General features: G+C 56.9%; 33 protein-coding genes and 2 pseudogenes. 17 read left to right on the top strand and 18 right to left on the bottom strand.

Going from position 1 to position 51,414, the window contains the following annotated elements; genetic code table 11:
- Positions 1 to 143 precede the first annotated feature (143 nt).
- Positions 144 to 730, top strand: a pseudogene (locus ACESQ2_RS09015) (helix-turn-helix domain-containing protein); the annotation flags it as partial.
- Positions 731 to 846: 116 nt separating this feature from the next.
- Complete coding sequence (locus tag ACESQ2_RS09010) at positions 847 to 1,662, top strand: APH(3')-I family aminoglycoside O-phosphotransferase (RefSeq protein WP_046877577.1); 816 nt, start codon at positions 847 to 849, stop codon at positions 1,660 to 1,662.
- 481 nt (positions 1,663 to 2,143) lie between these two features.
- On the opposite strand, the gene ACESQ2_RS09005 is transcribed toward ACESQ2_RS09010, so the two are convergent.
- The 7 genes from ACESQ2_RS09005 to ACESQ2_RS08975 form a co-directional block, all read right to left on the bottom strand.
- Complete coding sequence (locus ACESQ2_RS09005; RefSeq protein WP_044112287.1) at positions 2,144 to 3,166, bottom strand: acyl-CoA--6-aminopenicillanic acid acyl-transferase; 1,023 nt, start codon at positions 3,164 to 3,166, stop codon at positions 2,144 to 2,146.
- Positions 3,167 to 3,185: 19 nt separating this feature from the next.
- On the bottom strand, positions 3,186 to 3,908 hold the full coding sequence (gene glnQ / locus ACESQ2_RS09000) for a glutamine ABC transporter ATP-binding protein GlnQ (RefSeq protein ID WP_025106350.1): 723 nt from the start codon (positions 3,906 to 3,908) through the stop codon (positions 3,186 to 3,188).
- Between the two features lie 2 nt (positions 3,909 to 3,910).
- On the bottom strand, positions 3,911 to 4,567 hold the full coding sequence (gene glnP, locus ACESQ2_RS08995; RefSeq protein ID WP_001008622.1) for a glutamine ABC transporter permease GlnP: 657 nt from the start codon (positions 4,565 to 4,567) through the stop codon (positions 3,911 to 3,913).
- 52 nt (positions 4,568 to 4,619) lie between these two features.
- Positions 4,620 to 5,372 (bottom strand): glutamine ABC transporter substrate-binding protein GlnH, encoded by a 753-nt coding sequence (gene glnH / locus ACESQ2_RS08990; protein WP_373170312.1) that lies wholly within the window; start codon positions 5,370 to 5,372, stop codon positions 4,620 to 4,622.
- A 132-nt stretch (positions 5,373 to 5,504) separates the two neighbouring features.
- A complete protein-coding gene (locus ACESQ2_RS08985) occupies positions 5,505 to 6,056 on the bottom strand; it encodes a carboxymuconolactone decarboxylase family protein (RefSeq protein WP_004850921.1) in 552 nt (183 codons plus the stop codon).
- The gene (locus tag ACESQ2_RS08980; RefSeq protein ID WP_373170311.1) at positions 6,053 to 7,396 is read right to left on the bottom strand and encodes an aspartate aminotransferase family protein; all 1,344 of its coding nucleotides are present in this window, start codon (positions 7,394 to 7,396) and stop codon (positions 6,053 to 6,055) included. Before ACESQ2_RS08980 ends, ACESQ2_RS08985 begins: the two co-directional genes overlap by 4 nt.
- A 132-nt stretch (positions 7,397 to 7,528) precedes the next feature.
- Positions 7,529 to 8,386: a MurR/RpiR family transcriptional regulator gene (locus ACESQ2_RS08975; RefSeq protein ID WP_025106346.1), complete on the bottom strand. Its 858-nt coding sequence runs from the start codon at positions 8,384 to 8,386 to the stop codon at positions 7,529 to 7,531.
- Positions 8,387 to 8,715: 329 nt separating this feature from the next.
- Between ACESQ2_RS08975 and ACESQ2_RS08970 the strand changes: the two genes are divergently transcribed.
- Positions 8,716 to 9,153 carry a helix-turn-helix domain-containing protein gene (locus ACESQ2_RS08970; RefSeq protein WP_224259990.1) on the top strand — a complete coding sequence of 146 codons (438 nt, stop codon included), beginning with the start codon at positions 8,716 to 8,718 and terminating at the stop codon, positions 9,151 to 9,153.
- A 73-nt stretch (positions 9,154 to 9,226) separates the two neighbouring features.
- Here ACESQ2_RS08970 and ACESQ2_RS08965 read toward each other — a convergent pair whose 3' ends face one another.
- Positions 9,227 to 10,594 (bottom strand): L-serine ammonia-lyase, encoded by a 1,368-nt coding sequence (locus ACESQ2_RS08965; protein WP_046877584.1) that lies wholly within the window; start codon positions 10,592 to 10,594, stop codon positions 9,227 to 9,229.
- Between the two features lie 63 nt (positions 10,595 to 10,657).
- The gene (locus tag ACESQ2_RS08960; RefSeq protein ID WP_014229376.1) at positions 10,658 to 11,941 is read right to left on the bottom strand and encodes an HAAAP family serine/threonine permease; all 1,284 of its coding nucleotides are present in this window, start codon (positions 11,939 to 11,941) and stop codon (positions 10,658 to 10,660) included.
- A 401-nt stretch (positions 11,942 to 12,342) separates the two neighbouring features.
- Here ACESQ2_RS08960 and ACESQ2_RS08955 point away from each other — a divergent pair.
- The 3 genes and pseudogenes from ACESQ2_RS08955 to ACESQ2_RS08945 form a co-directional block, all read left to right on the top strand.
- Positions 12,343 to 12,650: pseudogene (locus ACESQ2_RS08955) on the top strand (helix-turn-helix domain-containing protein); the annotation flags it as partial.
- 44 nt (positions 12,651 to 12,694) lie between these two features.
- Complete coding sequence (locus ACESQ2_RS08950; protein ID WP_046877585.1) at positions 12,695 to 13,387, top strand: hypothetical protein; 693 nt, start codon at positions 12,695 to 12,697, stop codon at positions 13,385 to 13,387.
- Between the two features lie 239 nt (positions 13,388 to 13,626).
- The gene (locus ACESQ2_RS08945; protein WP_072057159.1) at positions 13,627 to 14,106 is read left to right on the top strand and encodes a type VI secretion system tube protein TssD; all 480 of its coding nucleotides are present in this window, start codon (positions 13,627 to 13,629) and stop codon (positions 14,104 to 14,106) included.
- A gap of 129 nt (positions 14,107 to 14,235) precedes the next feature.
- On the opposite strand, the gene ACESQ2_RS08940 is transcribed toward ACESQ2_RS08945, so the two are convergent.
- From ACESQ2_RS08940 to ybtP, 4 genes are read right to left on the bottom strand one after another with little or no spacing between them, the layout of a single operon-like run.
- Positions 14,236 to 15,546, bottom strand: coding sequence for a salicylate synthase (locus ACESQ2_RS08940; protein WP_046877586.1), 1,311 nt, complete (start codon positions 15,544 to 15,546; stop codon positions 14,236 to 14,238).
- A 27-nt stretch (positions 15,547 to 15,573) separates the two neighbouring features.
- Positions 15,574 to 16,854 (bottom strand): yersiniabactin-associated zinc MFS transporter YbtX, encoded by a 1,281-nt coding sequence (ybtX, locus tag ACESQ2_RS08935; RefSeq protein WP_025106342.1) that lies wholly within the window; start codon positions 16,852 to 16,854, stop codon positions 15,574 to 15,576.
- Complete coding sequence (ybtQ, locus tag ACESQ2_RS08930; protein ID WP_032719113.1) at positions 16,847 to 18,649, bottom strand: yersiniabactin ABC transporter ATP-binding/permease protein YbtQ; 1,803 nt, start codon at positions 18,647 to 18,649, stop codon at positions 16,847 to 16,849. Before ybtQ ends, ybtX begins: the two co-directional genes overlap by 8 nt.
- Entirely contained in the window at positions 18,636 to 20,348 is a 1,713-nt protein-coding gene (ybtP, locus tag ACESQ2_RS08925; protein WP_046877587.1) for a yersiniabactin ABC transporter ATP-binding/permease protein YbtP, read from the bottom strand. The genes ybtQ and ybtP overlap by 14 nt, the downstream gene beginning before the upstream one ends.
- Positions 20,349 to 20,604: 256 nt before the next feature.
- Between ybtP and ybtA the strand changes: the two genes are divergently transcribed.
- The 7 genes from ybtA to fyuA all read left to right on the top strand — a co-directional run bounded on the left by ybtA (position 20,605) and on the right by fyuA (position 43,035).
- Positions 20,605 to 21,564, top strand: a complete 960-nt coding sequence (ybtA, locus tag ACESQ2_RS08920) for a yersiniabactin transcriptional regulator YbtA (RefSeq protein WP_014229382.1) — start codon at positions 20,605 to 20,607, stop codon at positions 21,562 to 21,564.
- A gap of 183 nt (positions 21,565 to 21,747) precedes the next feature.
- Positions 21,748 to 27,846: a non-ribosomal peptide synthetase gene (locus ACESQ2_RS08915; protein ID WP_046877588.1), complete on the top strand. Its 6,099-nt coding sequence runs from the start codon at positions 21,748 to 21,750 to the stop codon at positions 27,844 to 27,846.
- Between the two features lie 86 nt (positions 27,847 to 27,932).
- Entirely contained in the window at positions 27,933 to 37,409 is a 9,477-nt protein-coding gene (gene irp1 / locus ACESQ2_RS08910) for a yersiniabactin polyketide synthase HMWP1 (protein WP_373170310.1), read from the top strand.
- On the top strand, positions 37,406 to 38,503 hold the full coding sequence (locus ACESQ2_RS08905) for a Gfo/Idh/MocA family oxidoreductase (RefSeq protein ID WP_373170309.1): 1,098 nt from the start codon (positions 37,406 to 37,408) through the stop codon (positions 38,501 to 38,503). Before irp1 ends, ACESQ2_RS08905 begins: the two co-directional genes overlap by 4 nt.
- Positions 38,500 to 39,303: a thioesterase II family protein gene (locus ACESQ2_RS08900; protein WP_049070586.1), complete on the top strand. Its 804-nt coding sequence runs from the start codon at positions 38,500 to 38,502 to the stop codon at positions 39,301 to 39,303. Before ACESQ2_RS08905 ends, ACESQ2_RS08900 begins: the two co-directional genes overlap by 4 nt.
- Before the next feature lie 3 nt (positions 39,304 to 39,306).
- Entirely contained in the window at positions 39,307 to 40,884 is a 1,578-nt protein-coding gene (gene ybtE / locus ACESQ2_RS08895) for a yersiniabactin biosynthesis salycil-AMP ligase YbtE (RefSeq protein ID WP_373170308.1), read from the top strand.
- Positions 40,885 to 41,013: 129 nt separating this feature from the next.
- The gene (gene fyuA, locus ACESQ2_RS08890) at positions 41,014 to 43,035 is read left to right on the top strand and encodes a siderophore yersiniabactin receptor FyuA (RefSeq protein WP_049070582.1); all 2,022 of its coding nucleotides are present in this window, start codon (positions 41,014 to 41,016) and stop codon (positions 43,033 to 43,035) included.
- Positions 43,036 to 43,203: 168 nt separating this feature from the next.
- Here fyuA and lysM read toward each other — a convergent pair whose 3' ends face one another.
- From lysM to ACESQ2_RS08870, 4 genes are all read right to left on the bottom strand, one after another.
- Positions 43,204 to 43,653 carry a peptidoglycan-binding protein LysM gene (gene lysM / locus ACESQ2_RS08885; RefSeq protein WP_025106332.1) on the bottom strand — a complete coding sequence of 150 codons (450 nt, stop codon included), beginning with the start codon at positions 43,651 to 43,653 and terminating at the stop codon, positions 43,204 to 43,206.
- Between the two features lie 245 nt (positions 43,654 to 43,898).
- Positions 43,899 to 44,459 carry a nucleotidyltransferase family protein gene (locus tag ACESQ2_RS08880; protein ID WP_154919103.1) on the bottom strand — a complete coding sequence of 187 codons (561 nt, stop codon included), beginning with the start codon at positions 44,457 to 44,459 and terminating at the stop codon, positions 43,899 to 43,901.
- 97 nt (positions 44,460 to 44,556) lie between these two features.
- A complete protein-coding gene (locus ACESQ2_RS08875) occupies positions 44,557 to 45,201 on the bottom strand; it encodes a TenA family protein (protein WP_373170307.1) in 645 nt (214 codons plus the stop codon).
- Positions 45,201 to 46,046, bottom strand: coding sequence for a BtpA/SgcQ family protein (locus tag ACESQ2_RS08870; protein ID WP_014229394.1), 846 nt, complete (start codon positions 46,044 to 46,046; stop codon positions 45,201 to 45,203). Before ACESQ2_RS08870 ends, ACESQ2_RS08875 begins: the two co-directional genes overlap by 1 nt.
- Before the next feature lie 26 nt (positions 46,047 to 46,072).
- Here ACESQ2_RS08870 and ACESQ2_RS08865 point away from each other — a divergent pair, with 26 nt between their 5' ends.
- The gene (locus ACESQ2_RS08865) at positions 46,073 to 46,945 is read left to right on the top strand and encodes a PfkB family carbohydrate kinase (protein ID WP_049070576.1); all 873 of its coding nucleotides are present in this window, start codon (positions 46,073 to 46,075) and stop codon (positions 46,943 to 46,945) included.
- Between the two features lies 1 nt (position 46,946).
- Here the strand turns inward: ACESQ2_RS08865 and ACESQ2_RS08860 are convergent, their stop codons facing one another.
- Entirely contained in the window at positions 46,947 to 47,900 is a 954-nt protein-coding gene (locus tag ACESQ2_RS08860) for a substrate-binding domain-containing protein (protein ID WP_014229396.1), read from the bottom strand.
- 344 nt (positions 47,901 to 48,244) lie between these two features.
- Between ACESQ2_RS08860 and ACESQ2_RS08855 the strand changes: the two genes are divergently transcribed.
- From ACESQ2_RS08855 to ACESQ2_RS08845, 3 genes are all read left to right on the top strand, one after another.
- Positions 48,245 to 49,267 carry a LacI family DNA-binding transcriptional regulator gene (locus ACESQ2_RS08855; RefSeq protein WP_046877940.1) on the top strand — a complete coding sequence of 341 codons (1,023 nt, stop codon included), beginning with the start codon at positions 48,245 to 48,247 and terminating at the stop codon, positions 49,265 to 49,267.
- A 380-nt stretch (positions 49,268 to 49,647) separates the two neighbouring features.
- Positions 49,648 to 50,394: an ATP-binding cassette domain-containing protein gene (locus ACESQ2_RS08850; RefSeq protein ID WP_162557591.1), complete on the top strand. Its 747-nt coding sequence runs from the start codon at positions 49,648 to 49,650 to the stop codon at positions 50,392 to 50,394.
- An 18-nt stretch (positions 50,395 to 50,412) separates the two neighbouring features.
- Positions 50,413 to 51,414 carry an ABC transporter permease gene (locus tag ACESQ2_RS08845; RefSeq protein WP_014229399.1) on the top strand — a complete coding sequence of 334 codons (1,002 nt, stop codon included), beginning with the start codon at positions 50,413 to 50,415 and terminating at the stop codon, positions 51,412 to 51,414.

Below are 51,414 nucleotides of genomic sequence, written 5' to 3'. Positions count from 1 at the left end.
ATCAGTAAAGAGAATGAGAGATCAAAGTGGTCATTTTAATTGAGCTGGATAACGGACATTTCAATTGAGCCTTGACAAATGTAGAGGCAGCAAGATTATGCGGTTTTGATCAGAACTCAGTTAACCATCCCGGGATTCTGCTCATGGCCCATTCAGCGCAGTTTTTTACTTTGGATGAAGTTAACCCACGTTGTCGACCGGTACCTGACAACGCAGATGGTCGCGCAGCGCCTGGGTATCTCCGCTCGTCAGTGCCGGCGTCTTCTGTCGCGTTACCGTGAATCTGGCCCGTCTGGTATGGCTAACCGCCGTCGAGGAAACCCCAGCAATAACCAGCTGCCTGATGGTTTTGCACAGTATGCGCTCAATATAATCCGAGATCGCTATACCGACTTTGGGCCGACGCTTGCATATGTGAAACTCGCAGAACTGCACGATGTTCACCTGTCCAAAGAGACCGTCCGTTCACTCATGGTCAAAGCCGGTCTCCGGATCCCCCGCAAACAACGTGCGCCGAAAATTCAGCAGCCACGCTATCGCCGGGCCTGCTGCGGCGAACTGATGCAGATTGATGGCTGCAAGCAACCATCGCTGGTTCGAGAACCGTGCACCCGCCTGTACCGCACTGGTCTACGTCGACGACGCGACGAGCCACCTGATGCAGCTTCGATTTGTAAAACCGGAATCGACATTCACCTATTTTGAGGCCACCCGGGGCTACCTGGAAAAGCAGGATCACATTATACGATGGTGTAAAGAATCCACAGTTACATTGCACAAGATAAAAATATATCATCATGAACAATAAAACTGTCTGCTTACATAAACAGTAATACAAGGGGTGTTATGAGCCATATTCAACGGGAAACGTCTTGCTCGAGGCCGCGATTAAATGCCAACCTGGATGCTGATTTATATGGGTATAGATGGGCTCGCGATAATGTCGGGCAATCAGGTGCGACAATCTATCGATTGTATGGGAAGCCCAATGCGCCAGAGTTGTTTCTGAAACATGGCAAAGGTAGCGTTGCCAATGATGTTACAGATGAGATGGTCAGACTAAACTGGCTGACAGCATTTATGCCTCTTCCGACCATCAAGCATTTTATCCGTACTCCTGATGATGCATGGTTACTCACCACTGCGATCCCCGGGAAAACAGCATTCCAGGTATTAGAAGAATATCCTGATTCAGGTGAAAATATTGTTGATGCGCTGGCAGCGTTCCTGCGCCGGTTGCATTCGATTCCTGTTTGTAATTGTCCTTTTAACAGCGATCGCGTATTTCGTCTCGCTCAGGCGCAATCACGAATGAATAACGGTTTGGTTGATGCGAGTGATTTTGATGACGAGCGTAATGGCTGGCCTGTTGAACAAGTCTGGAAAGAAATGCATAAGCTTTTGCCATTCTCACCGGATTCAGTCGTCACTCATGGTGATTTCTCACTTGATAACCTTATTTTTGACGAGGTGAATTTAATAGGTTGTATTGATGTTGGACGAGTCGGAATCGCAGACCGATACCAGGATCTTGCCATCCTATGGAACTGCCTCGGTGAGTTTTCTCCTTCATTACAGAAACGGTTTTTTCATAAATATGGCATTGATAATCCTGATATGAATAAATTGCAGTTTCATTTGATGCTCGATGAGTTTTTCTAATCAGAATTGGTTGTAACACTGGCAGAGCATTACGCTGACTTGACGGGACGGCGCTTCCCTACCCTCATGGCCGCCTCCCAGGAATCGACCCAGGTGCTTATCGTGGACATAATCCTTTACTCATAATTTTTTAGTGAGATGCAGGCGACATACGAAAGGATAAGAAAGCAGAAACAGCGGTAACCTTGAAATCATCAACTAAGGTGTAAGGGCTAATTAACAGGCAATGTCCTGAAAGCCATACTTAACTGAACAAGACATTTTGTTTTTCGTAGTATGTCCGTGAGAGTATGCTTCGGCACGCACGAGGCAGATGAGAAACGGCGATGGCCCGAATCGTATAGAGACACAAACCTGAAATTCCGGACACCGCGCTTCAGGACATCGCTCAAGACGCCGATATCTGGCAGTATCCGGACGGTACTATCGAACGCCGGGCCAACGGTACTACCCTGCCCTTTATGACTGACGACCTGCTATCTCACCCACGCACTTCTCCCTGAAATTTAGCATCGTCGCGGTTAATGTCGAAAATTTGCCACCTGACGTGGTTGGCATCGAGGGTGAAAACTGCCGTGGCGAGGGTGTTCTCCTCATCCGGATCGTCGGCAGCCAGCCGGTAAATTGGCAGTTCGGCGTCATGGGTATCTGAGAGAATGGCTTTTGCCGCCGCGGCGTCAAACGGAGGTTGCGTTTCCCGCCACTGCACGAGGCGTAACTGCCGCGACGCTGAACTGTCGGTAACGATCTGCTCAACGCCAGCCAGTGCCGCATGCACCAGATGGTTGGCATGCCCGGTTACCGTCGTCAGGGGGAGAACGGAACAGCCTTGCCCGGTGGCCTCAACGCTGAACAGCCGCGTATCGCCCAGCTGCCCGAGCGTATGGTGAAACGCCCCGGATCGCGGCTGGCCGGTAAGTATAGTGATGGCCTCGTCGAGGGTGTTCGCATTCAGCGAGGCGCGAGCCAGGATCTGACGCGGTAATCCCTGCGGACGATGCACTGCACGGATGTTATTCACCGTGTTAACGACACCTTTTTCATTCACCGCAAAGGTGTGGCCGCAAATCGACCCCGGATAGGCAAAACTCGTAAAGCTCAGACCGCGACTCGGGGTAATGGTAGCCAGCAAGCATTCATCCCGTAACTGAGGAAAACCGTCTTCATTGTGCGCGATAATCCGCTCGCCTGCGGCGTTTACCCCGGCCACCGTCGTACAGCCATCCGACGTTGAGCGCACCAGATCGCCACGGCAGTTCCAGGCAAAGACCTGATCAACAGTAGCCTCCAGCCCCTGCGCCAACCCCTCCAGCTCCTGCCAGATGAGCGGATAATGCCGCTGCACCTCGGTGCGCATTAACCGGGTCTCAGGGGATGCCTGCAGGGTCATCACCGTTTGCCACAATGGCGTGAGCATCAGTTTCTGATGCCATGCTTCACGGCCAAGCTCGCCAAGGCGAAGGCCAATCTCAAACGGGGAACCACTGATGTCGATTTTCTTCATGGGATGGATTCACTTATGTTCAGGAAACGTGCTGTAAAAATTCTTTCAGGCGCGGATTGCTACTGGCATTCAGCAGGATATCAGGTGGGCCATCTTCAGCAATGGTTCCACCATCGATAAAAATCAATCGAGAGGCCACATCGCGTGCAAAGCCAATCTCGTGCGTCACTATAATCATGGTCATCCCTTCATCCGCCAGTGAACGCATCACTTTTAATACTTCATGGCGCAACTCCGGATCGAGCGCAGAGGTTGGCTCATCAAACAGCATCATTTTCGGTTTCACCGCCAGCGCGCGGGCGATAGCCACGCGCTGCTGCTGGCCGCCTGAAAGCTCCGACGGATAGTGCTCGGCCCGTTCGCCCAGGCCGACACGTTCCAGCAGCGCCAGCGCCTGTTCGCGGGCTGCCGCTTGACTCATTTTGCGTACGCGGATAGGCCCAAACATCACATTTTCCAGCGCCGTCAGATGCGGAAACAGATGAAACTGCTGGAATACCATCCCCGCTTCGCGGCGGATTTCGCACTCGTTGACGTGGGGATCGGTCAGGTGCATCCCGGCAACCAGCAAGGTGCCGGAGGAGATCTCTTCCAGCTTGTTGATACAACGCAGCAGCGTCGATTTACCTGAACCTGAAGGACCGATAATCACGACCACTTCACCGGCATCAATTTTCAGATTGATATCGTGCAGCACCTGGGTGGTGCCGAAATGTTTAGCGACCGCGCTAAATTCAACCATGCTCATAAAATATGGATCCTTTTCTCCAGTTGCTTCAGCAGGAAGCTCAGGCACAGGGTGACGGCAAGATAAATCAGGGCTACCGCTGTCCAGACCTCAAGGGCACGGAAGTTCCCGGCGATGATCTCCTGCCCCTGGCGCGTTAATTCCGCGACGCCGATAACAATGAACAGCGAGGTGTCTTTAATGCTGATAATCCACTGGTTGCCCAACGCCGGGATCATGCGGCGCAGGGCCAGCGGCATAATCACGTGCCATAGCGTTGCGCGCTGCGATAATCCCATCGCCAGACTGGCTTCTTTAAATCCTCTATTGATGGACAAAATTGCGCCGCGCGTAATTTCCGCAATATACGCGCCGGAGTTAATAATAATGGTGACCATCGCGGCCGTGATAGGGTCGATACGAACAGGCAGAATCATTGGCAAGGCAAAATAGATAAACATCACCTGTACCATAATTGGCGTACCGCGAATCAATTCGACAAAAATTAATGATAACGTTTTCGCAATACCGCCTCCCAGTGCACGACAGATTCCTGCCAGCAGACCGATGATAAAGCCGCCCGCCAAACCGACCATAGAGATCAATATTGTCAGCTGCAGCCCCTGTAATAATAACGGCAGGGATTCCCATATATATTTCGTTTCGAAATTCATAATGCAGTCTATTACTCTCGGTTCTGGCCGGGGTTACCCGGCCCGGCGGGGATTATTTAGGTTGCTTGTTAAACCATTTGAAATAAATCTTGTCGTAGGTGCCATCCGCGCGTAATGCCTTTAACGCGGCATCGACCTTCGGCGTCAGGCTGCTGTTTTTCTGCAGGGCAAAACCGTATTTCTGCGGCAGAATGCTGTCCGTTTCCCCGGTCGATTTTACCTTACCGCCACCTGCGGTTTTCACGTAGTAGAGCACGTTCGGGGAGTCGTGAACGACCGCGTCCAGGTTGCCTGCCTGCAGGTCGAGATAGGCGTTATCAATATTGGGGAATTCGACATAGTTGGCTTTATATTTGGATTTCATAAAACTGGCCGCGGCGGTGCCCTGCTTCAGCCCCACTTTTTTACCGGCCAGCTCGCTGAATTTGGTGATGGAATTATCACCACTTTTCACCGCCATTAAGAGATCCGCATCGTAATAACCCTCGCTGAAATCAACGACCTGTTTGCGGGCATCGGTAATGGTGATCCCGGCCATTGCCACATCTAAATTACGCGATTGCAGCCCAGGAATTAAACCGCCGAAATCCATAGGGCGTAATTCGTAGCTGACATTCATTTTCTTCGCAATGGCTTCCCATAAATCGATATCAAAACCAACATATTTATTGTCTTGCTTAAATTCAAAGGGAACGAAGGCGGTATCCACACCGACTAATAATTTATCTTGTGCCATGACGGCAAAACTCGCCGAACAGGCAACCAGTGCCAGGGTAATCTTTAATTTTTTCAATAATGCAGACATAATAATCCTCAGCGTAATTAAGACAGCAGACAGGAGTTTTCACGCAATACCCTAAAACTGATATTGGCGTTGAGAATAAAAACAGTATCCCTACATTCGCACGCGATATAAAAATGAAGGCGTGCGAATTATTTATGCGGGAAGAATAAAATCCCTGGTGTCGGGTACTGGCGTCTGCGCGCCGTTCATAATCATTGAAAGAAAGCTGTAATAACCGTTGATGCCAATCAGATCGACAACGCCCTTTTCCCCCCAGAGATCGATTGCCTGTTGCCAGATATCATCGCTGACTTTTTTATGCTGATGCAGCTGCTGGCAAAAATGGTAAACCACCCATTCATCAGCCGCCAGCGCCTCTGGTTGACGCCGTTCATTGATTGCCTGCACCGCCTGCGCCGGGATCCCTTTTTCCCTGGCTATTGGCGCATGAATGGCCCATTCAACCGGCTGCGACCAGTGACGCGCGGTCAGCAGGATGGCCAGTTCCGACAACCGCTGCCCCAGCGCGCTACGGTAGCGCAGATACTCCCCCATTCGCTGCGCATGGGCCATCAGTTCCGGGCTGCGCAACAACGGTTCAAACGGCGGCAGCAGCGCGCCGCGCGGCCCGTTGATAATCTCCTCCGCAAGCTGGCGTTGTTCATCGCTCCACTGCTGTTCTGACAGCGCAGGTAAACGGTTCATGGCTGACGTCTCATCAGTTTATGCGTCTCTTCGCTGATGACCTTGTGCAGGGTATCCACCACGAAATCGAGTTCTGACCGGCTGACAATAAACGGCGGCGCAATCAGAATATGATCGCCCCGCAGGCCATCAATGGTTCCGCCCATCGGATAGACCAGCAGCCCGTGCGCCATGCACTGCGCTTTGATAGCCGCATGCAGCTTCAGCAGCGGATCGAATGCCGTTTTGCGCTCTTTATCGCATACCAGCTCCACGCCGGCGAACAAACCGCGACCGCGCGTATCACCGACATACGGTAATCCGCCGAGCACATCATGCAGCGCCTGCTGCAAATACGCGCCCTGCTGCTGCACCTGCTCGAGCAAACGATCTCGCTCGATAACCTGCTGCACGGCCAGCGCAGCCGCTGCGGCTGTCGGGTGGCAGATGTAGGTGTGACCATGCTGGAACATTCCGCTACCGGCTTGCAGCGCGGCGACGATTTGCTCACTGGCCAGCACTGCGCCAATGGGCTGATAACCCCCGCCTAAACCTTTTGCGATGGTCACGATGTCAGGGACAACGCCATCCTGTTCAAAGGCGTGCAACGTGCCGGTACGGCCCATGCCGCACATCACCTCATCGGCGATATACAGAATGCCGTATTTATCACACAGCCGACGAACGCCTTGCAGATAACCCGGCGTAGGCGGCATTGCGCCAGTGGTTGCGCCAACCACCGTTTCGGCGATAAAACCGATAATTTTTTCCGGCCCGGCGTCCAGAATTGCCGCTTCGAGTTCGCCAAGTAAGCGCTCGGTATATTGCTGCTGGCTTTCACCCGCCTCACGGTCACGGTACTCATTACAGGCCGACACGCGCACCACATCCATCAGCAGCGGCGCGAACTGGCGGCGGCGCCACTCGTTACCGCCAACGGCCAGCGCACCCAGCGTATTGCCGTGGTAGCTTTGTTTACGGGCAATAAATAGCGTGCGATCCGACTGCCCGATCTCCACAAAATACTGGCGCGCCAGCTTCAGCGCCGTTTCAACCGCTTCCGATCCGCCGGAGACGAAATAGGCATAGTTCAGAGAACCGGGCGCGGTGCGGACAAGCTGCTCTGCCAGTTGTTCCACCGTATCGCTGGTGAAAAAACTGGTGTGGGCATAGGCCAACCGATCGATCTGCCGGTGCATCGCCGCCAGCACATCCGGGTGGGCATGACCCAGACAAGAAACCGCCGCCCCGCCGCAGGCGTCCAGATAGCGTTGACCACTGGCATCGGTGATGTAAGCGCCCTGGGCACTGACTGCCACTGCCGGGGTGGTACGGAGGCTGCGGTGAATGATTTGACTCATGCTTTTATCCTGCTTTAGAAATCGCTTTCACGTAAGTTGAAAGCATCTTGCAGGATCCATTTGAATCTCGTCAATTCAATAATGATTCAAATGTATTTAATTTTCTTATGATAAAAGCAAATGAATCATTTATCAGGATTTATCGGGCATCACATACGCCCCGGAGCGTTGCAGATAACGTTCTGCGCTCTCAATTTTATTCACCGCCTCCCTACCGTGGCGGGCAACCAGCATCGCCAGCAAACACTCGGCGACGCCCATACCGGACACTATCGAAGGGAAAAAAGAGGGGCTGCTGAGGGAGAAAAGCAACGTGCAGTCCGCCGCTTGCGCCAGCGGCGAAACCGGAGAGTCGGTGATGGCGATAATCCGTGCCCCTGCCTGCCTGGCTGCATTGAGAACGTCGAGAGATTCGCGGGAATAGGGAGAAAAACTGGTCAATAGCAGGCAGTCTTCCGCGTTGATCTCACGGGTGAAGACTTCGATATTACTGGCCAGCCCGTCAATCAGCGATACCTGGCGATTGAACAATCGATAGACATAAAACAACGACCAGGCGATAGGAAAGCTGGCGCGGAAGCCGCAAATATAGACCTGCTTCGCTTCATCCAGCAACGTCACCGCTTGCTGCATAGCGTGTTGATTCTCTGCCTGAGTGAATGCCAGATTGGCCTGATGCGCGAGGAACACCTCTTCGTACAGCGCGGGCTGCGTTCCTTTCGCGATCAATTTTTCAGCCTTAGATACATATGTATCATTTCCTAAGCCGAGATCGTCGATAAATGCGCTTTTCAGCTCCCGCCAACCGTTATAGCCCAGACGCTGCGCCAGGCGTAGCAGCGTGGCAGGCTTAACGCCGGCTTCCGCGGCGAAGGCGCGCATTGATTGCACCACCAGTTGGTTGGCATTTTGCAGGGAAAATTCCGCCGCGCGCTGGAGTTCGGGCGACAGCAGGCTGAATTGGCTCACAATATTTTCACGAAGATTCATGGCGTATCGTTATCATCCGTAAGAGTGGCTGCGGCGAAACCGGGCCGCAGAAAGGGATATATATAACCATAATTCGCCGTAATTGCATTATGGCAGAGACGGAGGCTCATCCCTGCGCCACGGAGTATCGCCCCAGGCGATTGATCCGAAGCCTCTTTATTCGGCGCCTGAAACCGCGGGATTCGCAGGAGCGACCCTATACCCAACTCTTTGATGGCATTGGCAAAAAACATTGTCGCCGCTATCGCAAAAGAGAAATTATTCGCTTTATTTATAAATTGGCTTGCTAAATAATTAGTCAGGTTTTATTACGCAGTAGAGGAATTAAGATGCGTTTCAGTACCATGCCCGACAGTGAAATTATTTCTGAACTGTGCCGAAGAATTAAAGAAACGCGTATACAGCTGGGCCTGTCACAGATTGAGCTGGCCGAACGCGCTCAGGTCGGCGCGGCAACCATTAAACGCGTTGAATTAGGCGAATCCGTTACCCTCAGTACGCTGATTGGTATTTTGCGCGGTCTCGATCGGCTGCACCAGCTGGAGTCGATTTTATTTGACTCGCACATGCGTACATTTAAGGCGCAGCTCAATGCCGAAACCCCTTCCCGTATCCGTATTCGGAAAAAAACGCATCAGCTAAAAGAGAAATTGCCCGCCGCTACCCAGACCAACGAGGCTGACGCCACGATTAACGAATGGTACACCTCATCGGCTTCTAACAGCGTGGTGTGGTCTTTTACGCCGTCCGACGGAGAGAAAAAATAACAGGCTTCATGCGATTTTAAAGTCCAGGGAAGAGAAAACCGCCTGCGGCTCAGGCAGGCGGTTTTTAGGGGGCTCAGGATTCACACACCGCGACTTTAATCGCCAGACCGCCCCGGGCGGTTTCACGGTACTTGGCGTTCATATCTTTGCCCGTCTCAAACATCGTTTCGATAACTTTATCCAGTGAGACTTTCGGATCGCTGGTACGGTACATCGCCATACTGGCCGAGTTTATCGCCTTCACTGCCGCAATCGCGTTACGCTCGATGCACGGCACCTGCACCTGGCCGGCCACCGGATCGCAGGTCAGGCCGAGGTTATGCTCCATGCCGATCTCCGCGGCGATGCACACCTTCTCCGGACTGCCACCCAGCAGCTCGGCCAGTCCGGCTGACGCCATCGAGCAGGCCACGCCCACTTCACCCTGACAACCGACCTCTGCCCCGGAAATGGAGGCATTCATCTTGTACAGAATGCCTATTGCGCCCGCCGTCAGGAAATAGCGCATATAGATTTCCGGCGTCACCTCTTTGATAAAACGATCGTAATAGGCCAGTACCGCCGGGACAATGCCGCAGGCGCCGTTGGTCGGCGCGGTTACCACTCGCCCGCCCGACGCGTTCTCTTCCCCCACCGCCATGGCGAACATATTGACCCAATCCATCGCGCTCAGTGGCGTAATCGACTGGCTCTGCGGTGCCAGCACGCGGTGCAGCGCAGAAGCCCGGCGCGGCACTTTCAGCGGCCCCGGTAAAATACCTTCCGTATTCATCCCCCGGTTAATGGCGTTTCTCATGGTCTCCCAGATTTTCGCCATATTTTGCTCAACGGTCTCCCGGCCGTGGCGGGCGATCTCGTTTTTCATCATCACGGCGGAAATCGACAGGCAGTTGTTCTGGCAGTGCGCCAGCAGGTTGCGGGCAGAATAGAACGGGAACGGAATATCCACCTCCGCCTCCAGGTTCTTACCAAAGTTTTCCTCCGTGACGATAAAACCGCCGCCGATGGAATAGTAAGTCTGGAAGTGGACGATTTTGCCATCGCAAAACGCCGTAATGCTCATCCCGTTTTCGTGCAGCGGCAGAAACTCATTGTGAAAGCGCATGCACTCCGCCACCGGGAACTGTATCTCGCGCTGGCCTTCTTCAATAAACAGACGATGCATGGTGTTGACATCGCGAATAATGCCCGGAATGGCGTCGATATCAACGGTATCAGGTAGATACCCTGACAGACCAAGAATTATGGCGATATCGGTATGGTGACCTTTACCCGTCAATGAGAGGGAACCATACACATCCACCACCAGCCGAGTCACTTTATGCAGCAGGCCTTTTTCCTGCAGGGTATCAACAAACTGTTTTCCCGCTTTCATCGGCCCAACGGTATGTGAGCTGGACGGCCCGATGCTGATTTTGAAAATATCGAAAATGCTAATCATATGGCACCCACGCGGTTACATAGCAAAACGGATGCGCCGCCGGTGACAGGCGGCGCTGAAAACTTAGCTGAACAGAGAGAAGAAAATAGCGGAGATGGCGATCAGTCCCATCACCACCACAAACGCGTTGCTGATGTGGCCGCTGTACTTGCGCATGGCCGGTACTTTGTTGATGGCATACATTGGCATCAGGAACAGGATCATCGCGATGACCGGGCCGCCCAGCGTTTCAATCATCCCCAGGATGCTGGGGTTCAGGGTGGCAACAATCCAGGTGGTCACCAGCATGAACAGCGCGGTGATCTTGTTCAGTTTGTTGATTTCGATCGATTTCCCTTTTCCGCGCAGTGACTTAATCACCATGCCGTTGAAGCCTTCACGCGCGCCGAGGTAGTGGCCGAGGAAAGATTTAGTAATCGCAATCATCGCGATGATCGGCGCCATCCAGGCAATCACCGGCGCGTTAAAGTGGTTCGCCAGATATGAAAGGATGGAGATGTTCTGCGCTTTCGCTTCCGCCAGGTTTTCCGGGGAGAGGCTCAGTACGCAGCTGAACACAAAGAACATCACCGTCAGCACCATCATGATGTGGGCGAAGCCCAGAATACGGGAGCATTTGCGCTCGGCGTCCTGGCCATATTCTTCACGTTTAGCCACCGCAAAAGAGGAGATAATCGGCGAATGGTTGAAGGAGAAGACCATGACCGGGATGGCTAGCCACAGGGTCATCCACAGACCATTTCCCGTTGCCGAAGCGCTGCTCAGCGACAGCGTATCCAGTACCGCGCCGTTCCATTGCGGGATCAAATACAGCGCCAATATCATCAACGCGAACACGAACGGAAACACCAGCACGCTCATGGCCTTAACAATCATTTTTTCGCCAAAGCGGACAATCCCCATCATGCCGACAATTAAAATCAGCGACAAAATAGCGCGCGGCGGAGACACCAGACCAAGCTGGTGAGTAATAAAGCTGTCGACGGTGTTGGTAATAGCAACGCTATAAACCAGCAGAATCGGATAAATAGCGAAGAAATAAAGCAGCGTGATAAGCTTACCTGCACCGGTGCCGAAATGTTCTTCCACCACTTCGGTAATATCTTCTCCCGGATTTTTGCCCGACAGGACAAAACGGGTTAAACCGCGGTGGGCAAAAAAGGTCATCGGGAAGGCAAGAATGGCCATGATGATTAACGGAATTAAACCGCCAACCCCGGCGTTAATTGGCAGGAAAAGCACCCCTGCACCAATTGCGGTACCGTACAGGCCCAGCATCCACACGGTATCACTTTTTCTCCAGCCGCTGCTCTCGCGAGCAACGAGGGTATTTTGAACGGTTTCCATAATATGGCCTCAGTAATATAGAGTAGGGTCAAATTAATTTGACTCTGATTCAGGTAATAAAAACGCTGTGTTTGTTTGGCTATTTTATAAAATGCAACTATGCTGATTCACTAACAGCGATCACATAACCTGATTTATAGTGGCAGCTTTTAACGTATCAAAATTAGTACTGAAATCTTATTATTTTTTAAAGTATCACTTTTAATACGTTATTATTTATATGGGAGTGCTTAACTTGCTGGATATTTATATAATTCACGTGCAGAGATAACAACCACTATTTGTCATACGATTAATAAAACGCAAAAAATCAGGGGCAAGGAAATAGACACCCTCCCCCTCAATTTTCGCTAAAAGCCCTTGTAGTGCTCTTTACTCAGGCCATAAAATGACGGACAAGAAAGGCCCGTGGCGTAGAGCTTGCTTTGGGCAACAGCCTCTACGACCCTGCGGATTCGATGGTTAAGATGTTCTTTAACGTGCTGGCAACGTTTGTCGAATTCGAAGGAGACTTGATACGTCTTCGCACGCGCGAAGAGATGGCTATTACCCGGGGCAAGGAAAACTGCGGGGGAAGCAGTCGACGCTGTTAGATAAACAGCAGAAAGAGCTTTGCAGGATGCACGGAAGCGGTGAATGCTCTATCAGCGATCTGGTTGAATTATTCTCCGTCTCCCGCCCCACGGTCTATCGGACGCTTTCCCGGGGAAATAATGGAAAACCGGATTTAATAAAAATCAGCAAGGAGCGATTATGTACAACAACAATGAAGTCATCAGTTACCTACAAGCCAACAAGATTCTTGCGCTGAAGCTCGATCATGCTGTTTCTGCTGTCGGCGAAAAGGTCAGAAACCAGGTTGATGCATTAGGGAAGGGGGCAACCCGCCTGCTGTATTACACGTCCTGTTTCACCGACGAATACAACGATGTTTGCCAGCAGCAAAAGACAGAAGATTTGCGCTTCAGGAATGCTGTTATACGCATTATCCAGCATGGTGACGTTGTCTTTGAAATGCTTCGGGTCTACTTTGAGGAAATATTCAAATACAAAACTAATGCTCAATTAGAGCATATTAAAAAAGCGCTTATGGCCGTGAATGTCCATATCGCTGCCAGCACCCTTACAGGTGCAGGGTACGCTTTAGCGGTCGCTACCAGCATTCGTATTGGATTGAATCTAAGTATGCAACTCAGTGCCCTTACGGGACGCGCTGCGGGTACGGTTGCGGGGGTTTTGGCTACATATGGTTTGGTTCAGAAAGCGGCGGATAGCGCCCATCGTTTACACGTCCAATACCCAGCCTATTATTCAGCACTTTACATGCAACAACTAGAAATGATGTATTTTTTGATTGAGCCCCTATTCGAGCGCGCAGGTGCCTTTGAAGCGCAATGGGTGTCTGATTCTGGCATAGCAAATATTATCACCCGGATGATTAGATAATCATGATTCAATCACTAAAGAAATTTCTACTGTGGCAACTCAGGTTTTTATCATCGTTGTACGGACCTGTGATCCTCACGATTATTTTTGCGCTGCTTCAGGGGTATTTTTTTCCTGAGAGCCCTGTTTGGCCTATAGGCGTATTTGCCATGATTATGATTGTTGTTTTTACGCGTTATTGTAAATGGTGACAGGGTGAATATCACTGTTATTTAAATCATCACTGATAAGGAAATTATATGTCTACTCCCGCTCATTTATGGCTTGAAGATGAAAACGGATCGCCGATTGTTGGCAGTTGTTTAATGCCCCTGCGTTTAGGTTCTATAGAATTAAAATCATTTTCGCATGGTGTAACCATTCCAGTAGACCCCAGTTGGGGCAAACTTACTGGAACGCGCGTTCATAGCCCGATCACGATAGTGAAAGAATTTGACCAAACGACACCTGTTCTGTATCGCGCCGTATGTGAAGGCCGAACACTGAAAAAAGCAACAATCAAGATGTACCGAATACTGGAATCGGGCATTGAGTCAGAATATTTCAATATCATCCTGGAAAACGTCAAAATAACGACGGTTTCCCCATACCTTGCCCCTAATGGCATGAGTAGCACACATCTGGAAACACTCGAATTGCGTTATGAGGCGATTACCTGGAAGTATACGGAGGGTAATATTATTTATCGTGATTCATGGATCGATCGTTGTTGTGCCTAATGACGAAGTTTCTGACCTCCGTGCAGCCCATGGATGCTGGCGCTGGCCGACGCACAATAAGCGCCTGAACCCGGCAAAAGAGAGTGCCAGCCTGCTGGCACTTTTAACCTTAAACAGGGTCGATAACCGTCATGCGGGCACCTTTAAATAGGGCGCAATGCTCGCTAATTTCTCCCGGGTTTCCGTCAGTTCGCGCTCCGGCGTAGATTGCGCGATGATACCCGCCCCCGCCTGTATCCAGCAGCGCTGGCTATCCTGAAACACGGAACGCAGTACTAACGCCGCATCGAAGCGCGTATCTTCCAGCAGCAGGATTGCGCCTGAATAGAGCTCCCGCGGCGTTTTTTCAATTTGCATGATCGCGTTGAGGGCCGCTTTTTTAGGGATACCTGACGCGGTAATTGACGGAAACAGCATGGTAAACGCATCCCAGGCATCCTTATCTTCCGCGAGCTGGCCGCTGACGCCAGACCCCAGATGCTGGACGCTGCCGCGCTGGCGAACCGACATCAAATCCTCGACCACCACGCTGCCGGGCTGGCAAACCGCCTCCAGTTCGGCAATGGCTTCTTTGACCGAGAGGATATGCTCAAGCACCTCTTTACCGTCGTGCAGCAGCTCCCTCTCATTTGCCTGATTATGCGCCGTATCGCCCATGCGATCGCGGGTGCCCGCCAGCGGTTCAGTGACCACTTTCTTTCCCGTCACCGACATCACCAGTTCCGGACTAAAACCCAGCGCCTCGCGTCCTTGCTGGCGAAACATAAACGTACGGGTGGGCGTGTTGGCCTGTCGTCCATATAGCAGCGTAGCGGGCATATCAATTCGCGCCGGCAGAGGAATCGCTCGTGAGACAATGACTTTAACGTAATCGCCGCGGCGGATCGCCGAAACGGCGCGCGCAACCTGCTGTTTATACGCTTCACCGTCCAGGGCGGTATCCACAACCATTGGCCCGCATGGTGTCGCCGTATCGACCTCTTTTACCCACTCGCACAGACGGCGGCATCCGTCGGCGGAGTCCGCGTAAACGGTAACATTTCCTTTCTCAAAAATAAGTTCTTCACGGGGAGCGGTTAACGTTAGCAGCGGCCACTCGCCGGCATCAAAGGCCATTCCCCGCGCATGGGCCGCAAAGTTGAACCCAACCTGGCCATATACCCGGCATCCTCTCACCCGCGGATGCGTCATAAAACGACGCGCGCAGTCGGTAATCGAATCTACCGCCCACTTTTGTTCTCCGGCATCATCAATGAATGTCGCCTGGGTGCCGTCGGCATTAATCTGCAGTTGCGCCTGGCATCCTCTACCTATGTACCAGCAAGGTTGGCGCTCATAGACATAGCACTCTTCATCTCCGAACTGACGTAAGACGCCAGAAATCATCGGTAGCCATTGCTCCTCTGGTAACGCCAGGTGTAAAAATTCACTGATTTTCATCCCTTACCTCTCTGTGTTATTCCCGGATCAATCAATTGAGCTTGTCATCAGTTCTTTTGCCGAACGCAGTCGGATAGAAACAATCCACGCCGCCAGCAACGTGAATACGCCGGCAAACAGGAAGCAGGCCGCATAGCCAAAGCGCTGCGCGACAACGCCGCCGACTACGCCGGCCAGAATGGCGATGGCGGCGTCAGTACATTGAAAGAGCGTAAAATCGACACCGGCCTGCAAAGGCGAAGAAAGCGCCATCAGCGTGGCGTAAAGACAGACCAACGCGCAGGCCAGCGAAACAGATTGAACAACGATCAACCCCTGGAGAATCGGCAGCAGTAGAGGACCCGGCGCTATCAGCAGCGTCATCACTACCGCCAGCAGCGCGATGCCCTGCACGCCATAAGCCGCAAACAGCGCTCTGCCGGGTGAGAGGCATTTCATCAGCAATCCACCCGCCAGCGTTCCGGCTATGCCCGCCGCAATATTACCGCCGCTGAACAGCGCGCCGAGCGCTGACATGCTCAGACCATGATCCAACAGCAGCGGCGCCAGAAGAGGCAGCACAAACCGCATGCCGGAATTCAGCATCAATACCAGCATTAAGCCCAGACGAGCCTGTCGCCTTCTAAGCGCATAACCCAGTGCCGGAACATGCGGAACAGATGCTGCGCGCGTTGGTTCGGCAATGCGCCACAGGGGTACGGACAAGACCAGGATCAGCGCCGCCATCATCAGCATGGCCGCAGGCCAGCCGACGGTCGCCGACAGCATCAGAAACACCCCGCCGCCGCACATCATTCCCAGATAGCTGCCGCCGACCTGCACGCTGTTTCCCCAACCGTACCCTGCGCGGGTCAGCTGATCGACGCAAAAACCGTCGCTGGCGATATCAATAGTGGAGGCGACCGTACCTGCCACCATAAACAGCGCAAATAGCGCGACGACTAGCGTTTCGGGCAATCCGCCTTCTCGCCCTGTCCCGCCAATCGCGGCGGCAATCGCCAGGATCGCCGCGAGCGCAGCCTGCCCGCGCAGGATCAGCATGCGGGAACGGCGCTGCGGGCTGCCAGGAGGTAGCCGCCAGCGCTCGACCCACGGCGCCCAAATAAACTTCAGCGCCCAGGGCAGCATGAACAGGGTTGTCGCCCCGGCAAGCGCAAGCGATCCGCCAGCAGCGCGCACCAGCGCGGGCAAGGACTGCATCGAGAGCGCCGATACCAGACTCTGTGTCACATAGATGCCGGCAATGGCGAAAATCACCCGCCCGGTGGTTAACGTCAGCGGTTTCACATTCGACGGAACGTCACTCATGCGCCACCTCCTCTGACGTGGAACCCCCTTCGGCGCGCCAGACGCGGGCGGCCATTTGCGCGTGCCACAGCGCCTGGTAACGCCCATGAAGAGAGAGCAGCTGCGCATGGGTGCCCTGTTCAACCACTTTGCCCTCCTCCATCACCAGGATGTTTCCGGCCCCGACGATGGTAGACAGGCGATGGGCGATAATAATCACCGTCCGGTTGTGAACCAGGTTATCGATAGCTTTCTGTACCGCCAGCTCGCTATCGATATCCAGCGCGGCGGTCGGCTCATCTAGAATGACGATTGGCGCATCTTTCAATAAAGCCCTGGCAATGGAAATCCGCTGGCGCTCGCCGCCCGATAGCTGTCCGCCCATCTCGCCCATTGGCGTCAGCCAGCCTTGAGGAAGGCGGGTAATGAATTCAAGACACTGCGCCGCTCGGGCGGCCTCTTCCACTTCCTGCTGGGTCGCCTGCGGGCGCGCAATCAGGATATTCGCCAGCAATGTGTCATCAAACAGCCAGACATCCTGGAAAACGACGGAAATCAGGCTGTTGAGCTGCTCCGCCGTCAGGCGACGAATATCGACGCCGCCGATAGAAATCCGCCCTTGCTGCGGATCGGCATAGCGCATTAACAGTTTGCTGACCGTGGTTTTACCTGCGCCGGAAGCGCCCACCAGCGCGCTCATACTGGCCGCCGGAAAGGTCAAAGAGAGGTCATTGAGCGCGGGATCGCCGCTGTCGTCATAGCGGTAATGAATATTGTCAAAGCGGATATCGTAACGTTCCGGCATCTCCCCGCGTTCGGCAACGGGAAGCGGCGCGATCGCCATAAATTGCTCAATACGCTGTAAGGCGCTGGCAATCAGTTCCACCACCGAGGTGTAGCTGATAAACATGGCCATCGGTTCAGCGAAACGCATAATCATCGCGGCGGCGGCAATCAGAAAGGCGAGGTTCAATGTGCCCGTGACCACCCAGATAATTCCGCACAACACCACCACCTGTAGTCCCAGCTCCACAACGCCGGCGATCAGCATCGTCGCGCCCGCGCTCTGGCGGTGAGTGCGGGTCTGTAAGTTTTCCAGAGCATCAAAATGATCCCGCAGCGCCCGGCTTTTATCGGCATCGCTACCGCAGGCACGCAATACCATCATCCCCTGCGCAAATTCAACAATATCCCCGCTCAGCCGCTGATGCGCTTCGCCCAGGGTCTGCATTTGTCGCCGCATCGCCGGGCGGCGCCAGTAATAAAACGGCGCCAGCAAAGGGAAGATCAGCAGCATCACCAGCCCCAGCCGCCAGTCGATCCACAATGTCGCCAGCGACGCCGTCAGCGGCGTGACGATGGTCAGCAGTAAAATATTGGCTATCGCAATCACATAATTGAGGTTTTCATCCACGGAGCCCAGCAACAAGGCGTTCGTTTCGCCCGCTCTGCCGCGCTGGAGCCTCTCCAGCGGCACGCGGCGTAATTGTTCGCCCAGGCGCAGGCGCAGCTCATGGGTGGCCTGCGCCAGATGCCCGCGGTATTCAAAGCCCAGCCCATACCAGCGGAGCGCCAGCGTCACCAACGCCGCAATGCTGAAGGCCAAAGCCCAGTGAAGAAGCCGCGATGCTTCATTCCGTAGCAGCGCATCAACGATCGGATAGAGACAGGCGAAGGCGATCCCCTGCATCAATGCCGCCAGCAGCAGAGCAACCAGACTGCGCCGCAGCGTTCCCGCCTGACTGCCCACGCTGGAGATAAGCTGGCGCCAGATCGCGCGCCAGGCCAGATTATCCGCCGGGTTAGTGTCTTTCATTTTGCACCGCCTCTTCCTGCGTTCCACCCGGCGCCCACTGCTGCGCCTGCTGATAGCGTTGCCATAGCCGTTGATACAGGCCACCCTGCGCCAACAGCTGCCCGTGGCTCCCGCTTTCCCGGAGCTGACCGTCGGAAAACAGCAATATCACATCGGCCTGAGTCACCATGGAGAGACGATGCGCGACCATGATGACCGTCCGGCCGCGCATGGCCGCCGCGAGGGCTTTGATAAGCGCCGCTTCACCTTCCGGATCGGCAAACGCCGTCGCTTCATCAAGCACCAGAATGGGACGATCCTGCAAAAGCGCCCGGGCGATGGTGATGCGCTGCCGCTGCCCGCCGGAGAGAAATACCCCTCGTTCCCCGACCCGCGTGCTGTAACCCTCCGGCAACGCGCTTATAAACTCATGCGCCTGCGCCACTCTGGCCGCCGCTATCACCGATTCCAGCGGCGTATCCGGCGCGCCCAGACGGATGTTATTGGCGATCGTGTCGGCAAAAAGAAAGTTGTCCTGAAACACAAACGAGATTTGCTTCATCAGGGTCTCTATCCGCATATCGCGCAGATCCACGCCGCCAATACGAATATGGCCTTTGTCGGGATCGGCGTAACGCAGTAGCAGCCGCGCCACGGTGCTTTTCCCGGCGCCGCTTGGCCCTACCAGCGCCACAATTTGCCCGACAGGCACGTGAAAGCTCACCTCCTGCAACGCGGCGCCAGTCCGCGCTTGCGGATAATGAAAGCTTACCTGCTCAAAGGTGATACTCGCCTCTTCCGGCTGTCGATCGGCTCGCGGGCGCGAGAGTTCCGGCATCGCGAGAACCTGATAGATACGCTGAACGCTTAAACGCGTTTGCGCGACCAGGTTATTAAGCATCATCATCGGCATTACCGCTTCGGCCATTCCGCTGGCTATCAGTAAAACGGCTACCCAGGCGATAAAATCGAGACTGCCAGCGTGCAGCAGGCCGTATCCGCACCAGATAAGAACGAATATGGTCGGCAGCGGGTTCAGAATTGAGAATGAAAAGCGCGCTGAAAATCCGGCCTGCCGATACCAGCTTTTGAGCACATCGACCCACTCTTCGAGGGCATGTTGATAGCGCAAAAAGCTGGTACTGCCGCTATCAAAGGTCCTCACCACCGGCATGGCCTGTACGAACTCAATCACCGCGGCGCTGACCCGTTCACGCGCCTGATGATAGCGCTGAGCCATGTTTTCCGAGCGCTGACGGGCGAGTACCAGCACCACCGAACCAAACGCCAGTACCCCCAGCGTCGCGATGGCCAGTCGCCAGTCCAGCCAGAATACGAGAACAACAGTCGCCAGCGGCATGATTATGGCGCGGGCATAGAGCGGCGTGCTGTCAGCAACAAAAATATGTAACGACTTCACATCATCCAGCATTACTTTCGCCACCGATCCGCTGCCCATCTGCTGTAACGCGCCCGGCGCAAGCTGTAGGGTCTTGCGGGCTAATCTGCTGCGCAGAATATTCTCCAGATGGAAAGCCGCATAATGAGAGGTATTGAACGCCTGCAGGCGCAGGATAAAGGTCGCTATCACGCAGCCGACTACGCCGCTCAGCGGCCAGACGGGGATGATGTCAGGCGCCCCGCGCAGATCGCGCAGGCACCATGCCAGAAAAAGCAGCGCCCCCAGGCTGGTGAAGGCCGCCAGCCCCGCCAGCGCCATAGCCAGGAGCACCTTCCGGCGAACCGGGGTAATCACCTGCCAAAGAGGAAATCGGGACAGCGATTCAGTGTTGGATGAGTGAGATGACATGGGAGCGGCTGATTTTCCTGATGAATTTTTATGGATGCCAAAAACACTATTTCAAGGTGGCGTTCCGGGAATTAATGTGAATAATAACCATTATCAATTACTCATCTACCCCATTCGGTTCTATTTATACCCGCATTGGTCTAAGCCACAGGGAGATAACCCGGTCATGACGGAGTCACCACAAACGCAATCTGCAATCTCTGTTCACCAGCTAGTGGTTGGAAAACCCGCGAACGACGGCACTATTCCTGCCCAGTGTGAGCTGCTGCGCTGCTCGTTGCAGGAAGGTATGGATATTTTGCTCTGGCGGGGCCACTTTGCTCAGCCCGAGACGTTGCAGCTGCACGACGACCTGGGCAGGATTAACTTCTCTTGCATTCTGGAAGGCACATCGCGCTTTGCGATCCAGGGACTCAGCCGCCACACCGACTGGGAACTCGCGCGCGATCGTCATTACATTACCCATACGCCAGACTGCCGCGGCAGCGCCTCCTACTGCGGCCGGTTCGAGAGCATTACGCTCTCTTTCAGCCCTGAAGCCCTCGCGCTGTGGGTGCCGGATATTAGCTCGGTCATTAAAAATAAGATCGACTCCCACTGCTGTTGCCAGCAGCAGCGTTGTAATGCTGAAACCCACCTAACGGCTCAGGCCCTGCGTCACGCGCTGATGCGGATGCACGGCGGCTTCAGTCATGAACAAAAACCGTCGACGTTATGGCTACAGGGACAAAGTCTGGTGATGCTCAGCCTGGTGCTGGATGAACATCGCGAGGACGCCAGCTGTTCCTCCTGCCACTTCAATCCGATGGAACGCCAGAAACTGCTGCGGGCAAAGGATCTGCTGCTGGCCGATTTGACGCAGGCGCCGGGGGTCACCGAACTCGCCAGAGAGTCCGGTTTAAGCGTGCTTAAAATTAAGCGGGGATTTCGCGTTCTGTTCAACAACAGCGTCTATGGTCTTTTTCAGGCTGAACGCATGCAGGAGGCAAGAAGACGGCTGGCCAATGGCAATACTTCCGTTATGACGGTGGCGGCGGATCTAGGCTATGCCAACGCCAGCCATTTCTCCGCCGCATTTCAGAAGCAGTTTGGCGTCACCCCGTCGACCTTCAAACGTCTGATCTAACCAGGGCTTACCCCAGAAACTCCTCCGTTAACAAGGCCCGGATTCGCCATCCGGGCCTTGTTTTTTGCCGACCGTAAACCGAAACGGGCACAAATAAACCCGATTCGGGTAGCGCTCAATTGTTAATAATAATTATTCTCATATAAGCAATGCTTTTGGTATGACGTGCCATCAGGAGGAAGAATGATTTCTGGCGCCCCCTCTCAGGATCCGCTGTTATCGGACAACGGCGAAGCGGCCGATTATCAACAATTACGCGAACTGTTAATACAGGAACTGAATGTAGCGCCGCAGCAGTTACAGGAAGAGAGCAATCTGATCCAGGCGGGCCTGGACTCCATAAGATTAATGAGATGGTTACACTGGTTTCGTAAAAAGGGCTACCGCCTCACCCTTCGCGAGCTGTATGCCGCCCCCACGTTGGCAGCATGGCGCCAGCTGATGCGCAGCCGTTCGGGTGAAAAACCGGATGATGCAAGCTCCCCGGCGGACGCGGCGTGGCCAGTCATGAGCGAGGGTACCCCCTTCCCGCTGACGCCGGTACAGCATGCCTATCTGACGGGCCGAATGCCCGGACAGACGCTGGGCGGCGTCGGTTGCCATCTGTATCAGGAGTTTGCCGGCCATGATCTGACGGCGCCAAAGCTGGAGCAGGCCATCACGATCTTACTGCAACGCCACCCGATGCTGCATATCGCCTTTCGCGCCGACGGGCAGCAGGTCTGGCTACCGCAGCCATACTGGAACGGCGTCACCGTTCATGATTTACGCCAGACCGACGAGGCAAGCCGCCAGGCCTATCTGGAAACATTGCGCCAGCGCCTGAGCCACCGTCTTTTACGCGTGGAAATGGGCGAAACCTTTGATTTCCAGTTGACGCTCTTGCCGGACAATCGCCACCGCCTCCATGTCAATATCGACCTGCTGATTATGGATGCTTCCAGCTTTACGCTGTTTTTCGATGAACTTAACGCCCTGCTGGCCGGAGAGTCGCTGCCGCCCGGCGACCCCCGCTATGATTTCCGCGCTTATCTGCTGCATCAGCAGAAGATCAATCAGCCGCTGCTCGACAAAGCGCGCGCGTACTGGCTGGCGAAAGCATCGATGCTGCCACCCGCGCCGGTTTTACCGCTAGCCTGCGAACCCGCCACGCTGCGTGAAGTCCGTAATACCCGACGCCGCATGATTGTCCCGACAACACGCTGGAACGCCTTTAGCCAACGGGCCGGTGAGAATGGCGTGACGCCGACAATGGCGCTGGCGACCTGTTTTGCTGCCGTTCTGGGGCGCTGGGGCGGCCTGACGCGGCTGCTGCTCAATATCACGTTATTTGACCGCCAGCCGCTGCACCCGGCGGTTGACGAAATGCTTGCCGACTTCACCAATATTCTTCTGCTGGATACCGCCTGCGATGGCGATACCGTCAGCAACCTGGCGCGTAAAAACCAGCTCACGTTTACTGAGGACTGGGATCATCGCCACTGGTCCGGCGTCGAGCTCCTTCGTGAACTCAAACGCCAGCAAAGCCATCCCCACGGCGCCCCGGTGGTATTTACCAGCAATCTGGGGCGCTCCCTGTACAGCAGCCGCGCCGAGTCGCCGCTGGGCGAACCAGAATGGGGCATCTCGCAGACGCCGCAGGTCTGGATAGATCATCTGGCGTTCGAGCATCGGGGCGAGGTCTGGCTACAATGGGATAGCAATGACGCGTTGTTCCCACCGGCGCTGGTCGAGACGTTGTTCAACGCCTACTGCCAGCTGATTAACCAACTCTGCGATGATGAAAGCGCCTGGAAGAAGTCGTTCGCGGACAGGATGCCCCAAAGCCAGCGGGAGATACGTCAACGGGTTAACGCAACCGACGCTCCCGTTCCTCAGGGCTTGCTGCATGAAGGTATTTTCCGCATCGCCCTCCGGCAACCGCAGGCGCTGGCGGTAACGGACGCACATTATCAGTGGAATTATCGTGAGCTGACCGAGAACGCGCGCCGCTGCGCTGGCAGGTTAATCGCGTGCGGGGTTCAGCCCGGCGACAATGTCGCTATTACAATGTCGAAAGGCGCGGGACAGCTGGTTGCGGTCCTCGCCGTTCTGCTGTCCGGGGCGGTGTACGTTCCGGTTTCGCTCGACCAGCCCGCCGCGCGGCGCGGGAAAATCTACGCCGACGCCAACGTCCGGCTGGTGCTCACCTGCCAGCACGACGCCAGCGCCTGGTCAGACGATATTTCCCACCTGACCTGGCAGCAGGCCATCGAGGCGGAGCCGCTAGCCGACCAGACGGCGCGCGCGCCGACGCAGCCGGCCTACATTATCTATACCTCCGGGTCGACCGGCACGCCGAAAGGCGTGGTCATTTCTCACCGTGCAGCGCTGAATACCTGCTGCGATATCAATACCCGTTACCAGGTGGGTCCCGGAGACAGAGTGCTGGCCCTCTCCGCCCTGCATTTTGATTTATCGGTTTACGACATTTTTGGCGTTCTGAGCGCCGGCGGCGCGCTGGTTATCGTTATGGAAAATCAACGGCGCGATCCCCGCGCATGGTGCGAATTGATCCAGCGTCATCAGGTTACGCTCTGGAACAGCGTCCCGGCGCTGTTCGATATGCTGTTGACCTGGTGTGAAGGTTTCGCCGACGCCGCGCCGGAGAAACTGCGGGCGGTCATGCTTTCCGGCGACTGGATCGGCCTCGATCTCCCTGCCCGCTATCACGCCTTCCGCCCCCAGGGACAGTTTATCGCCATGGGCGGCGCCACCGAGGCGTCTATCTGGTCTAACGCCTGTGAAATTAACCGGGTCCCTGACCACTGGCGCGCCATCCCTTATGGCTTTCCGCTGGCCAACCAACGTTACCGGGTGGTGGATGAACTGGGCCGGGACTGCCCGGACTGGGTACCGGGCGAATTGTGGATTGGCGGTATCGGGGTCGCGGAAGGCTACTTTAACGATCCTGTACGCAGCGAGCAGCAGTTTGTAACGCAATCGAACGCGCGCTGGTATCGCACCGGCGATCTCGGGTGCTACTGGCCAGACGGTACGTTAGAGTTCCTCGGTCGTCGCGATAAGCAGGTCAAAGTCGGGGGATATCGCATCGAGCTGGGTGAAATCGAAAGCGCGCTCAGCCAGCTGGCTGGAGTGAAACAGTCAACCGTTGTGGCGATCGGCGAAAAAGAAAAGACCCTGGCGGCCTGGGTTGTGCCTCAGGGTTCGGCTTTCTGTGTTACCCATCATCGGGACCCGGCGCTGCCCCAGGCGTGGCGCGGGCTTGCCGGAACGCTGCCCTGCTGTGTCTGCCCCCCGGAAATCTCCGCCGGCCAGGTCGCTGATTTTCTTCAGCATCGCCTGTTAAAACTGAAACCGGGTCAAACTCCTGGCGCCGATCCTCTTCCCCTGATGAATGCTCTCGCTATCCAGCCTCGCTGGCGGGCCGTGGTGAAACGCTGGTTAGCCTTTCTCGTGACCCAACAGCGGCTGCAGCCCGCCGCTGAGGGTTATCAGGTTTGTGCGGGGGAAGCGCCGGACAATGACCCTCCTTCTTTCAGCGGGCATGACCTCACCTTAACGCAGATCCTTCGCGGCGTTCGCCACGAACTGTCATTACTGAACGATGCGCGGTGGTCGCCGGAAAGTCTGGCTTTCGACCATCCGGCCAGCGCCCTGTATATCGAGGAACTGGCGACAATCTGTCAACAGCTTTCCCGGCGTTTACAGCGCCCGGTACGCCTGCTAGAGGTGGGTGTCCGCACCGCCCGCGCCGCAGAGTGCCTGCTAACCCGGCTCAGCGCTGACGAGATTGAGTATGTCGGGCTTGAGCACAGCCAGGAGCTGCTGCTGAGCGCCCGACAGCGGCTTGCACCGTGGTCTGACGCCCGTCTGGCCCTCTGGAGTGCAGACACGCTGGCGGCGCATGCTCATTCGGCGGACATTATCTGGCTGAATAACGCCCTGCATCGTCTGCTGCCGGAAGAGCCCGGGCTCCTCGCGGCATTACAGCAGCTGGCCGTTCCAGGCGCGCTGCTCTATGTGTTGGAGTTTCGTCAGTTAACGCCCTCCGCCCTGCTCAGCACGCTTCTGTTAACCGATGGTCAGCCCGAAGCCTTACTTCACAATAGCGCTGACTGGGGGGCGATATTTACCGCCGCCGCTTTCAACTGCCAGCACGGCGATGAAGTCGAGGGATTGCAGCGCTTCCTCGTACAATGCCCCGTTAGCCAGGTACACCGCGATCCTCGTCAGCTGCAGTCCGCTCTCGCCGAACGTCTGCCGGGGTGGATGGTACCGAAACGGATCTTCTTACTTGACGCCTTACCGCTGACGGCGAACGGCAAAATTGACTATCAGACGCTAAAGCGCTGTCATACCCCGGAAGCTGAAAACCGGACTGAAGCGGATTTACCCCTGGGCGATATTGAGAAGCAGGTTGCCGTCATCTGGCAGCCGCTCTTGTCGATGGGCGCCGTCAGCAGAGAAACCGACTTCTTCCAGCATGGCGGTGATAGCCTGCTAGCCACCAGGCTGATCGGACAGCTCCACCAGGCGGGTTATGAAGCACGATTAAGCGACCTGTTTAATCACCCCCGGCTGGCTGATTTTGCCGCCACGCTGCGTAAAACCGACCTCCCTGTTGAACAACCCTATGTCCACTCCCCTGAAGAACGCTACCGGCCTTTCGCGCTGACTGATGTGCAGCAGGCTTACCTGGTCGGGCGTCAGCCGGGCTTTGCCCTTGGCGGCGTAGGCTCACACTTCTTTGTTGAATTTGAAATTGCCGATCTGGATATTCACCGGCTGGAGAAGGTCTGGAACCGGTTAATCGCCCGCCACGATATGCTGCGCGCCGTGGTGCGGGATGGACAACAGCGGGTTCTCGAACAGACTCCCCCGTGGGTGATACCCGCGCACATCCTGCACAGCCCCGAAGAGGCGCTGCAGGTACGCGACAGACTGGCGCATCAGGTTCTCAACCCTGAAGTCTGGCCGGTATTCGATCTCCAGGTCGGGTTCGTCGACGGGATGCCCGCCCGCCTGTGGCTGTGTCTGGATAACCTGTTGCTTGACGGGTTGAGCATGCAGATCCTGTTGTCGGAACTGGAACACGGCTATCGCTATCCGCAGCAGCTGCCGCCGCCGCTTCCTGTTACCTTCAGGGATTATCTGCAGCAACCCGCGCTGCGGACGCCCAATCCCGACTCTCTGGCATGGTGGCAAACGCAGCTTGATGATATTCCTCCGGCGCCTGCGTTACCGCTACGCTGCTTGCCTCAGGACGTTGAGACGCCGCGCTTCGCACGGCTCAATGGGGCAATGGACAGCGCGCGCTGGCGTCGCCTGAAACAGCGGGCGGCTGACGCTCATCTCACCCCGTCGGCCGTACTGTTATCCGTGTGGTCAACGGTTCTTGCTGCATGGAGCGCAAAGCCCGATTTCACGCTTAACCTTACGCTTTTCGACAGACGACCGCTGCACCCGCAAATCAACCAGATCCTGGGCGACTTTACTTCGCTGATGCTGCTGAGCTGGCATCCCGGCGAGAGCTGGCTGCAAAGCGCGCGGTTATTACAGCAGCGACTAAGCGAGAGCCTCAACCACCGCGATGTGTCGGCAATACGCGTGATGCGGCAACTGGCGCGGCGGCAAAACGTACCGGCTGTCCCAATGCCCGTCGTCTTTACCAGCGCGCTGGGCTTTGAGCAGGATAACTTCCTTGCCCGGCGCAATCTACTCAAACCGGTGTGGGGTATATCCCAGACGCCGCAGGTCTGGCTCGATCACCAGGTTTATGAATCCGAAGGGGAACTGCGCTTTAACTGGGATTTTGTCGCCGCCCTGTTTCCTGACGGGCAGGTGGAGCGCCAGTTTGCACAGTATTGCGCGTTGCTTAACCGAATGGCGGAGGATGACAGCAGCTGGCAGCTGCCGCTCGCCGACCTGGTTCCCCCGCTTAAGGTCACGGAGCGACGCGCCCGCCGGCTGCGCCCTGAGCGCGCTCAGCCGCGGATCGCGGCGAACGAGAGCAGCGTCAGCCTGATTTGCGACGCCTTTCGCGAGGTGGTTGGCGAGCCTGTCGCACCCGCAGAGAACTTTTTTGAGGCGGGCGCCACGTCGCTGAATCTGGTACAGCTGCACGTCTTGTTACAACGTCACGAATTCGCCGCCCTGACGCTGCTTGACCTGTTCACTCACCCTTCTCCTGTCGCGCTGGCCAATTATCTCGCCGGCGTAGCCCTGGAGGAGAAAACCAAACGCGTGCGGCCGGTTCGCCGGCGTCAGCGGCGCATTTGACGCGAAACAAACTGACTTTTCCCGGACGCCATCGCCAACGCATGGCGCGCCACTGACTTTGTCAATTTTAGGAAACGGGACCGATTATGGATAACTTGCGCTTCTCTTCTGCGCCAACAGCAGATTCCATTGATGCATCGATCGCTCAACGCTACCCGGACTGCGAACCTGTCGCAGTCATCGGCTACGCCTGCCATTTTCCTGAAGCGCCGGATGGCGAAACCTTCTGGCGAAATCTGCTGGAAGGCCGCGAATGCAGCCGACGCTTTACGCGCGAAGCGCTTCTGGCCGCCGGGCTGGATACCGCCATTATTGACGATCCTTGTTACGTCAATATTGGAACGGTTTTAGACAACGCTGACTGCTTCGATGCCACCCTGTTTGGCTATTCGCGGCAGGAAGCGGAGTCGATAGATCCCCAGCAGCGCCTGTTTTTACAGGCGGTCTGGCATGCGCTGGAGCATGCAGGTTACGCCCCGGGCGCCGTCCCCCATAAGACCGGCGTTTTCGCCTCTTCGCGGATGAGCACCTATCCCGGCCGCGAAGCCCTGAACGTGACAGAGGTCGCACAGGTCAAAGGCCTGCAGTCTCTGATGGGCAATGACAAGGACTATATAGCCACCCGCGCGGCCTACAAACTCAATCTGCACGGCCCGGCGTTATCGGTACAGACCGCCTGCTCCAGTTCGCTGGTTGCGGTCCATCTGGCCTGCGAAAGCCTGCGCGCAGGCGAATCCGATATGGCGGTAGCCGGCGGAGTGGCGCTTTCCTTCCCCCAACAGGCGGGTTACCGCTACCAGCCCGGGATGATTTTCTCTCCCGACGGCCACTGTCGCCCTTTTGACGCCTCGGCAGAGGGCACCTGGGCCGGCAACGGTCTCGGCTGCGTGGTGCTGCGTCGCCTGAAGGACGCGCTGCTGTCAGGCGATCCGATTATCGCGGTGATCCTCTCCAGCGCGGTCAACAACGACGGAAACAGAAAAGTGGGTTATACCGCGCCGTCGGTGGCAGGACAGCAAGCGGTCATCGAAGAGGCGTTAATGCTGGCGGCCATCGACGACAGGCAGATCGGCTACATTGAAACCCACGGTACCGGCACGCCGCTGGGAGACGCGATTGAAATAGAAGCCCTGCGCAACGTCTACGCTCCCCGCCCGCCGCAACAGCGCTGCGCGCTGGGTTCCGTGAAGAGCAACGTTGGTCACCTGGATACCGCGGCGGGCATTGCCGGACTGCTGAAAACCGTTCTGGCGGTCAGTCGCGGAAAAATTCCGCCAATGCTGAATTTTCACACGCCAAACCCGGCGCTTAAGCTCGAGGAAAGCCCCTTTACCGTGCCGGTGACGGCGCAGGAGTGGCAGGACGAAGTGCGCTACGCGGGCGTCTCCTCCTTCGGTATTGGCGGCACCAACTGCCATATGATCGTCGCTTCGCTGCCCGACGAACTCAACATAAGCTACCCCGCCGCGGATGACGGCAGCAAGAGTTCCGCGCTGTTGCTCAGCGCCGCCAGCGACACCGCGTTGCGGCAGCTGGCAGCGGACTATGCCGCGGCGCTGAGGGAAAACGCGGATGCCAACAATCTGGCCTTCACGGCGTTACGCGCGCGCCGTCTCGATCTTCCCTTCCGCCTGGCGGCGCCATTAAATCATGACACCGCCGCCGCGCTCAGCGCCTGGGCTGGCGCGAAATCGACTTCGCCGGTCTATAGCGGCCACGGCGCCAGCGGCAAACAGGTGTGGCTGTTTACCGGGCAGGGTTCGCACTGGCGCACTATGGGCCAGTCTCTGTACCAGCACTCAACGGCGTTTGCCGATACGCTGGAGCGCTGTTTTGCCGCCTGTCGCGACATGCTCACGCCTTCGCTACGGGAAGCGATGTTTAATCCCGATTCAGCGCAGCTTGACAATATGGCCTGGGCCCAGCCGGCGATTGTCGCGTTCGAAATCGCGATGGCGGCCCACTGGCGCGCTGAAGGACTGAAGGCCGACTTCGCCATGGGTCACTCCGTCGGCGAATTTGCCGCTGCCGTTGTCTGCGGACACTATACCATTGAGCAGGTCATGCCGCTGGTATGTCGGCGCGGCGCGCTGATGCAGCTGTGCGCAAGCGGCGCGATGGTGGCGGTATTTGCGCAAGAAGAGGCGCTGATGCCGTTGGCCCGTCAGTTCGAGCTGGATCTCGCCGCCAACAATGGCACCCGGCATACGGTCTTTTCCGGGCCGGAAGCCCGTATCGCGGAGTTTTGCGCCGTGCTTTCGCAACACGAGATCGACTATCGTCGCCTGAGCGTAACCGGCGCGGCGCACTCCGCTTTACTTGAACCAATACTCGATCGCTTCCAGGAGGCCTGCGCGGGTCTGCTCGCCGAGCCGGGGCAAATACCGCTGATTTCCACGCTTACCGCCGAACTCATTGACGAGGCGACGCTCAACCAGGCGGATTACTGGCGCCGCCATATGCGCCAGCCGGTACGTTTTATTCAGAGTATTCGGGCGGCGCGCAAGCTCGGTGCCCGCGTTTTTGTTGAAATGGGGCCCGACGCCCAGCTGATTGCCTCCGGACAGCGCGAATACCGCGATGACGCTTACTGGATAGCCAGCGCCCGGCGTAAACAGGAGGCGAGCGCTGTCCTGAATCAGGCGCTTCTCCAGCTATACGCGGCCGGCGTCACCTTACCGTGGGCCGATCTTCTGGCAGGCGATGGGCAACGTATCTCCGCGCCATGCTATCCGTTTGCGACCGAGCGTTACTGGAAAGAACGCGCCACCTCCGCCTGCGAGCCTGCCGATGCTGTGCTTGCCGCTGGATTAGAGGTGGCCAACAGCGCCGCGACAGCGCTCGAACTCCCCCGTCTGGAGGCGCTTAAACAGTGCGCCACGCGACTGCACGCCATCTATGTCGATCGGCTGGTACAACGCTGTACGGGCGATGCGATAGATAACGGCGTGGACGCCATCACCATTATGCGGCATGGACGACTGATGCCCCGCTACCAGCAGCTGCTTCAGCGCCTGCTAAATAACTGCGTGGTCGACGGCGACTACCGCTGTGCTGAGGGGCGCTACTACCGCGCCCGCCCCATTGAACATCAGCAGCGGGAAATTCTGCTGACGGAACTCGCCGATTATTGTGAAGGTTATCAGGCTATCCCCGATACCATCGCCCGTGCCGGCGATCGGTTATACGACATGATGAGCGGCGCGGAAGAGCCGGTGGCGATTATCTTCCCGCAAGGCGCTTCCGACGGCGTAGAGGTGCTATATCAGGAATTCAGCTTTGGCCGCTATTTCAACCAGATTGCCGCCGGGGTACTACGGGGTATCGTCCAGGCGCGTCAGCCCCATCAGCCGCTGCGCATTCTTGAAGTCGGCGGCGGAACCGGCGGCACCACCGCATGGCTGCTGCCTGAACTCAAAGACGTACCGGCGCTGGAGTACCACTTCACCGATATCTCCGCACTGTTCACCCGCCGCGCGCAGCAGAAATTCGCCGACTATGACTTTGTGCATTACGACGAGCTGGATCTCGAACAAGAGGCGCAGTCTCAGGGCTTTGCGGCGCAGTCTTACGATCTTATCGTCGCGGCTAACGTGATCCATGCCACGCGCCATATCGGTCGAACCCTCGATAATCTGCGTCCCTTGCTCAAGCCGGGTGGGCGCCTGCTGATGCGCGAAATCACCCAGCCAATGCGTCTGTTTGATTTCGTTTTCGGCCCGCTGGTCCTCCCGCTACAGGATATCGACGCCCGCGAAGGCGAGCTCTTCCTCACCCCCCATCAGTGGCAGCAGCAGTGCCGCCGCGCCGGATTCTGCAAAATAGCGTGGCTACCGCAGGACGACAGCCCGACCGCCGGTATGAGCGAACATATCATTCTCGCCACCCTGCCCGGCCAGGAGATGTCCACGTCATCAGAATCCGCGCTGGAACAGACGTTGCCGGATAACCCTGATTATCTCGCCGACTGGTCCGATTGCGCAGGTCAGCCGGAACGGTTTACCGCCCGCTGGCAGGAGGCCTGGCGGCGCCTCTCCGCGCGGCACGGCGACGATTCCCCCGTGAAACCGCCCCTCGTTACCGCCCCGCAATGGCTGGGGGAGGTGCGCTTAAGCTGGCGAAACGCAGCCTTTTCCCGCGGCGAGATGCGCGTGGAAGCCCGTCATCCAGACGGCAAGTGGCTGCCGCTGGCGCCCGACGCGCCTCTTCCTGCGCCGCAGACGCATTATCATTGGCGCTGGAGGCCCCTCAGCATCGACAGTAATAGCCGCCCGCTGGTATTCCGCTTCAGCGCCGGTACCCTTGCCTACGAAGAGGCGCTGGCGCAATACGGCATTCTTCACGATCCGCAGGCCCCTTCTGTTCTGATGATTGTCGACGAGAGCGAGGAGACGCTGGCGTTAGCGACACAGGTGAAAGAGGCGCTCACCGCCAGCCCAGGCGGCTTGATTGTCGTCACCCGCCGCGCGTGGCGAATCGAGGAAAACGAGGCGATATCAGCGGCCCATCACGCGCTGTGGGCTATGCTTCGCGTCGTGGCCAACGAACAGCCGGAACGGTTAATCGCCGCTATCGATATGGCTGAAAACGCCTCGTGGGAAACGCTGCGTCAAGGATTAAGCGCTGTTTCATTGTCACAACGCTGGCTTGCAGCCCGGGATAACGGCTTCTGGCTCCCTTCGCTGGCGCCCAATGCGGGATGCGCCGCCGAATTACCGGCGAAGGTGTTTGCCGGCGATAACCGCTGGCATATGGTGACCGGGGCGTTTGGCGGACTGGGCCGCCTTGCCGTGAACTGGCTCAGAGAAAAAGGGGCGCGCCGCATCGCGCTACTGGCGCCGCGCGTGGATGCGTCATGGCCAGGCGACACAGCGGACGTGGAGATTCGCGTCTGCCGTTGTGATGTGGGTGATGCCGGAGAGCTGGCCCGCGTTCTTGATGAGCTGGCGACCAGCGGCGGCATTGCCGGAGCGATTCATACCGCTGGCGTATTGGCTGATGGGCCCTTGCAGGAACTCGATGACCACCAGCTGGCCGCCGTTTTCGCGGTCAAAGCGCAGGCGGCAAGCCAGCTATTACAAACGCTGGGCAACCACGACGCCCGTTATCTGATTCTCTATTCGTCCGCTGCCGCCGCCCTCGGCGCGCCAGGCCAGAGCGCCCATGCGCTGGCCTGCGGGTATCTTGACGGGCTCGCCCGGCAGTTCTCCTCCCTTGATACGCCGAAAGTGCTCTCCATCGCCTGGGGCGCATGGGGAGAAAGCGGCCGGGCGGCTACGACGGAGATGCTGACGACCCTTGCCGATCGTGGCATGGGCGCGTTAAGCGATGGCGAGGGGCGCTGGCACCTTGAACAAGCGGTGATGCGCGGTGCCGCCTGGCGACTGGCCATGCGCGTTTTCACCGACAAAATGCCCCCGCTGCAGCAGGCTCTGTTTAACGCCGCAGCAACAGAACACGCCGCGATTCCGGCCGCGACTCCCGCTGATAACCATGCTTTTCACGGTAGCATCAGCGATAAAGCGGCGGTGATGACATGGCTGAAAAATCGCATTGCGGTGCAGCTAAGACTGAACGATCCTGCTTCGCTGAACGCAGATCAGGATCTGTTACAGCTGGGAATGGACTCGCTGCTCTTTCTTGAACTCAGCAGCGATATTCAACATGACCTGGGTGTACGCATCAACGCGGAACGGGCGTGGCAGGATCTCTCGCCGCACGGGCTCACACAGCTTATCTGTTCTCAGGCAGAGACGGCGACTGCCGTATCGCCGCCGGAAGCGTTGCAGCACGATGCCGCTGAGCGTTACGCGCCCTTCCCGTTGACGCCGATTCAGCATGCCTACTGGTTGGGCAGAACCCATCTTATAGGCTATGGCGGCGTTGCCTGTCACGTGCTGTTTGAATGGGATAAACGCCACGATGAGTTCGATCTCGCCGTACTGGAGAAAGCATGGAACCAGCTCATTGCCCGCCACGATATGCTGCGGATGGTGGTGGATGCAGATGGACAACAGCGCGTTCTGGCGACAACCCCGACGTATCGTATCCCGCGCGACGATCTGCGCGCGCTTTCCCCGCAAGAGCAGTGCCAGGCGCTGGAAAAACGGCGCCATGAACTGAGCTATCGCGTTTTACCTGCCGACCAGTGGCCGCTCTTTGAGCTGGTGGTCAGCGAAATCGACGATTGCCGCTACCGCCTGCACATGAACCTCGATCTTCTGCAGTTCGATGTGCAGAGCTTTAAAGTCATGATGGACGATTTGGCCCAGGTATGGCGCGGAGAAACGCTGCCGCCGCTCGATATCACCTTCCGCGATTACGTGATGGCTGAACAGGCGCGCCGGCAAACAACAGCATGGCACGATGCCTGGGATTACTGGCAGGAAAAACTGCCGCAACTGCCTTCAGCGCCGGAACTGCCGGTGGTGGAGACACCGCCGGAAACCCCGCACTTCACCACGTTCACTTCGACGCTTGATAGACAAGAGTGGCAGGCGGCGAAACAACGCTGGCAGCAGCAGGGCCTCACCCCCTCCGCCGCGCTGCTCACGCTGTTTGCCGCCACCCTTGAGCGCTGGAGCCGTACCACGGCATTTACGCTGAACCTGACGTTCTTCAATCGCCAGCCGATCCACCCGCAAATCAATCAGTTGATCGGGGATTTTACCTCCGTCACGCTGGTTGATTTTAACTTCTCAACGCCGCTAACGCTGCAGGAGCAGATGCAACGGACCCAGCAGCGTCTCTGGCAAAACATGGCGCACAGCGAAGTGAACGGCGTTGAGGCGATCCGCGAGCTGGGGCGCCAGCGCGGATCCCAGCGTCAACCGCTGATGCCGGTGGTGTTTACCAGCATGCTGGGGATGACGCTGGAAGGAATGGCTATCGACCGGGCAATGAGTCATCTGTTCGGCGAACCCTGCTATGTCTTTACGCAAACGCCGCAGGTCTGGCTGGATCATCAGGTGATGGAGAGCGATGGCGCGTTGACGTTTAGCTGGTACTGCATGGATAACGTGCTGGAACCGGGCGCGGCTGAAGCGATGTTTAATGACTACTGCGCCATCCTGCAGGCCGCCATTGCCACCCCTGAAGGCCTGAAGACCATGGACAGCGGCATTGCCGAACACATTCCCCGCCGCCGCTGGCCGCTGAACGCGCAGGCAGACTACGATCTGCGGGATATTGAGCAAGCGGCGCAGGAATACCCCGGCATCCAACAGGCCAGAGCGGAATTAAGCGAAAATGGCGCGTTAACCCTGGATATCGTTATGACCGAGGATCCACCGCCCTCAGCGCCGTTACATGATGAGCACGATCTCGCCTCACTGGCGCTGCCGTTGCCTGAACAGACGCAACTTGACGAGCTGGAAGCGACCTGGCGCTGGCTGGAGGCGCGTGCGCTGCAGGGGATTGCCGCAACGCTATATCGCCACCGTCTGTTCACCACCCCGGAGGTTGCCCACCCATTTGGCGAAATAGTACAGGCGCTGGGCGCGCAAGCGTCACACCGGCGCCTGCTACGCCAGTGGCTGCAGTGTCTGGCGGAAAGAGAATGGTTAGTGCGCGAGGGGGATAGCTGGCGCTGCCGCATTCCGCTCAGCGAAATTCCCGAACCTCACGAAGCTTGCCCGCAAACCCACTGGAGCCAGGCGCTGGCGCAGTATCTTGTCGCCTGCATCGCCCGGCACGACGACCTCTTCTCCGGGCAGTGTTCGCCGCTGGAACTGCTGTTCAACGAGTCGTTGCGCGTAACCGACGCGCTGTATCGCGAAAACCCCGCCAGCGCTTGTCTGAATCGCTATACCGCGCAGATTGCCGCCCTTTGCGGCGCAGAACGGATCCTCGAGGTGGGCGCCGGAACCGCAGCCACCGCGGAACCGGTGCTGAAGGCCACGCGAAACGCGCGGCTGTCATACCACTTCACGGATGTCTCCGCGCAGTTCCTCAACGACGCCCGAACCCGTTTCCACGATGAATCGCGAGTGTCTTACGCCTTATTCGATATCAACCAGCCGCTGGATTTTACCGCCCACCCCGAGGCGGGTTACGACCTGATTATTGCCGTCAACGTGCTTCACGACGCCAGCCATGTCGTACAGTCGTTGCGCCGATTAAAGCGGTTGCTGAAAGCCGGCGGACGTCTGCTGATCGTTGAAGCGACGGAACGAAACAGCGTATTCCAGCTGGCGAGCGTCGGCTTTATCGAAGGGTTAAGCGGATACCGCGATTTCCGCCGCCGGGATGAAAAACCTATGCTCACCCGTTCGGCGTGGCAGGAAGTGCTTGTGCAGGCCGGTTTTGCCAACGAACTGGCCTGGCCGCCGCAGGAATCGTCGCCGCTGCGCCAGCATCTGCTGGTCGCACGTTCGCCTGGGGTGAATCGCCCGGATAAAGCAGCCGTGAGCCGCTATCTGCAGCAGCGTTTTGGCGCCACCCTGCCCGCGTTGCAGATCCGGCAGCGAGAAACGTTATTTACTCCGCTATCGGCCCCGCCTGACGCACAGATTGCGCCAGCCGAATCGACACCGAGCTCCGGGGGAGATCCGGCGCTGGAAAAACAGGTCGCTGAACTCTGGCAAACGCTGCTGTCTCGCCCCGTGGCCAGACATCACGACTTTTTCGCGCTGGGCGGCGATAGCCTGATGGCGACAAGGATGGTCGCGCAGTTGAACCGCAGAGGGATTGCCAGCGCCAGCCTTCAGGATCTGTTCACCCATTCAACGCTCAGCGACTTCTGCACCCATCTGCAGGCCTGTTCGTCGGCAGAGGAGAATCCTGTGCCCATTTGCCAGGGCGGTGGCGACGAAACGTTGTTTGTTTTCCATGCTTCAGACGGAGATATCAGCGCCTGGCTGCCGCTCGCCAGCGCGCTGAATATGCCCGTTTTTGGCCTGCAGGCAAAATCGCCGCAGCGTTTTGCCACGCTTGATCGGATGATCGATGAGTATGTCGCGAGTATCCGCCGCCAGCAGCCGCACGGCCCTTATGTTCTGGCGGGCTGGTCGTATGGCGCTTTTCTTGCGGCGGGCGCCGCGCAGCGCCTGGATGCCAAAGGCGAGCAGGTACGGCTGGCGTTAATCGATCCCGTGTGTCGACAGGATTTTCGTTGCGCAAACCGGACGGCCCTGCTGCGGCTGTTAGCCGAAGGCGATACGCCGCTGGCGCTGCCGGAACATTTCGATCGGCTGACGCCCGACCGCCAGCTTACCGATTTTATCGACCTTGCCAGAACGGCGGGAATGATGGCGCAAAACCTGACGCTACAGGCGGCGGAAGCGTGGATCGACAACATCGCGCATCTGCTGCGCTTACTGACCGAGCATACGCCGGACGAAACCGTTCCGCTCCCCTGTCTCATCGTGCATGCCGCGATGAGACCCGCGCGCTGGACGCCAGCGGAAACCGAATGGCAAACCTGGATAGACCGCGCCGACAGCTATGCGATTAAAGCCAGCCATTGGCAAATCATGCTGGATCCCCCCCACGTTCAGACCTGTGCGCAGTATATCAAGCGCTGGCTCGGCGCAACCTCAACGCAACCGGAGAACACGTTATGATGCCGTCCGCCGCCCCTAAGCAACGCGTACTGATTGTGGGCGCTAAATTTGGCGAAATGTACCTCAACGCCTTTATGCAGCCCCAGGAGGGGCTGGAACTGGTTGGTCTTCTGTCCCAGGGAAGCGCGCGATCGAGAGAGCTGGCCTGTGCGTTTGGAATCCCGCTGTATACCTCGCCGGAACAGATCGCCGAGATGCCGGATATCGCCTGTATCGTCGTGCGCTCAACCGTCGCCGGCGGGAGCGGAACCCAGCTTGCCCGGCACTTTTTGACCCGCGGCGTGCACGTGATTCAGGAGCATCCCCTCCACCCGGATGACGTCCGTTCTTTACAAGCGCTGGCGCAGGAACGGGGCCGCTGCTATTGGGTCAACACGTTTTATCCGCACGCGCGTGCGGGTCGCGCCTGGCTCGGGGATGCGCAGCGGTTACGTCGCAGCCTGGATCAGGCGCCGTCGGTTGCTCACGCTACCACCAGCCGACAGTTGCTCTACTCCACGCTGGATTTGTTGTTGCTGGCGCTAGAGGTTGATGCCGCCAGCGTGGCGTGCGAAGTGGTCGGTAGCTTTAGCGACTTTCACTGTCTGAGACTTTTCTGGCCGGCGGGAGAAGCCTGTCTGCTACTTCAGCGCTATCTCGATCCTGACGATCCTGATATGCACAGCCTGATTATGCACCGTTTGCTGCTGGGCTGGCCGGAAGGTCATCTTTCGCTGGAGGCAAGCTACGGCCCCGTGGTCTGGTCATCCAGCCTGTTTGTCGCAGAACATCAGGCGAATGTTCGTAGTCTCTACCGCAGGCCGGAGATCCTGCGCGACCCGCCGGGTCAGACGCGCAGCGCGGCTCCCCTGAGCTGGCGTGATTGCTGTGAAACCGCCGGACCGGAGGGGGTCGGCAGGTTGCTACAGCAGCTGCGCTGCCATCTGGCGGGTGGAAATCTGCCGGCGGCCTGCCACTCCGCTCATCAGCTCGCGTTATCACAGTTATGGCAGCAGATTTTACGTAAGACCGGCCATGCGGAGATCCGACATCTGACGCCGCCGCGTCACGACCGGTTACCGGCTTTCTACCGCCACGATGAGGAGTCCCGGTGATGCAATCTGCCATGTGTATACCGTTATGGCCCGCCCGCAACGCCAGTACGGCGCATCTGGTGATGTGCCCCTTCGCGGGCGGCAGCAGTAGCGCGTTTCGCCGCTGGCGAGACCACCCCATGGCGGAGATCGCGCTTTCCCTGGTGACCTGGCCGGGGCGCGATCGCCTGCGCCATCTGGCGCCGCTCAGCAGCATTACGCAACTGGCGTCGCTGCTGGCGGACGAACTGGAAGAGAGCGTATCGCCTGACGCCCCGCTTTTACTTGCCGGGCACAGCATGGGCGCACAGGTGGCGTTTGAAACCTGCCGGCTTCTGGAACAACGGGGGCTTCCCCCACAAGGGCTGATTATTTCCGGCTGCCATGCCCCTCATCTGCATTCCCGGCGCAGGCTCAGCGACCGCGATGATGCCGACTTTATCGCTGAAATGATCGATATCGGCGGATGTTCGCCTGAACTACAGGAAAACAAGGAGCTACTGTCGCTATTTCTTCCTCTTCTGCGCGCTGATTTTTACGCTACTGAGCACTATCACTACGACTCGCTCGACGATTTTCCGCCGCTGCGCACGCCTGCGCTGCTCGTGTGCGGCAGCCGCGATCGTGAAGCCTCCCGGCCGGAGATGGAGGCCTGGCGTCCGTGGCTGAACCATATCGCGGGCGAGGTGGTGATTGACGGCGACCATTTTTATCTGCTGCAACAATCCAGGGCCTTTTTTACGCAGATTACTCACCATTTTCCCCACGTATTTTCTGCGACGACCGCTTTGCAAAATCGGTCCTGCACTTCAGAAAGGTGACGCATGCACTCTTCCTTTGATTCTCTGATAAAACAGTATCCCTTCCCCATTGCTGAACAGCTGCGCCACTGGGCGGCTCGCTATCCCTCGCGAATTGCTGTCGTTGATGCCAAAGGCTCGCTGACCTACAGCGCGCTCGATCTTCGGGTCGATGAGCTTGCTGCAGGGTTATACTCGCTGGGTTTGCGTCCGGGAGAACATGTGCTTATCCAACTCCCCAACGGCAACGCATTTGTGATCCTGCTGTTCGCGCTGTTAAGACTGGGCGTTATCCCTGTTCTGGCGATGCCCTCGCAGCGGGCGCTGGATATTGACGCGCTGATGGCGCTGGCGCAACCGGCCGCTTATGTGATTCACGGAGAAAGCCACGCGGACCTGGCCCGCCAGATGGCGCGCAAACACGCCTGCCTGCGGCAAGTTCTGGTCGCAGGTGAGACCGAAGGCGACGATTTTACGCCGCTCTTCTCGCTGCGCGGCGAACGGCAGGCGTGGCCGCAGCCCGATGCTGCCGGCACCGCGATGCTGCTGCTCTCAGGCGGCACCACCGGGACGCCAAAGCTTATCCCGCGACGGCACGCTGACTATAGCTATAACTTCAGCGCCTCCGCCGAACTGTGCGGCCTTAAGCCACAGAGCGTGTATCTCGCCGTCCTCCCCGTGGCGCATAACTTTCCGCTGGCCTGCCCCGGTATTCTGGGAACCCTTGCCTGCGGCGGAAAGGTGGTATTGACCGACAGCGCCAGCTGCGATGAGGTGATGCCTTTAATCGCTGAACAAGGCGTGACCCACGTCGCCCTGGTACCGGCGCTGGCGCAGCTCTGGGTGCAGGCCAGAGAGTGGGAAGACAGCGATCTCTCTTCGCTACGCGTCATTCAGGTGGGCGGCGCCCGGCTTGACCCAACGCTTGCTGAGCAGGTTATCTCGACGTTTGATTGTCCCCTGCAACAGGTATTCGGTATGGCGGAAGGCCTGCTCTGCTTTACCCGGTTGGACGATCCTCTGGCCACCGTTCTCCACAGCCAGGGGCGCCCTATGTCTCCCCTGGATGAAATTCACGTCGTTGACGAAGAGGAGAACGACGTTGCGCCCGGCGAAACCGGACAGTTATTAACGCGCGGTCCTTATACTATTACGGGCTATTATCGCGCTCCCGAGCACAATGCGCGGGCCTTTACCGCGCAAGGATTTTACCGTACGGGCGACAATGTCAGGCTCGATGAGGCGGGAAATCTGTACGTTGAGGGGCGTATAAAAGAGCAGATCAACCGCGCCGGAGAGAAAATAGCCGCTGCGGAAGTGGAATCGGTGCTGATGCGTCTGGAAGACGTAAAGGATTGCGCCGTGGTCGCCGCGCCGGACACGCTGCTTGGCGAGCGGATATGCGCGTTTATCATCGCGCAACGCACTCCCTCTGACTATCAACAGCTGCGTCAAAAGCTGGTCCGAATGGGGATCAGCGCGTGGAAGATTCCCGATCAAATTGAGTTTCTGACCCACTGGCCGCTCACCGCCGTCGGCAAGGTAGATAAAAAGCGCCTGACGGCGCTCGCCATTGAGCGTTATCGCCATTCAGCCCAATAAGCGCCCCGCTACCCGAAACAGGTGGAAATAAACCCGTTTCGGGTAGCAGTGCAATTAGAAATAGTTATCATTTTCAATTCACCATTATCGGTATTTTGGCGTCTCGCCGTTTTTCAGGGATTCATAACAATGAAAATGACACGGTTTTATCCTCTGGTTCTGGGGGGATTTTTACTCCCGGCCGCTGCTCATAGCCAAACCTCACAGCAAGACGAAAGCACGTTGGTGGTCACCGCCAGCAAACAGTCTTCCCGCTCGGCATCAGCCAATAATGTCTCTTCTACCGTTATCAGCGCGACGGAGTTAAGCGACGCGGGCGTTACCGCCAGTGACAAACTCCCCAGAGTGTTGCCTGGGCTGAATATTGAAAATAGCGGCAACATGCTTTTTTCAACGATCTCCCTACGCGGCATCTCTTCGGCCCAGGACTTTTATAACCCCGCCGTTACCCTGTATGTCGATGGCGTCCCGCAGCTTTCGACCAACACCATCCAGGCGCTGACCGATGTGCAAAGCGTGGAGCTGCTGCGAGGACCGCAGGGCACCTTATATGGCAAAAGCGCCCAGGGCGGGATCATTAACATCGTCACCCAGCAGCCGGACAGCACGCCGCGCGGCTATATTGAAGGCGGCGTCAGCAGTCGTGACAGTTATCGAAGCAAACTCAACCTGAGCGGCCCGATTCAGGATGGCCTGTTATACGGCAGCGTGACCCTTTTACGCCAGGTTGATGACGGCGAGATGATTAACCCCTCGACCGGTAGCGATGATTTAGGCGGTACCCGCGCCAGTATCGGGAATGTGAAACTGCGTCTGGCGCCGGACGACCAGCCCTGGGAAATGGGGTTTTCCGCCTCGCGCGAATGCACTCGCGCTACACAGGATGCCTACGTGGCATGGAATGATCTCAAGAGCCGTACGCTGTCTCTCGGCGAGGGTTCACCGGACCCGTACCTACGGCGCTGTACTGACAGCCAGACGCTAAGCGGTAAATACGCTACCGATGACTGGGTTTTCAATCTGATCGGCGCCTGGCAGCAGCAGAATTATTCCCGGACCTTCCCTTCCGGCTCGTTGATCGTCAATATGCCCCAGCGCTGGAACCAGGATGTGCAGGAGCTACGCGCCGCCACCCTCGGCGATACGCGTACCGTGGATATGGTATTTGGGTTGTACCGGCAGAACACCCGCGAAAAGCTAAATTCCTCCTACGATATGCCGACGATGCCCTATTTAAGCAGCACCGGCTATACCACCGCTGAAACCCTTGCCGCCTACAGCGATCTGACCTGGCATTTAACCGAACGTTTTGACATCGGCGGCGGCGTGCGTTTCTCGCATGATAAAGCCAGCACGCAGTATCACGGCAGCATGCTGGGAAACCCATTTGGCGACCAGGGTAAAAGCAATGACGACCGGGTGCTCGGACAGCTCTCCGCAGGCTATCTGCTGACCGACGACTGGCGAGTATATACCCGCGTCGCCCAGGGATATAAGCCTTCCGGATATAATATAGTGCCTACCGCAGGTCTTGATGCCAAACCGTTCAACGCGGAAAAATCCATCAACTATGAAATTGGCACCCGTTACGACACCGCCGATGTCACGCTGCAAGCCGCCACCTTTTATACCCACACCAAAGATATGCAGCTCTACTCTGGCCCGGTCGGAATGCAGACCTTAAGCAATGCGGGGAGAGCCGACGCCACCGGCGTTGAGCTGGAAGCGAAATGGCGGTTTGCCCCCGGCTGGTCATGGGATATCAATGGCAACATGATCCGTTCCGAATTCACCAACGACAGCGAGTTGTACCACGGCAACCGGGTGCCGTTCGTACCGCGTTACGGCGCGGGAAGCAGCGTGAATGGCGTGATTGATACGCGCTATGGCGCACTGATGCCCCGGCTGGCGGTTAATCTGGTGGGGCCGCACTATTTCGATGGCGACAACCAGCTGCGGCAAGGCGCCTACGCCACCCTGGACAGCAGCATTGGCTGGCAGGCGACGGAACGGATGAATATTTCCGTCTATGTCGATAACCTGTTCGACCGTCGTTACCGTACCTATGGATATATGAACGGCAGCAGCGCCGTCGCGCAGGTTAATATGGGCCGCACCGTCGGTATCAATACGCGAATTGATTTCTTCTGATCCAACGATCCAGGGATGCAATAATCGCATCCCTGTCATCACCGAATTTAACTCGTTGACGTCCGGAAAACGCCTGGGACAACCCCAGCCAGCAACAAAACCTATATTGTCACTGGCCGGCCTTGAAGATAATTCCATCGGCCTGCTGCTGCCGAAGGAATTCACCGCTTACTTCGCCGGAATAATCAGCACCTGGCCCGGATAGATTTTATCGGGATGCGTCAGCATCGGTTTGTTGGCTTCAAAAATACGTTGGTAGTCATTAGCAGAGCCATACATCGCTTTGGAGATGGCGCTCAGGGTGTCGCCGGATTTCACCGTATAATAACGACTTTCCGCCCCGCTTTGCGTCACCTTCACGCTGTCATTAACCTGACCAACGCCGGTGACGTTACCTACCGCCACCAGAATTTTTTCCTTATCTTCTTGCGAACCGACATCGCCGGTAACCGTCGCGGTGCCGTCGTCCGCAACATCAATATTGACCTTTTCGGCACCGGGCAGATTTAGACCATCAATATGTTTTTTCAGCTTGTCGGCCTTATCTTCCTTGCTGCCGCCGGAGACGGCGTCCCATATTTTCTCGCCCGCTTCTTTGACAAAATTTAATAATCCCATCGTTCCATACCTCCATTACTGTTTCACGATCAAATATTCATCAGACCGGTTAAGCCCATTTCCAGGATGTCGGTTCTGCTACCCCAGAGCGGCAACCGCCTGAAGCAGCACAACCTGCCATCAAAGTATAATCAATAAGCGTCAACGTGCAGGATATTTGCCCGGATACGGCAGGAAAATCGGCACTCTGCCCAGTGGGCATGACATAAAATCAGGCGTTAACCCGCAGTGATGGCGAAAACGGCTCAGGTCGGGACAATCAGCTGCAGGCCTGGATAGCGCAGCAGCCAGCGTTTTTCCGCGACGCGCTGGCTGAAAATAGCCAGCTTATGCTGCGCAAATACCGGCGTGGGCCGCAGACGGAGTGCAAACAGATCGTCCAGCCCGTAGGGCGCAATAACCTCAATAAGCCCTGAACGTCCCATTCTGACCGCGATAGCCGTCGCCGTTTCAGGCCAGTACAGCAACGCATTCTCCGTGGAGTGATAAGGTTTATTACCGTTACGTTGATGCATTCTGGCCTGATTCTTCACCGACCAGTTAAAGGCGGATGATTGCTGGCTCAGCCTCTCTTCCAGTGCCCTATCGTCGGCGGCGCTGCCGCTTTTCGCGTCGAACCAGACAACATCCACATCACCCGAAACTGGCCTTTGCCCGTAGCCGTGCAGATGATCCCAGACCGCATCCCTGACAAAGCCGGCGCCAATCCAGCCATCGCTGAGTTCCAGCGCCTGAACGGCGTACAGCGCGTTCATTCTTACCGGGTCGTTTAACAATAATCTCTGCAATTCATCCTGATAGTTCATGATTTCCCTGAAACGGTGATTAACCTGAGTATGCGTCCAATCATAGTATCAACGTTCAGGGGGCGCCGCTTCGGCGACCCCTTTGTTTAGCGCACGACTACTCCTCGTACGCAGCGTGATGGAAATCAATTTCCCACTGCAGCACATCGCCGTAAAGCGCCGACAGCGCCTGCTTTTCGCTTTCACTCAGCGCCATGGCGCAGCGGTCGAGTTCGTTCTTCAGCCAGAGCGCCTGCTGATAAAATTCGTCCTCCGCGTGCATTTCCACCCAGCGACGCACGTCCGCATCGCTCTGGTGATGTTCGCTCGCCCGTCGGCACCAGAAATAATACATCCACTCCGCACCGAACATCAGGGTAACGATCTGCTCATAGCTTCCCTGCCGGGCCGTTCGCAGCATGCCGTCGCGAAAGCGCCGCACGCCGGGCAGATCGTCCGGATAATCAGCGGGAGTTATCCGCCGTTCTGATAACACCTGTTCAAACCATGCAATCTGCGTGTCAACCAGGGCATTCAGGACGCCAATAAGCCAGCGCTGCTGATGAATACCCGGCGCCTTGCTAACCCCGAGAGCAAAAATCGCGATTGCCGTCGCGACAAAGTTGCCCTCAAACACCAGATAGCGGTTAAAGACGGCTGTCGGCAGACGATCCTGTTCGATATCAGTCACAAAACGGTGCTGCTGCATCGCCTGCCACGCCGTTTGATGTTCGCGCAGAAGGCGTTCGCTAAACGCTTCCATTATGCTTCCTCCAGCGCGGCCTGAGCGACCGACATAAAATGCTTCACCCGGGCCAGCTCAACATCGTTCCACCAGACGCCATCGACCTTCATCGTACTGGCCACAATGACCCCCTGGGTCCGCCCGAGGATCTGACTCACGTTGGCGGGCGTCACCCCGGAGCCCACCAGTAGCGGTAGCTCCGTCGCCGCGCGGATCTCGTCAATTTCCTCCATCGTTGCGCTATCGCCCGTGCGCTGGCCGGTCGCAATTACCGCGTCGGCCTCGAAGAAATCCACGTCGCGCGTGAGCTCCTGAATCGAACGATCGGCAACGATGGCGTGGCTACCGTGCTTGACGTGGCTATCGGCAAAGACGCGAATATGTTCAGCGCGCAGCATGCTGCGATAGCGCAGCGCCTTAGCGGCCGCCCCTTCAATAAATCCTTCGTTGGCGATATAGGCGTTGGCCCACTGGTTTACGCGGACGAAATCGGCCCCGCCCGCCAGGGCGATCGCCATCGCCGGGATCGCCGCGTTCGCCAGGACATTAATGCCCAGCGGCACACCAAAACGCTCGCGAACTTTCTCGGTAATCACCGCCATCAGCGCAGAGGTTTCATGACCGATATCCTCAGGTTTGGAAAAAGGAATATCACCATGGTTTTCAATAATCAGGCCGTGAACGCCGCCAGAAATATAATTTTCGGCATCGCGAAGTGCACGCTCAACAATACCGGGGACTGATTTGCCTCGATATTTCGGCGTACCGGGAAAAGGATCGCAATGAATAACACCAATAACAACTTTATTACGTGAAAAAATAGCTTGTATTGCATTCGTTTTTTCTGCTGAGATAGCAACCATCTTATCCATCCTGTTAAGGGAACACTATGCGTGTTTACGTTACTGGTAATATTACCGTAGATGAAACCTGGTCCATTCCGGATATACCGAAAAAAGGCGTGTCCATTCACGGCATTAAAGTTTCGCAGGATATCGGCGGTAAAGGCGCGAATCAGGCGATTATATTATCCCGCTGCGGAATCGACACGCGATTAATTGCCGCCACGGGAAATGACAGCAACGGCGAGTGGATCCGTCAGCAGATAAAAAATGAACCACTGACGCTACTACCCGACGCCCATTTCAATCAACATAGCGACACCTCGATTATTTTAAATAGCGCTGATGGCGACAATGCCATCATTACCACGACGGCCGCAGCCGATACGTTCAGCCTTGATGATATTATTCCGCATATGGCGGAGGCCGCTGCGGGCGATATTCTGCTACAGCAGGGCAATTTCTCCCTGGATAAAACCCGGGCGCTGTTCCAGTACGCCAAAGCCCGCGGTATGACAACGGTATTCAACCCCTCGCCTGTCAATCCTGACTTTTGCCATCTGTGGCCGCTCATCGACATCGCGGTGGTCAATGAATCCGAGGCCGAGCAGCTTAAGCCTTACGGCGTGAAAACCTTAGTGGTCACCCAGGGCGCGGCAGGCGCCTGGCTGGTTCAGGCGGGTCAGCGCCAGTTTTGCCCCGCCGTCCCCGCCGAGGCGCTAGACACCACCGGCGCTGGCGATACGTTCCTCGCGGTGATGCTGGCGTCCTCGATCCTGCGCAGCGTCGAGCCGGATGCGCTGGCGCTGGCGCACGCCAGCCGCGCTGCAGCCATTACCGTTAGCCGTCGGGGGACGCTCAGCGCGTTTCCCGACGGCCATGAACTCACCGCTCTGTTAGCCGTGAACGGCGCGCGCTGACCTACTTGAACAGCGAACGATAGGTATCGACGTTCGCTTTGGTTACCACCGTGGCCGGAACCAGAATGGTTTTCGGCACGGTTTTACCTGCAGTGATAGCGTTCAGCGCATTCAGGGCTTCGGCCCCCATCTTTTCCGGGTCCTGCTGCAGAACGGCGGTGACGTAGCCGCCGTCAATACCGGAAATCGCCTTCGCCGTCAGATCCCAGCCAAAGACTTTAATATCTTTCTGGCGCCCCTGGTTTTCCACGGCGGCGATAGCGCCCAGCAGAGCGGGTTCGCCAGTGGCATAGATCGCCGTCAGATCGGGGTTGCCGGTAATCAGGTTCTCCGCCGCGGTCATTGCTTTATCCTGTACGTTCTGGCCGTCGACGACGTTAGCGATGGTAATTTTCGGATTGCTTTTCAGCGTCTCTTCAAACCCTTTCTGCCGCTGGTTCTGAATGGCCGAGTTCAGCGCGCCGACAATACCCAGCCGCGCCTGGCCGCCCATCTCTTTCTGCACGTAATCCACGAAGTATTGACCAATAATTCTGCCACCTTCGATATTATCAACGCCAACCTGAGCCGCCTGCGGCCCGGCCGGTAATACGGCATCAATCGCAATCACTGGAATGTTAGCGGCGGCCGCTTCTTTTACCGCGGGCATAATTCCGTTAACGTCGATAGCGGCAACCAGAATGCCTTTAACGCCTTGCTGAATATAGTTTTCTATCGCGTCGTTTTGCGCCACGGGATTATCGTTAGAGTTAAAAATAACTAGATCCTTGCCGCTGGCTTTGGCCGCATCCTGCGCGCCTTTATTCATCAGATTAAAGAACAGGGCCTGCTGATTAATTTGTACCAGCGCATAAGTCGGACCGGCGGCGCCGGCGGCAGAAATAAAACTCATTGATGCCAGCATCGTGGTGGCAACAGCAAGTAAACGCAGTTTTCCGGTGTGAAATAACATCATCAGTATCCTCGTCGGGAATAGTTGATAGCCAGCAGAGTTCCGCGCCGCATGCGAACGCAGAAGGATTATTTTTTGGCGGGCAAATATCGTCTATATGGCCAGAACAATCATCGACCGTTCGGCGGATACCTGCTTAATTTCATTCCGGCAACCGGTCCGTGTCGGTGCGCGACTGGAATGAGTTAAACGGGTTTGGGAATGACCTCCCGGATGATGCGGTAAACTGCCTATACAATTCTCCGCAGATTAAAATTTGTCAAGCATTTATTTCCGGTTATTGTTAGCAGAGAAATTGCTGTATCCACCGCGCTTAACTATGTTACAGATAGCCGATTCTGGCAGAAATGGCGCAGGAAATGAGTATAAAACGCGTATTGTTATCCGATGTGGCAAAGCTGGCGGGGCTGTCGAAGTCAACCCTGTCGCGCTATATGAACAACAGTATTGTGCTACCGCAGGACACCATCGATCGCATCGAAACCGCCATTCGCGAACTGGACTATCGCGGCAATAGCCTGGCACGCCGTCTGAGCAAAGGCGGCAGCGAAACGCTCGGCCTGGTGCTCCCCGATATTACCAACCCCTTCTTTGCCGAACTGGCCGATGCCGCCGAAGAGGCCGCTTCTGCCAGCGGTTACAGCCTGGTGTTGTGTATCACCCGTAATAACCCGGAAAAAGAGTGCCAGTTTATCCGCTGGCTGGATACCTGCCAGGTCGACGGCCTGCTGTTCACCACCAACCGCCCCGATAACGGCCTGCTGCGCAAAGAAGTCCAGCGTCACGAACGCATTGTCCTGCTGGATGAAGATATTCCCGGCAGTAAGGTGCCGAAAGTGTTTGCCGATAACGTCCAGGGCGGGCGGATCGCCACCGAAAAGCTGATCGCCGCCGGGCATCGCCATATCGCTTTCGTCGGCGGCCCGGACAAGCTGATGAGCGTACGCGAGCGCTATCAGGGCTTCTGCACCGCGATGGAGCAGGCCGGCCTGAGCTGGCCGCCCGAATGGGTCATGTACGGTGACTACCAGCGCGAGTTTGGCCAGCAGGCGCTGCGGACCCTGTTCAGCCAGCCGGTTCGCCCGACCGCCGTCTTCGCCGCCAGCGACTATCTGGTGCTCGGCCTGCTCGACGGTCTGCGCGCCAGCGGGCTCCAGGCGCCGGAAGCGCTATCGTTAGTCGGCTTCGATGACGCCAACTATGCCGATTTTACCCAGCCGCGGATTTCCACTATCCGCCAGCCCGCCCGGGAACTGGGCCGCACCGCGGTGAACATCATGATGCGTCTGCTGAACGACGATCGGGACATCCCGGCGGAAACCCGCCTGCCGGTAGAGTGGATTGGCCGCGATTCGATCAAGATCTGTTAAGCACGTCCCAAAATGGCGCAAAAGCGCCCACTTTTGGCGCAAAAAACGATCAATTAACATTTTATTCACTATAATCAGTAAACCGGTTTACCGGAGCGTAATGAATAAACTCTATTTATTACATAAGGTTAAATCACAGGGCTGCTGTGTTGTTCCTGCCCTGGCACGGATGCTGCAATGTTCTTACTGGCGAACAAATATCTTACATAGCGTTTGTCCTGACTGTGCTGGCGAGTGCTCTATTCCGCAGGTAAACCGGTTTACTAGCATGTAAACCGTGTCGGATAGCATCTCTCCCGCAGGATGGCGAACATTTTCCCGGCAACAGCGATGGGAGTTATCAGATGCAGCAGCCACAAACTACCCCGCCAAGGGTGGAGATGATCAATATCACCAAGACCTACGGGTCGATACGTTCATTGCGCGGAGTCAACCTTGAGCTGGCTCCGGGCGAGGTGCTGGGCTTAGTGGGCGATAACGGCGCGGGGAAATCGACCCTGACCAAAGTGCTCTCTGGCGCGGTGATCCCCTCCAGCGGCACGATTCGTATCGACGGTGAACAGCAGCAGTTTACTAATCCGGCCGATTCGCGCCGCTGCCATATCGAGATGGTGTATCAGGATCTGTCGCTCTGCGACACGGTCGACGTCGCGGGTAATCTGTTTATGGGCCGCGAGCCGATGAAATCACTCCTCGGTATCCCCTTCCTCGATGAGGCAAGAATGCACGCCGATGCCAGGGAGATGCTAAAAGGGCTCGGGATCTCCATTCCCGATACCCGGCTGCTGGTGCGAAATCTCTCCGGCGGCCAGCGCCAGGCCATTGCCATCGCCCGCGCGGCGGCCTTTGACCCGAAGGTGCTGATTATGGATGAACCCACCGCCGCGCTGGCCGTCGCGGAAGTCGAAGCGGTGCTGGAGCTTATTCGCCGCGTTTCCGCTCGCGGGGTGAGCGTGATTCTGATTACCCACCGCCTGCAGGACCTGTTCCTGGTCTGTGACCGGATCATGGTGATGTATGAAGGTACCAACGTCGCCGACAGACGGGTGGCCGACACCAGCCTGAGCGATATCGTTAACCTGATTGTGGGCGAAAAATTCACCGCCCGCTCTGCGGCTGCACATTGAGGTAACAGGATGAGTATCATGAACTTAAGCAGCTCCCGCATGATCCAGCATTCGCTGCCGCGCCGCCTGCTGCATAACCACTCCGGCGTGGTCAGCATCGCGCTATTTTTCGTCTTCTGCTGCGTGGTGTTTTCGCTGATCACCAGCAACTTTCTCACCGGCACCAACTGGCTCAACATCATCCGTCAGAGCGCCCCGCTGCTGATTGTCGCGACGGCGATGACCCTGGTCATTACCACCGGCGGTATCGATCTGTCGGTGGGCTCCACCCTCGCGCTGGTCGGCGCGCTTTCCGCTATCGCCCTGAATAACTGGGGGCTGCCGTGGCCGGTGGTTCTGCTCGGCGGCCTGCTGCTCGGCGGATTGGTAGGCGCCATCAACGGCTTCTTTATCGCCTATGAAGGCATTCCGGCGTTTATCGTCACGCTCGCCACCCTGGCCGTGGTTCGCGGCATCGCGCTGCTGGTCACCCAGGGCTACTCGATTCCGGTTCCGGCTGACAGCCTGTTTACCTTTATAGGACGCGCGTGGGTAGTCGGTATCCCCATGCCCGCGCTGATCGGCATTATGATTCTGGTTATCGGGCATATTGTTCTCAATCATATGCGCTTTGGCCGCTACGTGACCGCTATCGGCGCTAACGCCGAAGGCGCGCGACGCAGCGGCATTAATACCAAAGCGGTCACCATGAAGGTCTATATCATCAGCGGGATGGCCGCCGCGCTGGCGGGGATGATCATTACCGCGCGCCTCGGCAGCGGCTCCTCCAACCAGGGAGAAGGCTTTGAACTGCAGGTTATTGCTGCCGTTGTGCTTGGCAGTACCAGCCTGTTTGGCGGCTTCGGTACCATTATCGGTACGCTGCTGGGCGCGCTGTCGATTGCGGTCATTCAGAACGGGCTGATCCTGTCGCATATTTCGCCGTTTTACACCCAGATAGCCACCGGCACCATTATCCTGCTGGCGATCTGGCTGAACACCCGCATTCTCAACCCCACGCGCTCCGCGGCAAAAGGATAG

It is taken from the genome of Klebsiella sp. Q11 (genome assembly GCF_964241505.1).
Classification (GTDB): domain Bacteria; phylum Pseudomonadota; class Gammaproteobacteria; order Enterobacterales; family Enterobacteriaceae; genus Klebsiella; species Klebsiella michiganensis.
The sequence above is the reverse complement of the archived record's forward strand: the minus strand, read 5'-3'. Positions and strand labels throughout refer to the sequence as shown.

What these genes read in the sequence shown, in the direction of transcription:
- ACESQ2_RS08870 (WP_014229394.1), bottom strand. Translation starts at nt 46,046, where the DNA reads ATGGTTGCTATCTCAGCAGAAAAAACGAATGCAATACAAGCTATTTTT.
- ACESQ2_RS09010 (WP_046877577.1), top strand. Translation starts at nt 847, where the DNA reads ATGAGCCATATTCAACGGGAAACGTCTTGCTCGAGGCCGCGATTAAAT.
- ACESQ2_RS08855 (WP_046877940.1), top strand. Translation starts at nt 48,245, where the DNA reads ATGGCGCAGGAAATGAGTATAAAACGCGTATTGTTATCCGATGTGGCA.
- glnP (WP_001008622.1), bottom strand. Translation starts at nt 4,567, where the DNA reads ATGAATTTCGAAACGAAATATATATGGGAATCCCTGCCGTTATTATTA.
- fyuA (WP_049070582.1), top strand. Translation starts at nt 41,014, where the DNA reads ATGAAAATGACACGGTTTTATCCTCTGGTTCTGGGGGGATTTTTACTC.
- ACESQ2_RS08905 (WP_373170309.1), top strand. Translation starts at nt 37,406, where the DNA reads ATGATGCCGTCCGCCGCCCCTAAGCAACGCGTACTGATTGTGGGCGCT.
- ybtQ (WP_032719113.1), bottom strand. Translation starts at nt 18,649, where the DNA reads ATGAAAGACACTAACCCGGCGGATAATCTGGCCTGGCGCGCGATCTGG.
- ACESQ2_RS08915 (WP_046877588.1), top strand. Translation starts at nt 21,748, where the DNA reads ATGATTTCTGGCGCCCCCTCTCAGGATCCGCTGTTATCGGACAACGGC.
- ACESQ2_RS08880 (WP_154919103.1), bottom strand. Translation starts at nt 44,459, where the DNA reads ATGAACTATCAGGATGAATTGCAGAGATTATTGTTAAACGACCCGGTA.
- ACESQ2_RS08945 (WP_072057159.1), top strand. Translation starts at nt 13,627, where the DNA reads ATGTCTACTCCCGCTCATTTATGGCTTGAAGATGAAAACGGATCGCCG.
- glnH (WP_373170312.1), bottom strand. Translation starts at nt 5,372, where the DNA reads ATGTCTGCATTATTGAAAAAATTAAAGATTACCCTGGCACTGGTTGCC.
- ACESQ2_RS08965 (WP_046877584.1), bottom strand. Translation starts at nt 10,594, where the DNA reads ATGATTAGCATTTTCGATATTTTCAAAATCAGCATCGGGCCGTCCAGC.
- ybtP (WP_046877587.1), bottom strand. Translation starts at nt 20,348, where the DNA reads ATGGCGCTGGCGGGGCTGGCGGCCTTCACCAGCCTGGGGGCGCTGCTT.
- ybtA (WP_014229382.1), top strand. Translation starts at nt 20,605, where the DNA reads ATGACGGAGTCACCACAAACGCAATCTGCAATCTCTGTTCACCAGCTA.
- ACESQ2_RS08970 (WP_224259990.1), top strand. Translation starts at nt 8,716, where the DNA reads ATGCGTTTCAGTACCATGCCCGACAGTGAAATTATTTCTGAACTGTGC.
- ACESQ2_RS08850 (WP_162557591.1), top strand. Translation starts at nt 49,648, where the DNA reads ATGATCAATATCACCAAGACCTACGGGTCGATACGTTCATTGCGCGGA.
- glnQ (WP_025106350.1), bottom strand. Translation starts at nt 3,908, where the DNA reads ATGGTTGAATTTAGCGCGGTCGCTAAACATTTCGGCACCACCCAGGTG.
- ACESQ2_RS08975 (WP_025106346.1), bottom strand. Translation starts at nt 8,386, where the DNA reads ATGAATCTTCGTGAAAATATTGTGAGCCAATTCAGCCTGCTGTCGCCC.
- ACESQ2_RS08960 (WP_014229376.1), bottom strand. Translation starts at nt 11,941, where the DNA reads ATGGAAACCGTTCAAAATACCCTCGTTGCTCGCGAGAGCAGCGGCTGG.
- ybtX (WP_025106342.1), bottom strand. Translation starts at nt 16,854, where the DNA reads ATGAGTGACGTTCCGTCGAATGTGAAACCGCTGACGTTAACCACCGGG.
- ACESQ2_RS08860 (WP_014229396.1), bottom strand. Translation starts at nt 47,900, where the DNA reads ATGATGTTATTTCACACCGGAAAACTGCGTTTACTTGCTGTTGCCACC.
- ACESQ2_RS09005 (WP_044112287.1), bottom strand. Translation starts at nt 3,166, where the DNA reads ATGAAGAAAATCGACATCAGTGGTTCCCCGTTTGAGATTGGCCTTCGC.
- irp1 (WP_373170310.1), top strand. Translation starts at nt 27,933, where the DNA reads ATGGATAACTTGCGCTTCTCTTCTGCGCCAACAGCAGATTCCATTGAT.
- ACESQ2_RS08985 (WP_004850921.1), bottom strand. Translation starts at nt 6,056, where the DNA reads ATGAACCGTTTACCTGCGCTGTCAGAACAGCAGTGGAGCGATGAACAA.
- ybtE (WP_373170308.1), top strand. Translation starts at nt 39,307, where the DNA reads ATGCACTCTTCCTTTGATTCTCTGATAAAACAGTATCCCTTCCCCATT.
- ACESQ2_RS08950 (WP_046877585.1), top strand. Translation starts at nt 12,695, where the DNA reads ATGTACAACAACAATGAAGTCATCAGTTACCTACAAGCCAACAAGATT.
- ACESQ2_RS08940 (WP_046877586.1), bottom strand. Translation starts at nt 15,546, where the DNA reads ATGAAAATCAGTGAATTTTTACACCTGGCGTTACCAGAGGAGCAATGG.
- ACESQ2_RS08875 (WP_373170307.1), bottom strand. Translation starts at nt 45,201, where the DNA reads ATGGAAGCGTTTAGCGAACGCCTTCTGCGCGAACATCAAACGGCGTGG.
- ACESQ2_RS08865 (WP_049070576.1), top strand. Translation starts at nt 46,073, where the DNA reads ATGCGTGTTTACGTTACTGGTAATATTACCGTAGATGAAACCTGGTCC.
- lysM (WP_025106332.1), bottom strand. Translation starts at nt 43,653, where the DNA reads ATGGGATTATTAAATTTTGTCAAAGAAGCGGGCGAGAAAATATGGGAC.
- ACESQ2_RS08845 (WP_014229399.1), top strand. Translation starts at nt 50,413, where the DNA reads ATGAACTTAAGCAGCTCCCGCATGATCCAGCATTCGCTGCCGCGCCGC.
- ACESQ2_RS08980 (WP_373170311.1), bottom strand. Translation starts at nt 7,396, where the DNA reads ATGAGTCAAATCATTCACCGCAGCCTCCGTACCACCCCGGCAGTGGCA.